Consider the following 57,671-nt stretch of genomic DNA (forward strand, 5'->3'; position numbering starts at 1 on the left):
TAAGCGACCTAACTCCCCGCCCGATACCCCAAAACATCCGGTTAGGGCATCAAATGGAGCATATTTTCAAACAGGTATTGAATCATACGGCCAGATATCAAGTACTGGTACATAATATTCCCGTAAAAAAAGAGAATAGAACCATTGGAGAAATCGATTTTATCTTGAAGGATTTGCAATCATCAAAAAACATCCATGTGGAACTTACCTACAAATTTTACATCATCGACCCCGAAATATCGGAACCGGTGCATCAACTTATGGGGCCCAACAAACGCGATATGTTCTTTACGAAGATGGAAAAAATGAAGAACCACCAGTTTCCCTTGTTACATTCCCACGAAGGTGCTCAAGCACTACGGGAGCTGAACATTGTACCCCATGACATACAGCACCAAACGTGCTTCAAAGCCCAATTATTTAAGCGGTATGGTTCGGTCAACCATCATATTCGGCCTTTGAACAAAGCATGTATCTGCGGTTTTTGGCTTCGCTTTGACACCTTCAATTCAACAGCGTTCCAATCGTATCGGTTTTATATCCCATACAAGTCGGAATGGGTGATCGCCCCCCATGAAGAGGTACCATGGATGTCCCACTTTGATACCCTTATGGAGCTGAATATTCGCATGCTCAAAGAAAATGCCCCTATGGTATGGATGAAAAAAAAGAACGCTACCTTGGAGAAATTCTTTGTGGTTTGGTGGTAAACCGGGATTCAGGATAGCAAAGAAGAAACAAAATCGGATTACCCTAGATAGAAATTATAAAGGAATCGACGCTACGAAACAAAAAATAAGGTATCTCTGTAACATCCTTGCCTATTGAGTAGTCTATTCATATAACAACTTCAATCAACGAACATGTCTACCGTATCCACCCAAAGAATCGAAATAATCGATGCCTTAAGGGGTTTCGCCCTCGCAGGGATCGTTATCTGCCATATGGTAGAGAATTATATCGCCGCAATGGCACCTGTGCACTTTTACGAGGCAGTAAGTATTGGTCCCGCCGATCAGATCGTCGATGCCTTTATAGGTATTTTTCTCAGAGGCAAGTTCATAGCCCTATTTTCATTTTTATTCGGACTCAGTTTTTTTATTCAAATGGACAATGGAGAAAAACGGGGAATCGCCTTTGGGGGTAGATTCCTGTGGCGTTTGATCATCCTACTGGTCATCGGTTATGTACACAGTCTTTTTTACAGGGGCGATATCCTCACCGTCTACGCGATGCTCGGCCTATTCCTGATTCCTTTTTATAAGCTTGACAACAAATGGGTCCTAGGGTTTGCCGCGTTGTTGTTTCTTGGCCTTGGAAGGTATCTGGTCTTTTCCTTTTTTCAAGGAGACCACCTATTTTCGGATGTAGATCCAATGAATCAAGAAGCGCCCCAGATCGCCGAATACTACCATACGCTTAAAAACGGAAGTATCTGGGAGGTTTTTGCCACCAATGGATGGGAAGGGCACGTGGACAAAATGAATGTGCAATTCGGAATCTTTGGGCGGGGCTATTTTACCTTTGCTTTCTTCCTGATCGGTTTGTATGTAGGACGGTCGGGATTTTTCAAGCGCTTCCGGGACGAGAAAAAACTCACCAAAAAAGCACTGATCGGTTCCCTTGTGCTCTTTGTGGTTTCACTAGGCATCACCGCAGGGGCCTTTATCAGTCTCGGACCCGAGGTCAAAATGGACAATTGGGTCGCCATGATCGGACTTTCCGGGATGGATATGACGAATTTCGCAATGACCATTTTATATATCGCTCTTTTCACGATGCTCTATAGAAGAGTAAGACCGGAACGTTGGCTACGTCAATTTGCTCCTTATGGTAGAATGGCCTTAACCAATTATTTCCTGCAAAGTGTTTTAGGTACCTTTCTTCTGTTTGGCTGGGGCTTGGGTTATTTGGGTGAACTGCGAAACATATATACCTTTTTGATCGCCTTGGCAATCATCATCCTTCAAATGTGGACAAGCAAACTATGGTTGCGGTACTTTTATTACGGCCCGTTGGAATGGTTGTGGCGAAGCTTGACATTTTTCAAGCGCTTTCCGTTTGGGAAGGCTAATGCCGTTGCTCCAGAACCTTGACCACCTGTTCCAGTGTGAAGCCTTTCGCCTGCAGCAAAATCAGGTAGTGAAACAATAAATCGGCACTTTCGTTCAAAAAAAGGTCGTCATTGGTATCCTTGGCCTCTATGACCGTCTCCACGGCTTCCTCCCCTACTTTTTGGGCTATTTTATTAATTCCCTTTTCAAAGAGCGATGCCACGTATGAAGTGCTGCCATCGGCGGCTGTTCGCCGTTGCTTGATGACCGTTTCCAGCTTGGACAGGAAACCATAGTTCGAGGTGTTTTCCTCATCCCAGCAGGTATCACTACCCGTGTGGCAGGTAGGACCATCTGGCCTTACGGAAATTAACAGGGTATCATTATCACAGTCGTTTTTGATATCGACCAAGTGTAGGAAATTGCCGCTCTCCTCGCCTTTTGTCCATAACCTTTTTTTGGTACGGCTGTAAAAAGTCACTTTCTTGGTTTCCAATGTTTTGGCCAATGCTTCCTGATTCAGATACCCCAACATCAAGACTATTTTTGTAGTAGCATCCTGCACGATGGCCGGTAAAAGTCCGTTTTCGTTTTTGCTCCAATCGGGCGTGTTCAACGTGAATTCTTGATTCATTTTATATTATTTTCCTTGTTCTTTCCCCCTTTATTGGCGGAACCCCTTCCATACGAAGCATATAAATGGGAAAACCCAGTTCGGTCTCCGTATTGAAGATACGAAGCCCGAATTTGCGATAGAGCCCCACTAATTCCTCGCTTGCCGTATCCACGATGATGGGCAGTGCCAAGTGCTGCTTTTCCTTGTATACCTGCATGATCAGCTTGGCGGCGGTCACGGTACCTTTATACTCTTGTTTGACGGCAAAAATCATCGGGCGAATGTATTCGCCCTTTGGATAATTGCGCTGTACTATTTTTTGGCGGCGCAATACTTTTCGAAGTCGGTTAAAACCAATGCAAAATAGTACCAAACGCAAGGTCGAAATAACTTTTGATACACTAAAACGGTCTTTGTGTGCGTACGTGATAAGCAGGCAGCTGCCAAAATTATCCGATAAAAAAACCTCCCCTGTTCTCAGGGCCTTATCGAACAGGTATTCCATTAAAACCCGCATGCGATACAAACGCTTTGTATCATGCCGAACGATAAAATTTATGGAATTGTCCCCTTTAATGGGGTCAAAGGCCTCCACCAAAATATCAACGACCAATTTTTTATCCTTTTGTGTTGCTCTTATCAATCGTACACCTCTTTTATTAAATCCGAACCGGGATTCCTTTTTGTTTCAGTTCGTTTTTCAAATCCGCGATGGCTATTTCCTTAAAATGGAAAACGCTGGCCGCCAAGGCCGCATCCGCTTTCCCTTCTACAAAAGTATCCGTAAAATGCTGCATAGTCCCCGCCCCGCCTGATGCAATTATAGGAATATTCAGTTCGGTGGATAATCTGGCCAACGTCTCATTGGCAAAACCGTTCTTTGTGCCGTCGTGATCCATCGATGTAAATAGGATTTCCCCGGCACCACGCCTCTCTACTTCTTTGGCCCATTCAAACAAATCCAAGTCGGTAGGTACTTTGCCGCCGACCAAATGTACTTTCCATTGTCGGCCGATTTGTTTGGCATCGATCGCCACAACGATGCATTGCGAACCAAACTTGGCCACCAAATCATTGATCAGTTGCGGATTCTTCACGGCGGAAGAGTTGATCGATACCTTGTCTGCCCCGTTATGAAGCAGCACATCCACGTCTTCCACCGAACCGATACCTCCCCCTACGGTGAATGGAATACTCACTTTTTCCGCCACGTGATATACCAATTCGGCCAAGGTTTTTCTTTTTTGCTCTGTTGCCGAGATATCCAAAAAAACCAGCTCATCCGCTCCTTCCCTACTGTAAAATTCCGCAAGTTCCACCGGATCCCCGGCATCCCGCAAATCGATAAAATTAATTCCCTTTACGGTTCGACCGTCTTTGATGTCAAGACAAGGAATGATTCTTTTTGCTAACACTGGCCCTATTTGTTTTTCGTATTCAAATCCATTCCGTCATAAAATCCCAAATCGGTATTTTTCAGTTGTTTTACCCAAAAAGCAATTTGCCCCGTATGGTATGAATAATGTTCCACCACATGCATTATGATTCCGACTCCTGAAAAGTAAAATCCCTGTACTTCCCGCCTTTTCAGTAGTTGCCCAATGGAAGCCTCTTCCATGGTTTTCTTGGCTTTTTCAACCGTACTGGTCAGCTTTTCGAATAATTCCACTTTTGAATAACCCGTTCTAGTTGAAAATTCCGATTCCCGTTTTCGTGTATCCTCGGTTTCGCCCAAGGAGGCAATAACGTATTGGGTGATGTTCCCACAAAGATGCAGCAACAAATTGGCAATACTATTGAGTGATTCATTGGGGCGTTGCCAGAGTTCCTCCTCGGAGATGTCTTCCAGGCTCCTTTTGATCATTCGAGTGCTCTCGTCCATTCGGAAAGAAGCGTTTTGCACCAATTCCGAAACCAGTCTTTCCTCCGTATTCATACCGATTGAATATATTGTTCCAATTGTTTCAAGCGTATTCTATTCTCATAGATCGCCTTTCCGATAATCGCCCCCTCACACCCGAGCAGGGCCAGTTCGGGAAGCTCTTCAAATTTGGAAATTCCCCCGCTGGCAATGAGTTGAATGCCCGGTACCGTTTCGTCGTGTACCCCACTTGCATCGACGGTTGTTTTTACCACAGCGGTCTCCGAAATAATTTTTTCGTACAACCCGAAAGACGGGCCCTCCAACATGCCATCCTTACTGATATCGGTACAGATGACATACTGGATTCCTTTTTTTTGATATTGTCTGATAAAGGGCACCAATTCTTCGGTAGACTGCTCCTGCCAGCCAGACACCGCCACTTTTTCGTTCATGGCATCAGCTCCAAGAATAATCTTTTCAGGACCGAAGGTGCCGATCCAGCGGGTAAAGGTTTCCTTATCCTTCACCGCAATGCTTCCACCGGTAATCTGGTGTGCACCACTTTCAAAGGCGATTCGTAAGTCCTCATCGGACTTTAAGCCGCCGCCAAAATCAATTTTCAAACCGGTTTTTGTGGCGATTTCTTCCAGTACTTTATGATTGACGATGTGTTTCGACTTCGCACCATCCAGATCAACCAGGTGAAGGTATTGTATTCCATGGGCCTCAAACTCCTTGGCCACCTCCAAAGGATGCTCGTTATACACCTTTTTGGTATCGTAATCGCCCTTTGACAGGCGGACGCATTTTCCCTCGATGATGTCAATTGCCGGGATTATTCGCATACTACTCGTTTTTCTTCAGCATCCATGTTTCGGGTTCCACAATCTTTTCAAATCCGAATTTTTCATAGAGTCCATGGGCGTCGTTTGTTCGCAAGCCAATGCCATTCACATGTTGTACTTCCGGCTGTTTCAAAATATACTCGATAAGGCGGGTACCGATACCCCTTCCCTTGAACCCGTCGATTACAAAAACGTCCATCAACCAAGCGAACACCACTGAATCGGTGACCAATCTGGCAAATCCTATTTGCTCCTCTCCGGTGAAAACACCAAAACAAAGCGAATTTTCCATCGATTGCAACACCTTTTCCCTTGTTCTGCCTTTGGCCCAATACGATTGGGTAAGATAGGCATGCACAAAATCGACATTTATTTTTGACCGGTCCCTTATGATAGTGACTTCTTGCATTACATTTCTAAAAAGTTGCCCAATATCCTTTGCCCTACCTTACTACTCTTTTCAGGGTGAAACTGGGTGCCATAGAAATTATCCTTTCCCAAGGCCGCGCTGTACTTGACGTCATATTCCGATTCTGCAATGGTTTCTTTCGTCAACGGAGCATAATAACTATGCACCAAATAAATATGCTTTTTTTCCCCCACTCCCTGGAACAAAGGGGTCTTCAGATTCGATATTTGGTTCCATCCTATTTGAGGCACTTTTACCCTGTTCGAGAAACGTACCACATCGGCATCGAAAATGCCCAATCCCTCTGTTTGGCCCTCTTCCGAGGAATGACACATTAACTGCATACCAAGACAAATACCCAAAACGGGCTGTGTAAGCGTAGGAATAATTTTGTCCAGGCCGCTGGCCCGTAACTTCTTCATGGCACTACTCGCCTCTCCCACCCCTGGAAAGATGACCTTATCGGCTTGTCGAATCTCTTCGGGGTCATCGCTCAAAAGCGCCTCATACCCCAAACGCCGAATGGCGAATTTGATACTTTGGATGTTGCCCGCTCCGTAATTAATGATTACAATCTTCATTCAAAATCTGAAATGAAAGTACGAAATACGAATGTTGGAAATTCTTCTTCGCTTTTGATTCTTAAAATGTTATAACAAACCCTTTGTACTCGGTAACACCATTTTCTCCACGTCCCTTTTAACTGCCATTTTAATGGATTTAGCAAACGCCTTGAATATGGCTTCAATCTTATGATGTTCGTTGGTACCCTCTGCTTTGATATTTAAATTGGCCTTGGCACCATCGGTAAACGATTTAAAGAAATGATGAAACATTTCGGTCGGCATCTCCCCTATTTTCTCCCGATTGAAATCGGCTTCCCAAACCAACCAGTTACGGCCGCCAAAATCAATGGCTACCTGTGCCAGACAATCATCCATCGGCAAACAAAAACCATAACGTTCGATGCCCAGCTTACTGCCTAGGGCCGCGTGGAATACCGCTCCCAAAGCAATAGCGGTATCTTCGATGGTGTGGTGTTCATCTACCTCCAAATCGCCTTCGACCTGGATATCCAAATCCATCTGTCCGTGACGGGCCAGCTGGTCGAGCATATGATCAAAAAAAGCCAATCCGGTATCGATGGCACTTTTTCCGGTCCCGTCTAGATTCAATTGTATACGGATGTCGGTTTCATTCGTCTTTCGATGAATTTCCGCCGTCCTGTCCCGCAACCTAAGAAATTCATAGATTTTTTCCCAGTCATTGTTTTCCAAGGCAATGATGGGGTCCAAGTCTTTTCGCTTCACCGTTATCTCCCCGGTGCCCAAGTGGGTGTTGTCATTGATAAAAATTCCTTGAGCGCCCAAGTTTTTGGCCAACTCCATGTCGGTCAAGCGGTCCCCGATCACGAAGGAGTTTTTCAAGTCATAGGCTTCCGAGAAGTATTCCGTCAATAATCCAGTACCCGGTTTTCGGGTATCGGCATTTTCATGGGGAAAGGTCCGGTCTAAAAATACCTTATCGAAGACGACTCCCTCGTTTTCAAAGGATTTAAGAATGAAATTATGTACGGGCCAGAAAGTGTTTTCGGGGAAACTCTCGGTTCCCAATCCGTCTTGGTTGGTAATCATCACCAACTCGTAATCGAGTTCTTTGGCTATTTTACCCAAAAAAGTAAAGGCCTTGGGGTAAAAAACCATCTTTTCAAACGAATCGATCTGCTCGTCGGCCGTTTCCTGGATGATGGTTCCGTCCCGGTCTATGAATAATACTTTTTTTCCCATTATTCCATCGTGTTTAAGGTCTGTATCAACTTCGTGTTTTCATCAGGGGTACCAACGGTAAATCGCAAGGTATCCCCACAAAGTGGCTGCGTGCTCCGATTGCGCACGACGAAGCCCCGACCAATCAATTGGTCGTATCGTTTGTCCGCATCGTCTACCTTGGCCAATATAAAATTGGCATCCGTGGGATACAAGGTTTTCACAAAAGATACTTGTTCCAATACCGTCATCAGTTTTTCCCGTTCCGATACTATTCGGGATACCTCTGCGTGCACGGCATCAATTTCCAAAACGCGTTCCATCGCTTTTTGCTGCGTGAGTTCATTTACGTTGTAGGGTGGTTTTATCTTGTTCAAAACACCAATAATCCCAGGGGAGGCGATACAGATCCCCAATCGTATTCCGGCCATCCCATAAGCTTTTGATAAGGTTTGGGTCACTACCAGATTCGGAAAATCGGACAATCGACCTACCCAGCTCTCTCCTTGGGAAAAATCGATATACGCCTCGTCGATGACCACCAGTCCGTCAAAGCCTTCCAACAAACGAACGATTTTTTCTTCCATAAAGCGATTCCCTGTCGGGTTGTTCGGGGAACAGAGGAATACCATCTTGGTTCTTGCATCCGCCACCTTCAAAATCTCCTCCACTTTTGGTTGGAAATCGGTTGTTAGCCAAACTTCCTTGTTTTCCACGGTGTTAATGCCAGCAAGTACCTTGTACATACCATAAGTCGGCGGAAGGGTCATCACGTTGTCTATTTTTGGTTCGCAGAACGCCCTAAACAATAAGTCCAACACCTCGTCGCTACCGTTCCCCAAGAGGATGTTTTCGACACCTACACCCTTTTGTTCGGCCAAAATCGCCTTCAGGCTTCGCTGTTGGGGGTCCGGATATCGATTCAACCCATTTTCAAACGGGTTCTCGTTCGCATCCAGAAAAACCATTTCGGAGCCATCGGAAACGTATTCATCCCGGGCCGAGGAATACGGCTTTAATGCTTTTACATTTTCCCTAATGATGTTCGCCAAGTCGAAACCCATTGTATCCTTTGCTTGTGGTCTTTCCCCCTAATTTGTGGGACGTACTATCTGACCTTATTGTTTTTTTAAACTTTCCAATCTAAGGCTCACGGCATTCTTATGTGCCTGCAGGCCCTCGGCATCGGCCATCAATTCAATAGCGTTACCGATATTTTGAATCCCTTCCCTGGATATTTTTTGAAACGTCATGCTCTTCATAAAACTATCCAGATTCACCCCGCTATACTGCTTTGCATAGCCATTGGTGGGCAACGTGTGATTCGTTCCCGATGCATAGTCGCCGGCACTTTCAGGGGTATAGTTCCCAATAAAGACCGATCCGGCATTGATTGTATTGGTTACATAAAAATCTTCGTTCTTCACACATACGATATAGTGCTCCGGGCCATACTCATTGATCAAATCAATCGCCGTTCGGTCGTCCTCAACAAAAATCAGTTTGCTATTATCAATTGCTTTTTGGGCTATTTCCTTTCTTGGCAAGGCTTCTATCTGTTGCGCTACCTCTTTCTCCACCGCATCCATCAGTTCTTTGGAGGTAGAGACCAGGATGACCTGGCTATCGACCCCGTGTTCGGCCTGACTCAACAAATCGGAAGCCACGAAGGCGGCATCGGCCGAATCGTCCGCGACGACCAATAGTTCACTGGGCCCTGCGGGCATGTCGATCGCTACCCCATACTTGGTGGCCAATTGTTTGGCTACTGTGACATATTGGTTCCCCGGTCCAAAGATTTTATATACCTGGGGAATACTTTCCGTTCCAAAGGTCATTCCGGCCACCGCCTGGATGCCACCGACCTTAAAGATTTGGGTAACCCCACACAAATCGGCGGTATACAGTATAGCGGGATGAATTCTTCCCTCCCTGTCCGGTGGGGAACAAAGTACCACTTCTTGGCAGCCGGCGATTTTGGCCGGGATGGCCAGCATCAGTATCGTAGAAAATAAGGGAGCGGTCCCGCCAGGGATATATAGACCCACTTTTTGAATGGGCCGCTTTTCCTGCCAACATTGGACACCGTTCATGGTTTCCACCTCAATAGTTCCGGTACGTTGGGCCTTATGGAAGGTTTCTATATTCTTTTTTGCCAGTTGAATGGCTTGCTTTAGCGCACCGGACAACTTGGTCCTAGCCTCCTCTATTTCCCCCATTGTTACGGTCAACGTATCAAGGGTGGCCCCGTCAAATCGTTCCGTATAGTTCTTTAGGCAACTATCGCCCTGTTCCCGTACGTCCCCAAAAATAGTCTCGACCGTTTGTTCAATAGCGGCCACCGTTTGGGTGGGCCGTTCCAAGACGGTTTTCCAGTCTTTCCGTTCCGGGTTGTATATTTTGTTCATTTTTGATTAAAATTTTTTTGGGATTCCCTTTTTAAGCGGAAATTGTTCTAAAAACCTTACAACACCATTTTTTCGATCGGGCACACCAGAATTCCCTCGGCACCGGCTTGCTTTAGTTCGTCGATGACTTCCCAGAACTTGTCCTTATTGATGACGGTGTGAACGGAACTCCAACCTTTTTCCGCCAAAGGCAATACCGTGGGGCTACGCATTCCCGGTAAAAGCGCTATGATAGCATCGAGTTTGTTGTTGGGAGCGTTGAGCAGCACATACTTCGATTGCCTCGCCTGCAAAACGGATTGGATACGAAATTGTAATTTTTTCAGGATTTCTTTTCGTTCACTCGAGATTTTTGGGGAGACCGCTAAAACGGCCTCGCTTCTTAACATTATCTCTACCTCTTTCAGATTATTTTTGAACAAGGTGCTGCCGCTGGAGACGATATCACAGATGGCATCGGCAAGCCCTATGTTCGGGGCAATCTCTACCGATCCATTGATGATGTGTAGGTCGGCTTTGACCCCTTTCTTTTCCAGGTATTGGCGTACGGTATTCGGGTAAGACGTTGCAATACGTTTTCCTTCAAAGTCCTTTATGGAATTATAAGCCACTCCCTTGGGGACCGCCAAAGAGACTTTGCACTTTGAAAAACCTAATTTCTCCGCCACATCGATATCAACGCCTTTTTCGATCAATACATTTTCCCCGATGATGGCGATATCGACAACCCCATCTCTCAGGTACTGGGGAATATCCCCGTTTCGCAGGTAGAAAACCTCCAAAGGGAAATTCCTTGCGGCAGCTTTCAACTGATCCTTACCGTTATCGATCGATATGCCACAATCTTTAAGTATGCGCAAAGAATCCTCATTGAGCCTGCCCGACTTTTGAATGGCGATTCTGATGTTCGTCGTATTACCCATACATTACTTTTTTGCTAAAAACAAGACCCGCTTGATTTCTCAAACGGGTCTTGGATTATGTTGCGATACAACAATACACTTTTACCTCGCCTGAGCGCAGCAGTAAAAATGATGATGTACTTTTTTATTGATCATTATGCCGTAAAAATAAAACTTATTTTGTTTTCGCAAAAGAATAGTTACAATTTAAACATAAAACCTCACTACAGGTCCGTTTCAAACATTGCCTAGTTATTCCCCAAAATCAATGGCAGTCCATCATCACCGCTACCCACAACCACCACTTTGGCATTCGGGGATTTGGAGAGTTCCAAGGTGGCCTCGATCCCTTTGTCCTGCAAAATTTTATCGGTCAACGACGCACTCAATATTCTATTGGCATCCGCCTTACCCTGGGCTTCGATACGTACCTTTTCCGCTTCTTTGGACGCGGTTACCAATCGAAACTCATACTCCAAGGATTCCTGCTCTTGCTTCAGCTTTCGTTCAATCGCCTCCTTAATCGTCGGAGGAAGCGTCACATCCCTTATCAACACCTCATTTAATTGAATATATTGATCATCTACGATATTACGGGTTTCTTCATAAATCTCGACCTGAATGGCATCCCGTTTACTGGAATACAATTGTTCAGGTGTATATCTACCTACTACGCTTCGCGCAGCCGAACGTATCGCCGGTAAAAGAATGCGTTCTTTGTATTGCTCACTCTTTTCTTGGTGCAGTTTACCCAATACTTCGTATTTAGGTTGAAACCATGCAGAAGCATCCAATTGAATATCAAGTCCATTGGAAGACAGCACCTTCATCTTTTCGAATACTTCCTGTTGTCGCACTTCGTAAATATAAACCCTGTTCCATGGGGCTACGATATGAAACCCTTCACCCAAAGGAGGCTCGTCGGTTACTACCCCGCCGCCAAAGGTCCTGTAAAGTACCCCTGCTTCCCCTGAGCCAATAGTTACGGCTGATTTTGAGATTAAAATAACCAAGGCAATCAATATGAATACCGCGGGAAGGGCAATTTTTGGTAATTTGTCCATAAATGTTTCTTTAAATTAGTCCGTTATATTTTCTGATAAACCACTCCAATGCGAGAGCGGAAGCTATAATTCCCAATACCAATCGAAAATCTATCAAAGATACGACATTTTGTTCGCTTTTCTGGATGGGAACAAACCGTTCGGAGGTCACTAAATCCTGAATAAGCCCATTTGTCTGCGACGGAAAATAAAGGGTACCGGAACTGTTTTCCGCCAAGCGACCCAACTTTTCAAAATTGCTTGACAAGAGTTGCTGCTCCACATCAAAATCCAATATGGTGAAACTTCCTGATTTCGAAAGGTTTTCGTTGGCGACTTTCGCCGTGAAGCTAAATTCTCCCGCGGGCAAATCACTTAGGTCCGCGACATAATACCCCCCTTTTAACAGCATCGGGAGCGATTTCGATTGTCCGGAATTTTTATTACGTACCTGCACATTGATCGAGGCATTGGCATCAAAGACAAAGGCTTCATCGAAATAGGTGGCGGTTAGCTTGGCGGTATTACTTCCCTCATAAACGGTTTCGTAATCGACCGTGAACCGCGCTTTGGGCTTATTAGTGGCCAAATACAGCATTAGTTTGCCCATCAGTTCATCGAAGTTGCTAAAATCTTGCTGGTTTCGATAGCTCTGCATACGCCACTTCCACAGGTTTTCACCAAAAAGAATGGCTTCGCGCTCCGAATCCGTCCCCAGAACGGCCAAAAGGGGCTCGTCCAAATCAATTCCCTTTATTCGTTGTCCTACCAAGACCTCATGGGGTTTACTGATAATGATATCTCCTAGATTCGCTTCCAACGGAGGGAAGTCTTCCATATCAAAGTCGGCGATGTTGAAAATGGAAAATCCCGTATTCAAGGTAGGTGCTACTTCCTCCACCTGCTCGTAGCTATTCTTGGTAAAACTATTTTGAACCGCGTTTAAGAAGTCCCAATCGGTTTTTGGTCCGGTTATGGTAAATGTATTTAGCTTTTTTTGTTGAACGTAGTTGTAGATTGCCCGAAATGAAGCGGTGGGTTGATACAGGATGAACAGGTCGATCTCTTCCAACCCCTTCAGGTCGGTATTCGGCTTTTTGATGCTAACCGCTCGCTGTTCATTGCTCTCAATACTTTTTTTTAGCATCCCGATATCGGGATGTAACAAATCTGAAATAATGGCAATATTCGTTTTTTCATCGATGACTTCTATCGCAGTGGTCCTTTGGTTGTTGGTGGTGTTGCGTTCGTTTTCAATGGAAGCGACCGATACCCTTATATTTTTGATGCCGACGGAATTGGCATCCAACAAGGTACTGATGACACGGGTTCGAGAGGTGCTTGACAACCGGATGTTCTCCGCATAGACCGATTCTCCGTTCACCAGAATCGATACTCGAGTGGAAACGGTGCCCTCCCCTTCGTAGTTTACAAACACTTCCAAAGGATATTTGTTATTGAGGAAAGCGTATTTGTTCACATTGAGTTGCCCTACGCGAACATCCTCATAACGGGTAGTATCACCCACTACCAAGGGATAAATCGGAGTTTCTTGACCTTTTACGTAGAACTCATAGTCCTCACCCAATGTCTGGTTGCCATCGGTCACTAAAACGACGGCGTTATTCGTTTCACCATAGATGGTCCGGGCAGCTTTCAAGGCTTGGGCAATATTCGTATTCTTCTCCTGAAAATCAAGACTGTCATGTACATTCAAGGTTTTTCCAAAGCTATGGTAATGAAGGTTGTATTTTTCGGATAACCCTGAATTTTCCTTGATAGCCTGCATCACCGATGGAATGTTCGCCTCCCGGGTCGAAGTGGAATTATCGGCCAGAACCAACAAATTGGGTTTCTCAATGGCATAGGTGTTTTTGGCAAACTTGGGATTGATAAGCAATAAAAACGCACCAAACCAGGCAAGGAACCGCAAAAACGACAGCATTAGCCCCAGCCTACCCATCTTTTTAGATCGATTACGATACTGAAACAATACGAGCCCTACTGCTACAACAGCGGATAGGATGATTAAAAGAACGGTTCGGGTATCCATGACAGCACCTCTTGTGGAAAGATTATCAAGTTAAGAAGTATTCCGTTTCCAATGTCTTTTTTGAAAGCATTCGCCGAATCCGAGGATGTCATCAAACATAGTCTTATCATCATAAAAAGCCCTTCAAACCAACTGGGAAATACCCCCGGTAGGGTTCCCCCTTAGGTGAGCATACCCCCGTCGACATTGAGTACCTGCCCCGTAATATAGTCGGATAGATCGGAAGCTAGAAAAAGACAGGCATTGGCAACATCTTCCGGTTTTCCGCCCCGCTTTAAGGGAATGCCATCGCGCCACCCCTGCACCACTTTTTCGTCCAATTTGTCCGTCATCTCGGTTTCAATAAAGCCCGGTGCAATTGCATTGCAGCGGATATTTCTGGAGCCCAGTTCCAGGGCGACCGACTTGGTAAAACCGATCATCCCGGCTTTGGAGGCCGCATAGTTGGCTTGGCCGGCATTGCCCTTTACCCCGACCACACTACTCATGTTGATGATTGATCCCTTTCGTTGTTTCAATAATGTGCGCTGGACCGCCTTGGTCATATTGAAAACGGACTTCAAATTTATTTCGATGACACTGTCGAAATCTTCCTCACCCATGCGCATCAATAGATTATCCTTTGTAATCCCGGCATTGTTAATGAGTACATCGATACCACCAAAGTCCTCCAAAACCTGTTCCACCAGTTTTTCGGACTCCTCAAAGCTGGCCGCATTGCTTTTGTACGCTTTGGCCTTGACTCCTTTGGCAATCAACCCTTTTTCCAATTCCAGGGCCGGTGCCTCGCTGGAACTATAGGTAAACGCCACATTCGCGCCGTGGTCGGCGAACACTTCCGCAATACCTCTTCCGATACCGCGACTTGCCCCCGTGATGATTACATTTTTTCCTTCCAATAATTTCATACCATGTCTCTTTGGTTGGTTTTTACTTGTTTTAAACACCTTTGGTAATAACCCATCTACTGCGGAGGGATAAAACAAAATCCATCGGTTTAAAAGTAAGACCGATGGATTAAACTTTACGGATTATTTGATAAACTTTAACACCGGCGGTTAATTATCCCATCACTTCCTTGACTTTCTTCCCGATCTCTGCAGGAGAATCGACCACGTGAATCCCGTGTTCCCGCATAATCTTCTTTTTCGCCTGTGCTGTATCATCGCTACCACCTACAATAGCACCGGCATGGCCCATGGTTCTTCCTGCGGGAGCGGTTTCCCCCGCGATAAAACCGACCACGGGTTTTTTGCTGCCACTTGCCTTGTACCATTTGGCGGCATCCGCTTCGAGCTGACCGCCGATCTCACCGATCATCACCACACATTCCGTCTCGGGATCATTGATCAATAATTCAACTGCCTCCTTGGTAGTAGTGCCAATAATGGGATCGCCCCCTATTCCGATGGCGGTGGTAATTCCCAACCCTTGGCGCACTACCTGATCGGCCGCTTCATAGGTCAAGGTACCCGATTTGGATACGATACCTACATTTCCCTTTTTAAAGACAAAGCCCGGCATGATGCCCACCTTGGCCTCTTCCGGCGTGATAACGCCTGGACAGTTAGGGCCTACCAAACGGCAGTCCCTATCTTTTACATAGTTGGCAGCCTTCACCATATCGGCCACAGGGATACCTTCCGTAATGGTGATGATGACCTTAATCCCAGCGCTGGCGGCTTCCATGATGGCGTCTGCCGCGAAGGCGGGTGGTACAAAAATGATACTGGTATCGGCACCAACCTTTTCCACGGCCTCTTCAACCGTATTGAAAACCGGTTTCCCCAAATGCTCCTGTCCACCTTTTCCGGGTGTTACCCCACCGACAATATTGGTACCGTATTCGATCATCTGTTCGGCATGAAAGGTACCTTCGCTACCCGTGAAACCTTGTACAATTATTTTGGAATTCTTGTTGACTAGTACACTCATTTTGGAAGTTATTCTTTTTGGATTAATAGGTATTCTAGATTCTATTTACTGATGCTGCGCAAAAATATAGGTTTGGGAATGATTTCTAAAGTAATCGCCCTTTATTCTTCCAACCTTTTTAAGATATCCGGTATCTTTTTGACATAGGCCAACTGTTTCAATTTTTCCCGGGATTCCTCTATAGGGGTTCCAAAATAACTTTTTCCCCCTTCAACCGACTTGGTGACCCCGGTTTGTCCCATGATGACCGCTTTCTTGCCGATAGTAATACCGCTATTCGTGCCGACCTGGCCCCACAGCGTTACCTCGTCCTCTATAACGACGCAGCCCGCAATACCGGTCTGGGAGGCAATCAAGCACTTCTCGCCAATTACGGTATCATGGCCCACGTGTACCTGATTATCGAGCTTGGTCCCTCTCTTAATGGTCGTGTCACCGGTAACGCCTTTGTCGATCGTACAGAGCGCACCGATTTCCACATGGTCTTCAAGCACGACCCTTCCCCCCGAAATGAGTTTGTCAAATCCCTCGGGGCGGTTCTTGTAATAAAACGCGTCTCCTCCCAATACGGTACCGGAATGGATGACCACGTTGTTTCCGATGACGCAATGATCGTAAATGGTCACATTGGCATGTATCAAACAGTCGTCACCGATAGATACATTGTTTCCAATAAATGTATTTGGCTGTATAATAGTGTTCTGTCCTACCTTAGCTGAAGCGGAAATTAATCCATCTGCTTTCGCAAAGGGCATGAAAAAGTTGGTGAGTTTGTTGAAGTCGTTGAATGGATCGTCGGAGATCAACAACGCCTTTCCGTCGGGGCACTCCACTTCTTTGTTGATTAAAACCACGGTCGCTTTGGAAGCCAATGCCTTGCCGTAATACTTCGGATGGTCTACAAAAACGATATCCCCCGGTTCCACCACGTGGATCTCGTTCATTCCTAGAACAGGAAAATCATCGGCGCCCACATAGGGGGCATCGATCAAGGCGGCTATTTGTTTGAGGGAATATGGCGTTGGGAATTTCACGTTCGCTTGCAGGTTATCGGGCTTGTTTTTTCACTGACTTTTTTGGGTATTATTCCTTGACCCTTTCCATGTACGAGCCACTTGAGGTATCGATTTTGATCTTGTCGCCCTCGTTGATAAATAAGGGGACATTGACCTCGGCACCCGTTTCCACTTTTGCAGGCTTTGTAGCATTCGTCGCCGTATTGCCTTTTACACCGGGTTCCGTGTAGGTGACTTCCAGCACCACACTGGCAGGCATATCCACGGATAAGGGCATATTATCCTCGGTATTGAACATGATGGTCACCACTTCCCCTTCTTTCAAAAGGCCGGGAGCATCCAACGCACTTTCCTGTAACGTGATCTGATTGTAATCGTCGGTATTCATGAAGTGATAGGTCTCGCCATCCGCATAGAGGTATTGATAGGAACGGGTCTCGACGCGCACATCCTCTATCTTATGCCCCGCGGAAAAGGTATTGTCCAATACCTTGCCGCTTGTAACGCTTTTCAACTTTGTACGGACGAAAGCAGGACCCTTCCCCGGTTTTACGTGTAAAAATTCGATAATTTTATAAATGTCGTTGTTGTGACGAATGCACAATCCTTTTCTAATATCCGATGTTGTTGCCATTTTTAAATTGTTAGTAGTTTGGCGTTTAAAGTATGTTTTCGATTTCCAGTCGGTCCCGCTATGCTTGAACCGATCTTCGCTGCGAACTTCGCATTTGCCTTTTTTACGTATTGCTGAAATACCCTTTCATGATACCACGTTGGGAATCCCTTATGAATTGAAGGATTTCGTCCCGCTCGGGGGTGGCTTCCATTTCGGCCTCTATAATCTGTACGGCCTGTGTATTGTTGTAGTGTTTCTGATAAAGGATGCGGTAGATATTCTGTATCTCCCGGATTTTTTCAGACTCAAAGCCCCTTCGGCGCAGGCCTACTGAATTGATTCCCACGTAGGATAACGGCTCCCTGGCGGCCTTCACATAGGGAGGCACATCTTTCCTCACCAACGAACCTCCCGTAACGAACGCGTGCTGCCCCACCGAAACAAACTGATGCACGGCGACCAGACCTGCCAATATCACGTTGTCGCCAATGGTGACATGGCCCGCCAGGGTAGAATTATTGGAAAAGATACAATTGTCGCCCACCAAACAATCGTGTGCCACATGGCAATAGGCCATGATCAGACAGTTCTTGCCGATCACGGTTTTGTTTCGATCCTTGGTACCTTTATGAATGGTGGCACATTCCCGAATGGTGGTTCCATTGCCGATGGTTACGGTCGTTTCCTCCCCATCGTATTTTAAATCCTGAGGGGGGGCCGAGATGACGGCACCTGGAAAAATATTACAATTCTTCCCAATCCTGGCTCCTTCCATGATGGTTACATTGGAACCGATCCAGGTACCATCGCCAATGGTAACATTATTATGGATCGTCGTGAAGGGCTCCACAACGACATTTTTAGCAATTTTTGCGCCCGGATGAATATACGCCAGGGGTTGATTCATACTACGTTCTTTTTACGATTTGTGCCATCATTTCCGCCTCCGAAACCAATTTGTCGTTTGCATAGGCGTAGGCCTGCATATGGCAGATACCCCTTCGAATAGGGGAAATCAGGTCACATTTAAAAATTAGGGTATCACCCGGGACCACTTGTCGCTTGAATTTTACCTTATCTATTTTCATGAACAATGTCAGATAGTTTTCCGGGTCCGGCACGGTGCTCAGCACGAGGATACCTCCTGTCTGGGCCATGGCTTCTACCTGTAATACCCCTGGCATTACCGGTGCCCCGGGAAAATGCCCCACGAAGAACGGTTCGTTCATGGTCACATTTTTCATCCCCACCACATGGGAGTCCGAAAGTTCCAATACCCGATCAATCAGCAGAAACGGAGGGCGGTGCGGCAACATGGCCATAATTTTATGGATATCCATCAAAGGAGGCTGGCTCAAATCGAATTTGGGCACACTGTTGCGCTTTTCTACCTTTATTTTTTTTGATAACTTTTTGGCAAACTGGGTGTTTACGAAATGACCGGGTTTATTGGCGATCACCTTCCCGCGAAGCGGTGTGCCTATCAGCGCCAAATCCCCAATGACATCCAAAAGCTTATGCCTGGCCGCCTCATTGGGCTGATGCAGTGTCAGGTTATCCAAAATTCCGTTGGGCTTAACCGACAATTTTTCCTTGCCAAAAGCCTTCTCCAACTTTTTCATGGTTTCCTCGGAAATCTCCTTATCCACATATACAATGGCGTTATTGAGGTCTCCCCCTTTAATGAGGCCATTTTCCAACAGCATTTCCAGTTCGTGCAAAAAACTAAAGGTTCGGGCGTCCGATATTTCTTTCTTAAAATCGCTCATACGCTCCAAGGTCGCATTCTGGGTACCCAATACCTTGGTGCCAAAATCGACCATGGTGGTCACCTGGTATTCGTCTGCCGGAATGATGGTGATCTCACTTCCCGTTTCATCATCCTTATAGCTGATGACCTCCTGCACAACGTATTCGTCACGTGAAGCTTCCTGTTCCACGGCACCGACAATTTCCAGGGCCTCCACGAAGTATTTGGCGGAACCATCCATAATCGGTGGCTCGGGCGAATCAAGTTCGATCATCACATTGTCGATACCCATCCCCACCAAGGCTGCCAGTACGTGCTCCGACGTCTGGATCTTCACCCCGTTTTTCTCCAAATTGGTACCTCTTTGTGTGTTCACCACATAATTGGCATCGGCTTCGATTACGGGCTCACCTTCCAAATCGACCCGCTTAAATTTGTATCCGTGGTTTTCCGGTGCGGGCACGAACTTCATGGTAACGTCCTCTCCGGTATGAAGGCCTACTCCTTTAAGAATGACCTCTTTTGCGATGGTCCGCTGTTTTGTTGCTGGGTTACTCACTGTCTAGCTTTTTTTCCAGTTCGTTGATTCTATTCGTGATTTTCGGTAAGTTTTTAAAATGGACGTAGGATTTATTGTAATCGCCATAATTCAAAGCGGGCGAACCTTGCAGGACCTCATCGTCTTTCACATTTCTACCGATACCCGATTGCGCCTGTATCTTTACGCGATCGCCGATGGTGATGTGTCCTACGATGCCTACCTGACCGCCGATCATGCATTGTTTCCCGATTTTGGTAGAGCCCGCTACCCCCGTCTGGGCGGCGATGACGGTATGTTCCCCGATTTCGACATTGTGGGCGATCTGTATCTGATTGTCCAACTTCACCCCTTTTCTTAGAATGGTCGACCCTAGGGTAGCCCGGTCGATCGTGGTTCCCGCGCCGATATCCACATTGTCTTCCAGCACCACGTTCCCCGTTTGGGGTATCTTCTTGAACTCTCCATTTTTGTTCGGGGCAAAGCCAAATCCATCCGCGCCTACAACGGCACCGCTGTGGATCACACAATTGTTACCGATGACGGTTTCCGAATATATCTTGGCCCCCGCAAAAACAATCACATTGTTCCCCATGACCACATTATCGCCCACATAGGCATTGGGATATATCTTCACATGATCGCCCAGGCGCACATTGTGCCCCAAATAGGAAAAAGCGCCCAGGTACAGACCTTCCCCGTGGGTAGCCGAATCGGACTTATAGACCGGGTTTTCTATTCCCTCCTTATTATTCTTGACCTGATTGTAATATTCCAGGAGTTTGGAAAAAGACTCGTAGGCATCGTCGACCTTGATCAAGGCCGTTTCCAAATGCTGCTCAGGAACAAAATCCTTATTTACGATGGTGATCGAGGCCTTGGTGGTATAGATGTGCGAGGTATATTTGGGGTTCGCCAAAAACGTCAACGACCCCTTTACCCCCTCCTCGATTTTGGCCAGTTTATGAACGGCAATGTCTGGATTTCCCTCCAGTTCGCCTTCTAAAATTCCTGCAATTTGGCCGGCTGTAAAAATCATGGGAACAAAAGTAACAAAAATTGTCGTAGTCTAAGACCTGTTATGAGGAAGCCGCATCAGGTATCTTCCTTGGGATAGCACATATAATATTTGGTAACCGTTTTGGAAAGTGTCTTCAGATTCAGATGGTCCGAGGCTTTGGCCACGTCGACCAACTTCCCATTGCCCTTCAAAATGTTAATATTCTGATGGTTCCGGTCGTAGGCCGTATTCTCGATACGGTCGGAAAAAACGAAATAAGCGGTCTCGGCATCGCCCAGCCCATGTTGTTTTTTAAACGTTTCAAAATAACGCGCCAATTTGGTCTCGTCGATGGGCCGGTTTTTAAGGGTGATATTGAGAAGTTTCCGGTCGAGCAACATGGTACAGAGACGCGAAAGCACAAAATCCGGATGGTTCCGCCAGCGTTTGAGGGCCCCTACTATGTCAATATCATCCAAACGGGAAAACCGTTCCAACACCTCTTGGTCGAAATCGGTCTTTGAAACCGTGTGTTCCAGGAAATACAGGAGGGTGTCGCTGCAGCCGACATCCACTCCGGATACCAGGAGTTCCTTGGCCCTTTTAAAGGTGCGGATCAACAATTGTTCGGCCACCAAACTGGTCTTGTGCAGGTATACCTGCCAGTACATGAAACGCCGTGCCATCAGGAATTTCTCGACGGAATAAATCCCTTTTTCCTCGACCACCAATTCCCCGTCGACGACGTTCAGCATGGTAATCAGCCGTTCCGAATTGATATTCCCTTCGGCCACCCCGGTGTAAAAACTATCCCGTTTGAGGTAGTCCATTCGATCCATATCCAATTGGCTCGATACCAGTTGGTTTAAAAAGGCTTTGGGATGTTTGCCGCTGAAAATGGCAATGGCCGTAGTTAAACTTCCGTTAAATTGCCTGTTCAAGGCTTCCATAAAAAAAAGGGAAATAGCCTCGTGTGTGACCCCTTGCACAATACTGTGTTCCATCGCATGGGAGAACGGACCGTGCCCGATATCGTGCAACAGAATTGCGATGAGAAGACCGTCTTCCTCCTCCTTGCTAATTTCAACCCCCTTAAAACGAAGCAGTTGTACGGCCTGCTGCATCAGGTGCATGCTTCCCAGCGCATGATGAAAGCGGGTGTGATGGGCACCGGGAAAGACCAGGTACGAGAGTCCCATTTGCGAAATTCGCCGCAGTCTTTGAAAATAAGGATGACCGATGAGCTCATATACGAGCGGATTCGGAATACTAATAAATCCGTAAATTGGATCATTGAATATTTCGAGTTTTCGGGACGGTGTCAAAATACTGGCATTATCTATGAGGGGACAAAGGTATAAAAGCGAATGGATCGGAACGACTCGAACAAAAGAATAAATCGAAGTAGGCATGCCATATGCCAGGGCGGTAGACCGACCCAAAAGGCATCACCGGCATCCCAACAACAAAAAAAGGAATGAATAAAATACGAATCCTATGGGTCGATGACGAAATCGACCTGTTAAAACCCCACATCCTGTTTTTGGAAGGAAAGAACTACGAGGTACTGCAATGTCGTAGCGGACAGGAAGCCTTGGAAGAACTGGCGGAGCAGCAAGTAGATATCGTCTTTTTGGATGAGAACATGCCCGGTATCTCGGGCCTGGAGACCCTGAACGAAATCAAGGTAATGAATGCCTCGTTACCCGTGGTGATGATTACCAAAAGTGAGGAAGAGTTTATCATGGAAGAGGCCATTGGCTCGAAGATTGCCGATTACCTGATCAAACCCGTGAACCCGAACCAGATTTTGCTTTCGTTGAAGAAAAACCTGGACCATTCCCGTCTGGTCTCCGAAAAAACGACCAGCAATTACCAGCAGGAATTCCGTAAGATCGCTATGGACCTATCTATGGTCAACTCCTACGCGGAGTGGGCCAACCTCTATCGCAAGCTCATTTATTGGGAGCTACGGTTGGAAGAGATCGAAGACCCCAGCATGTTCGAGATCTTGGAGTCCCAAAAGGTAGAGGCCAACTCCCAATTCGGGAAGTTCGTGGAACGCAACTATGCCGACTGGTTCCAGGATGCCGATGCTCCCGTAATGTCACATACCCTGTTCAAGGAAAAAGTATTTCCCGAATTAAAGGAAGGCCCCACCCTGTTAGTGGTTATTGATAACCTACGATACGATCAGTGGTTGGCCTTTGAGGAAACGGTGGGAACTTTTTATAAAAAGGAATCGGAGGAATCCTATTTCAGCATTCTCCCCACGGCGACCCAATATGCCCGGAACGCCATCTTTTCCGGACTCACCCCACTGGATATGGAAAAAAAATATCCCGATTGGTGGAAGAACGATACCGACGAAGGCGGCAAAAACCTTTTTGAGGACAAGTTCCTCGGGGCCCAGATCAAACGGTTGGGGCTGGATATCAAATGGGCCTACCACAAGATCAGTAGCCTCAAACAGGGCAGGCACCTCTCCCAAAATTTCAAATCGCAGAAAGACAACGACCTCACGGTCATCGTCTACAATTTTGTAGATATGCTTTCCCACTCCAAGACCGAGATGGAAGTGATCAAGGAGTTGGCCAGCAACGACAAGGCCTATCGCTCCCTTACCCAAAGCTGGTTCAAGAATTCGCCTTTGTTGGAAATCATACAACAGGCGCAGACGATGGGCCTGCGGTTGATCATCACCACCGACCATGGTACCATTAATGTAAAACACCCCTCGAAGGTCATCGGGGACAAGGAAACCAGTCTCAACCTGCGCTACAAAACCGGGCGTAGCCTTACCTATGAGGAAAAGGATGTGTTGGAGGCCAGGGATCCCAAAAGCATTTACCTGCCTAGCATTAACGTGAGCAGTTCGTTTATTTTTGCCAAGAACGACCTGTTCTTTGCCTACCCCAACAATTATAACCACTATGTGAGCTATTACCGCAATACCTATCAGCACGGTGGGGTCTCGCTGGAAGAGATGATCATCCCCTTTGTGGTATTACGGCCCAAATAAAAGCGTTGAGGATGCCAACGAATTTGACACCGATGCACATAGGGATCGCTTTGTTCGTTTTTAGACGGGACCGCTGCTTGGGGGCTTTAGGGCTGTTAGGAAGTAATCGGAGCGGTTGTAGGCCTGGTTTGGCAATGTTTCACTGATTAACATTTTTAGATTGGGCTAAAACTGTAAAAATTTACTTGGTATATATTTTTCAAGTCTTTTTCCTTGTTGGCATGGGAACATTCCTATTATGCTATTCGAAATAGGACATAATTCAACTTCAACATAGAAATTATGGAGGCTGTATAAGGAATATTTAAAATCAACAGAAACGTAGTTCTGAACATGTTGGCCTTCATCCCAAAGCTCATCCCATTGCTCTTCGCTACTCAATTCTAAATACTCAATAAGTTTCATGATTCTTAGAAATTTTCTTTACTAGGTATGTAACCCAAACTATTACAATTTTTACATTCTCTTATTTTGCTCGGCTCCACAATTAGCCCTGAGTCATCAGCAAATTATAGCTCAATATATCCGGGGCCAATACATTCACTACACAAATTCCATTCAATATCATGAATTGTTCAAAATAATTCTTGTTGGTTTAGCTCTGGATAGACAACTTTTTCATCAATACTATCAATGTTTCCTTTATATTCCTTACCTCTTATTCTGCCAACGGTATGTGCCACCATTTCTTCGGCCGGAAAGGGTTCAAGTAATTCTGCTATGGCATTTTCTACGAGTTCTTCATCATAATCTGAAAGCCATTTATCTTCCAATTCTTCTGGCAATATTACTGGCATCCTCGGTTCCTGTGATGCTGCGGGCTTATTATGTATTTCTTCCATCAAGGAGTTCGCCCTTGTTGTTACAATTGCGAAGGTATGCAAGGTTTCACCTGTTTCCTTATCCTTCCATTCGCGCCATAAACCCCCGAGTGAGAGCGGCTGCCCATCCTTACGATAGATAAAATGAGGGTATTTTTTTCCCTTATAGTCCATATGTTCATAAAACCCGTCAACTTGAATTATACATCGTTTTGACTTAGCTGAGGATTTAAAAGATTTAGTTTCGAACATATCTTCTCCTCTAGCATTTAAAGTTTTATTCCAGGCCTTGTATAATTTTTCCTTATCAAACGCCCAGTAAGGTCCCAATCCCCATTGAGATACCACCGGAACATTTGGACTTTCGTTGGTGTATACCAGTAATTTGGGATGTTTAAAACCGCTCGAATGATATATTGGTAAATCGGTTAATGGTGCAAGCTTTTCTTTAATTTCCCTGATTGCGTGAACATCGCCGTCACGTATTGCCCTATTGAGTTGAGTTTCTAATTGGGCCTTTACATCGTAACACATATTTCTATAAGTTTTGATAATTTCAATTTACCCAAATTTGTGGTTGTGGAAAACTTTTATTTCAATCGGTTTACAAATATATGGTAATATTCCATATTTTTGGATTATGTCCATAAAAAGAACATTGATTGTCTTCCGTAATCAAGACAAAAAGGTCATCCGTCAATTGCTAAAAGAGATAGGTAGGGAACGTTATGAATGCGCTTTAGCAGATGCTGGGCTTATCGAACAACCCCCCATAAGTATGGATGGTTTTTATATCGAGTACGATACTGAAGTTAAAGAGTTTGGATTGTTTTATCGATATCCCTCTCGGTCTTCTTATTTCATAATGTCAGTACTTGGTTATTGGAATATTCCACTTAGTGGTTGGGAGTATGAAAGAAAAGCTAAAGATGGCTAGAATACCTATTTTTGAATTATGAAACTTGATGATAGATATAAGAAAGACTCTCGCTTTTGGTTTTTGAATACCACTTTTGGCATATGGATGTCTCGATTCGCAATCGCAATAATTATTCTTGGGGTGTTTCTTAAGGTCCTAGGTTATATTGACTAAAGGAGTCGACAAAATTTATAGAGCTAATTATTAAGGATAACAGTGGATCAAAAAGTCTATAAGCAAACTTCCATCACCGAGATAGCGCGGGAGGTGCTATCCCAGGCCAATAGCAAGATTCTTTGCTTGCACGGTGAGATGGGCACCGGGAAAACCACCTTGATCAAGGCGATGCTCCAGGTACTCGAGGCGGCAGATGTAGGAACTAGCCCTACATTTGGCATTGTCAATGAATACCATACTACCGATGGGGAGGTATTGGCCTATCATTTTGATTTTTACCGCTTAAACGACGAAACGGAAGCCCTGGATTTTGGATTGGAGGAGTATTTCAACGAAGATACCTGGGTGTTTATCGAATGGCCCGAAAAAATTACCTCGTTCTTGCCGGCCGATGTCACGAATGTATATCTGGAGGTCATCGACGAAACCCGACGTGGTTTGCGGTTGGACTAAAGGTACCCCTTCCCTACTCTTTTGAGCCAAATTCCTTTTTCTTGGATAGCCCCGGACCGTCAATTATAGACAGGCGGGGCAACGTTTCTCCCGGATTTTTATTGCGAAAATGTGGATAATTCCTATAGAATTCGATGAAATGTATATTTTTTCCGTTAAAAGGGGATATTTTAACGTTAAAATGCTTGGTAGTTAGGGTAGATTTCCTACTTTTAACACGAGAAATTAACAAAATTCTAACTAAAAACCCCGATTAAAATGAAAAAATTTGTATTTGGAGTATTGGCCTGCGTTACCCTTTTAGCCGTTTCTTGCGAACCATCAAACACCGCCGAGGAAGATAGCCTGTATGAAACTAATAGTATTGATAAGGCTACCGCTGAAATTGATGGTGGTAGAAGAGGTTAATCCTATTTCATACTAAAAAAATAATATAGGCGTTAGAAATAGCGCCTTTTTTATGCAATAAATCTGCCTAAACTGTAGTTAGAATGTTTAAGTATGGCTGACAAGAAAAGAATTAGAAAAAAATTTATCATTGAAGGACTATTAGCCGTTATTATTACACTAACTCCTTTAATGTTTTATTTCTATAAGTATATCCCCTCAACTTCGGATACTTGGGACTTCCTGTTCTTAACATTCACCAAAAATGGCTATAAGGACGTTTCGACCGCTTTTTATTTTTATCTAGGAAAATTGGTCCCTTTAACCTTACTTATAGTATGGTTTGTAACATGCAAGCAATGGTGGTACCATGCAATTCTAATCCCAATTGCAATGTATGCTTTTCAACTTTACAGCGTTTTTAGTGAAGATGTAAAGAAAATAGATGAAAACGAATTACTTTATCTACTCATGGTCAGTATGGTAGTCATACCCGTAGTTTATTTTATCAGGGTAAAATTAGTAGATAAGTATGTCCATGGTATCGATTTGGAGGCCATGGAAGCGGAACTTGATTCCATCCGGAAAAAACAAGGTCTTAACGGCAAAAAGACGTATGAGAACGAGAATGAACTTGGGGATACCGGCGAAAAAAAATACCGTACCCTTACCGAAAAAATCGAATACGGCCTTTCTACCAACAATCTCGAGCGCCAGTTTAAGAAGCTGCAGCATAGCATGAAGAGTTTGCTGCACCTATAGCCCGCCGGTTTCACCCTTCGGCTCCGCGCGAAGGGGTTTAAGCAAAACATCTCCTCCCCCCCTATCGCTTATTTCCGATCGATTTCTCCTTCGTCCGTTGTCTTTTCTCTTTTTTGATTATGTCTTTTTTCTCTAGTTTTTTTCTCTAGTCTTTTTTCTCTTTTCTCCTCATCAAAACTACAGTTACAGGGTGTTACTTGACCATTCCTAGTTGGTTTATTCGCCGTTGAATGATTCATTATTGGATCATTCGCCTACAACTATATTTTGGGTCACTGTTCAAGTAAGACAACGGAAACCGGTAAGTATGTTGAAGAAAGGTCCTTCAGCAACATACAGGATCTCTTATCTTAGCCTATACTAGATATATGATCAATGATTATATTTCTACGTTGTAAAACAGTTAGAACATTTGAGACGAGTACCTTATTTACTTTTTATGCTATTACTGGCAGCATCCTGCTCGAGCACGTCTAAATTGCCAAGGCCTGAAATACAACCCGAATTTTTATCGTCAAATTTAAATGCAAATGGCATCGTAGCCATTAGTCCAGACTACAAACAATCCTATTTTAGGCGCTTACCTTATTTGTTCGTCAATGAAAGTGAAACTTTTAATGAAATTCAAGGTGATTTTTATAACGTAAAATTCAATGTCGATTCTAACTTAAATATAATGCCAGGTTTTTGGAGTGATTACGGAACCTACCAAAATTCTTTAATAGTTCTTATCGTAATGAGCGGGACATCAACCTTACCAATAAAAGATATACCCATTTCTGTTGTATCAAGTAAACATGGAGTTTTCGAACGGGAGAAATTGATTGGAAATAATCAAATCAATGAGGCACAGCAGCGCGTATTATTTGTAAAAAAGCTGGCATTGACAAATCGATTCGATGTTTTGAATAAAATTAATGATGATGTACTAATTGTGAAGATTGATGGACAGCTTTATAAATTTTTAAACCCTGAAATCAAACTGGATTAAAACGTATTACGGCAAAGCTTCTAATAAAAAGCTAGCCCGGTCTCCAATACATCGACAATATGGTGTTCTGCCTTAAATCATCTTTATTCCTTGTGAAGCCTTCAAAAGCAAGGAAGCCTACAGCCACACTTGGTGCAATAGGCCACCAAACGATGCTAATTCCTAGGGCCTTTGTATTGCAACTAAAAACTCAAAAATTCATATGGCTACCCTGTTGCCATAAGATAAAATATTTAACCAACTAGCGGAAACTTCCTTCAGGGATATCAAAGATCTCTTATATTAGTTCTGTACATAAGTGAGATATAGTTAATAACTATATACAATTGTTGGCAGTAATTAGTAAATGAAGCATATAAAAAAGAAATTCTTGATGTCTAAAGACGTAACCGATGATGGTTATGAATTTATGGTTAATCAAAAACCAACTCAAGAATCAATTAAAAAATTTAAGGCAGGCGACTTTAAAGATTATATACCTCATATTCTGACTGACAAACAAACCTTCATCCAATGTTTTAAATATAACGATGGACAGAAAACATATATAATACCAGAACCAAACCCTATTGTTATATATTTTTCAAATGCTCAAGTGAATTTGGCAGACATAAAGGAAAGTCGAGAAAAACTAATGGAAGCATTAAATTATGGAAAAGGAGACCTTGGGAATGCAATGAATTCATTTTATAATTTCTTCGGACACGTTTCCAATTATGTAACTTCACTTTTTAATTCATTGGAGGCATTTTTGAACCACCAAATTCCTAATGATTTTGAGTATAAACGTGTTTCAAAAAAGAACACAGAAATTTATAATAAAGAGCAAATTCAAAGACAAATTCAATTTGAGGAAAAAATTAAAAAGGTTATTCCCCAAGTAAAAAATAAAAGTTTTCATAGACATCACGCTCACAAGTTTGAAACAATCTTAAGATTTAAAGAGTTTAGAGATGAGATTGTACACACAAAAGTAGACCGAAAGACCGCCCCAAATTATTATAAAGAGTTATTTACTAAATCTCTTGACTTTGATTATCTAAAGACAATTTTTACTGTGAAAGATTATTTGAATTACTATGAGCCTGACTTAATTGTAAAATGTGACTGCGGTGCTGACTATTAAATAACGTGATAATATGATTTGTGCACTTTGTAAAGAAAGAGAAGCTAATAAAAAGAATACACACTATTTAACGGATTCAATTATAAGAACCTGTCTTAATTTGGATGGAGCAAATGAAAGAGAAGCTGGTTTTTATTTCGACGTATCTAACAATACACCATTTGTAGACTTTAATTTTCAGCGTGGAACTTCAATTCCAAAATTGGAAGAGTCATTGGGTAGGCAAGCGACTGAAGAAGAAATTGAAAAAGCCAAGGAAATACCATTTTCAGTAGATTATGTTTTTTGCTCGCAATGTGAAGATATTTTCACAAGTATTGAAACACCTTTTATAGAAACTATTCTTCCACAATTTAGGCAAGTTAATTTGACAGGCACTAACCAAATTGAATTAGCTCAAAATAAAATAGTAAAACTATTTTTTTACTTACAAGTTTGGAGAACTGCCATTTGTGAAGATGTTTATAATTTGAGTGAAGATACAATGGAGAGATTAAGGTTAACAATCCTTAATTCAGATTCAATAGAAAATTGTGATATACCAAATTTTCCATATCACATTACATATTTACAAACGGTTGGAGATGCATCAGCCTATACAAACAATTTTGTTGGCTGTACAAGTGATAGAAATCCGAACATCATTTTTATGAATGATTTTGTAATTCAGTTTTTCGAAGAAACCAATTTGATTAGAACAATAGATTTTTATGGCCTTAACCAAACTAATGATTTAGCACAATTTATTAATGCAGGTAATGAAAGTGTTAATATTAAGGTGTTGCCAAATCAAAGAAGATTGGATTTAGTTGGTCGCATTAATAGAGAGGAAAAAGTTCAAAAATCTATTTCCTATTTTGTAGAAACGTTCGCCAAACAATGGTTTATGATTTTTGGAGGTTTTCCCAACCAATATTTGACTCAAGAATATTTGCAGTTTATCTCGGCTGGAGGATTTGATATTTTAAAATATACTCAAGAAAGCATAGTTGAAAAAACAACTGAATTTATTGATTTAAAATTAAAATAACTACTGCCAACAATGGCTATAAGTAATTGCTTGTTCTTGCCTACTTCTGAATCCCGAGGCATGGGGACTCGCGGATTTTCAGTTTGGTGTGTACTTGCAAAGTTAATCGCTAACCCACGCAACAACTCATAGCCGAGACCGTCAGACTGTCTCAAAACCCTAATATTCCTCCTTCGATCTTGCAGGTCCGTAATTTTGATCCGACCTTTGCGGTATGGAATACCAAAAAGGACAGGACCGCGACCAGCTTACCCTATACACCACCTGTCTCGACGACATGATCGGGCAGGAAAACACCGTTCGCGCCATCGACCGGTTCGTCGATTCGCTGGACATGGGAAAACTTGGGTTCGCCCCGATGCCGGTCCAGGGAAGGCCACCGTACGACCCGGCCGATCTCTTGAAACTATATATCTATGGGTACATGAACCGTATGCGCTCGTCGAGAAGGCTCGAACTGGAATGTTCGCGCAACATCGAGGCCATATGGCTGTTGAAAAGCCTAAGGCCCGACCACAACACCATCGCCCGCTTCAGAAAGGACAATCCCAAGGCGATCAAACGGGTGTTCCGGGCAACGGTGTCCATCGCCAGGAACCATGACCTTATCGGCGCGGCCCTCATCGCCGGGGACTCGACCAAGCTACGGGCACAGAACAGCAAGAAGAACAACTACAACAAGAAGAAGGTGCAGCGGCACCTTGACTACATCGACAAAAAGCTACAAGAGCACAATGCAGAACTGGCCGAGGCCGACGGGGACGAAAAAGAGGGACTCGAAAGGGAGGTACGCTCGCGAAAGGAACAGCGCCGCAAGTACGAAAAGATCGGCAGGGAACTGGACGGGGACACGACGACCGAGAACCCACAGATCTCCACCTCCGACCCCGATAGCCGCCACCAGATCGTCCGGGGCACCATTACAGAGGTGTGCTATACCGCACAGACAACAGTGGATGCCGACCATATGCTCTTGGTCGATTACAAGATCACCAACCAGAACGACAAGAAGGCCATGGGCGGTATGCTCAGAAGGACAAAGGCCATTTTGGGGACCAACGGTTTTACAGCACTATACGATAAAGGGTACCACACCGGAAGCGAGTTCAGGACGGCCTCCGACCTGGGCATCGACACCCTGGTCGCCGTACCCGCCATAGGGCGCAAGAGCCAGGCCCCCGACCCTTCCTATAACGTGGAACATTTCGCATACGACGGGCAGGCCGATACCTATACCTGTCCACAGGGCCACATCCTGAAAAGCAACGGGTCATGGTACAAGGCCCGAAATTACAGGTTCAAACAATACAAGACCACCGCCTGCAAAAGCTGTCCGGCACGCCACCTGTGCACCACCGCGAAACAGAACGGAAAGATCGTCCAGCGAAGCGAGTTCACCCGGTACATCGAAGGGAACGCCGAGAGGGTCGCCGAGCGGCCCAAAATCTACAAAAAACGGCAGGCCCTGGTCGAACATCCCTTCGGCACCATCAAGCGGCAATGGGGCTACGACCACATTGTCACAAAGAAGGGAATCGATAGGGCAAGTGCCGACTTTGGGTTCATAGCGATCGCGTACAACCTGAAAAGGCTGATGAACCTGGGAATCAGGGCCGGAAACCTCGATATGGCGTTTCTTGTGCGCGTAAGGGCCCTAAAATTGGCCGTTGTACGGTTCTTGCAGGTACTAGGACGGGTTTCCGAGATTTCGGGCAGGGAATGCCGAATGCGCCTCCCAAACCGGAACCTGAAAGGATTTGCCTATTTTTAAACGAAATTAAGGCAGTTTTGAGACAGACTGCCGTTGTGAGACATTAAAATAAATTATGAATAGAAGACAAAATTTACAAACAGTAGCTTGGTTCTGGGACTTAATGAACCGAGAATTATTAGAGCTTAACCCTCCATATCAGAGAAGAAGTGTTTGGAGTAATTCATATAAAGAATACTTTATTGACACTGTATTGCTGAATTATCCTGCACCAGCGATATTCGTATATGAAGAAATACATGACTCTGGACTGACCAAATATTCAATTGTAGATGGAAAGCAAAGGCTTACGACAATTTTCGAATTTATACAAGACTTATTTCCAATAAGTGATAGTGCGACGGTAACAGATTTAAGAGGTAGATATTTTAGCGAATTAGATCCTGCAGATAAAAATAAGGTTTGGGCATACACATTTTCTGTTGAATATTTACCAACCGCTGAAGAAGGAGTAATTAATAATATTTTCGATAGAATAAATAGAAACGTTGCAAAGCTTTCTGCACAAGAACTTCGCCATGCAAAATTTTCAGGAGAGTTTATAACTCAGTTGGAAACAGTATCAGAATGGACATTTGAAACATTACCTAATGGCTTTCCACAAATTGCTGGTCAATCAATTAAACAAATGAAAGATATTGAGTTTATTTCTCAAATTTTACTTTTGATTGAAGACGGACCACAAGGTTATTCTAGCAATGAACTTGATATTGCATTCAGTGATAGAGAGGATGAATGGTTAGAATCAATAAGTGTTATTAGAGAGTTTAGGTCTGCTATTAATCGAATTAATTCAATTTTAGAAATTGATGATGATGCTTCTCTTCAAAGATCGAGGTTAAGAAATCAAGCAGATTTTTATACATTAGTTGGTGTAGTTAAGAGGATTTCCGATGAAAATATTGAAATAACGAACAATCAAATCTATGAACGTTTGGAGGAGTTCAATAACATAATTTCATCAGAAGAACAAAGAGAAGCTGAAGGCAACGAGGCAATAAATCAATATTACGGCTTTGCAAGAGCTGCTTCTAATTCAACTAGAGCAAGAAGAGAAAGAGAAAACATACTTTTTAATTTTGTTATTAGCTGATGGTTGTTGCTAATCAAATAAAGACGAAGTTTGCTCTTATAGAGCCGTACCTAGATAGAATTAATTCAGACTTAGATGCGATACTATTGAATTATTGTAAGTCTAACAACTTTGCCTATTCATCTCGCAAGAAAGATTTATTCTCTGTAAGTGAGAAATTTGAAACTGCTAGATTCAAATCTTGGGATGAAATTGACGATCTCGTCGCATGCACCATAATTGTTCCAAATTTGAATAAAGAACCTGAAGTAATTGCATTTATCAAGTCAAAATTTAATGTAGTTGATATTAAAAATAAGCAATCATTTGAACTTAATCCTGAGAGTTTTAGATTTGATGCTACTAGGTGTTATTGTAAACTTAAAAGTCTTCAAACTCAAGTTCAAACAATTTACAATCAATACACTGTTGAAATTCAAGTAAGAACAGCTTTAGAACATGCTTGGTCTGTAGCTACTCATCCTCTTACATATAAGAGTGATATAGTTGAATGGGAAATGAGTAGATTGGTATCAAAGCTGAAAGCCAATATCGAACAGTTAGATATGCTAATAATTGGTGCAGCTGATATTAAAAGGCATATTATAAGTAGAGGTTTCACAGGTGTAGATTTTAAAAAATCAATCATTAGAACAACTAAAAAACTATTAGAAAATAAAATAATACCTGCAGAGCATAAACCAAAAGATTTATCTCGATATTCGGAAAACGTATTTAATCTATTCCGTAACTCATCTGACCTTAGAGGATATTACAAACAAAGAAATTTCAAGCAGCTAATTGAATTTTATGAAAATAGCTTGAAATCTTTGTCAGGTTCTTTTCCTATGAGTATTTCTTTATATCAAATTGTTTTAGGATTGTTCATTCAAAATGATCGACTAAAGGATGACTCTAAACTACAATTTTTGATAACGAATGAAATGAAATCCATATTTCCAAAGTCGAGTGAAATAAAAAAAGTAATTGAATTATAACGTCTCACAACAAAGAACTGAGTTAAAAAACAAGTTCTTTTAGTTCAATTTCGACACATGGTTTTCATCAAAGGGCAACCCTGATTTTGCTATCACCAAAGGCCTGCAATACAACCCGAAATTTTATCGCCGAAATGAAGTGCAAATGGCATTGTAGTCATTACTCCAAACTGCAAACAATCCTGTTTTAGGCGCTTACAAAAGCAACCAGGAAATGGTCGAAGAAATTGCTATTCGTGTACCTACCGTAAAAACACATAACAAATGGTTATCTCAAATTAAACGTAGCCAATAGAAAAGAATTATTCTTAAAATTCAAAAAATAGTACCGGTACTAGTACTTAAACCATACGCCTTAAAGACCGTTTACACGTATTTAATTTTTTCATTTGTAGCAATAGTTGCTAAATTCTCCAAATTGAAAAAAAAGAACCCAGCCCTAATTGGCCGTAGTCAAAAATGTACACTGGTTTTTATCCTAATGTTGACCATAACCGCTTGCAAGCCAGGTGGAGCGCCAACAAAACCCGTTGATAGTGATGGTTGGGCAAAAGAAACAAAAGTTTCAAAATTGATAAAAAATGTCAATTTCATCTTTCCGGAGAGCGGGTATGCATTCGATAACAAAGAAGAAATAATCAAGCGGACTTTCGATGCCATTGAGCATAACATTAAAATTCTCGATAAGAAGGAATTTACCGATACCATCTATGTTAGAGTAATGTCCTCCCGTGACGAAATGTTCATCTATACGGGTACGAGAGCAATTGGCAATGCGTACCCCTATTGGAGCACCTTAAACATAGTTGCCAATGAAGATGTTGTGAACCCACCAATAAAACACGAATTGATGCATCTAATTGCGATGTTGGATTGGGATTATCCGAGAAGGAACTGTACGTGGATGAATGAAGGTCTTGCAACATTAGCAGCCAACGAATGCAATGGTAGAACAGTTGCGGAAATTTACAGGTTTCTTTTAGAGGAAAATAAACTAATTTCAATGGAAGATCTAAGTTCCGACTTCTATGGACAGTCGGAAATGATCGGATACCATCAATCTGGTTACATGGTGCAATATCTTTTGGAAAACTATGCCTTGGAAAAATTTAAAACCCTTTGGACGGACGGATTTGAAAAGTTTGAGGAAATATATGGACTTCCGTATTCACAAGTCAAAGAAAATTTAGAAAAGGTAGTAATGGGCAACTATCCCGAAGCGCCTGAAATCGATTGGGAAAAATTTAGTAAGGGCTGCAAGTAAATCCAAAATCGTATGAAAAATAAACGTATCCTAACCGTCTTTATCATAATTAGCGTAATTACCACCCCTCTTTGCGCGCAAGAAAATGACTTTATAAAGGAATATTTGGAACGATTGGAAAAATCGAAAGAATATTTAATCCTTGTCGCGGAAACGATGCCAGAGGATACATATGAGTTCAAAGCAACACCTGAATCAATGAGTTTTGCAGAAAATTTAATGCATATTGGCTGGGCAATGGATTGGCATAGTCAATCATTAATGGGCGGCCGTGAAGCCAGGGATTGGAACACGGACACGGAACTAAAAGTAAGCAACAAATCAAAACAAGAAATGATTGCCAAAATCAACGAAACTTTTGACAAAACCATAGAATTCATCTCCAATTTTGGTGTCAAAAAACTTGAAGAAAGATTAGATTATTTTGGGTCGAATAGAACAAAAAGACAAGTTATGTTATTGCTTGCCGACCATATCACGCATCACAGAGGGCAATTACTTGTTTATATGCGACTCAACGGACTTGTTCCGCCAAGATACGTGTTGTTTCAATAAACCCAAACAGCATTGAATAACGGAACATAGAATGGGGTTCTCTATCATACCCCGGATTGAATGCTAGAACCTAAATCCACAGAATCCGAACACAACGAAAGGGCAAAAATGCCTATAAAACATTCCTAAAATGGGCTTTCCGAAAGGTCGGCCTGTACTTCCGAAGTCTTCAAATTTTTAATTTGGTTATATTTAAAAAAACAATAGTGACCATAAAATTTAAAAAGTCGACTTGTGTATGATCCGAGAAGCTATCATCTACCTGCCTGCCGCGTTTGGGACACGAGAACGCCGTGTTTAATTATAAAAAAAGAATGAGAGTTCACAAGAAAACGCTTATCCTACTGTTTATCGGATTTTTATCCCATTATTCGTTCGCCCAGGAGTTGAAAGAACTGGAAACTAAAATTGATGGTTATATCAAGCCTTATCTTGAAATGAATGCTTGGAGTGGGCTAATTACCATGTACCAAAATGGCAAACCCATATTTCGGAAAGGCTATGGGTATGCCGACAAAGAATGGGAGGTAAAAAATTCCCCTGAAACCAAATTTAGAATTGCCTCAATATCCAAAGTCTTTACCGAAGTTGCCGTTCTTCAGTTAGTTGAAACCGGAAAAATTGCACTCGATGACCCACTGTCCCAGTTTATTCCCGACTACCCCAGAGGAAATGAAATTAGTATAAGGCAATTAGTAGGCCATCGCTCGGGGATACCACACCTGAATAGCTTCCCAAATTATAACGTACTCAACAAAATAGGATATGATTTAGAGGAAATCATTGAACTATTCAAGCATAGACCCCTTGACTATGAACCAGGGGAACGCTATAGTTATAGTAATTCCGGTTATGTCTTACTGGCCGCTATAATAGAAAAGGTAAGTGGCCTTTCGTACGAGGAATTTTTAAAAGTAAATATCAATAGCAAGATTGGCTTGAGCAATACGGGTGTGGACAGTAATGCTAAAATATTGAAGAATCGTGCAAGAGGATATATGTTCAATGAAAACGGCGTACTTATCAATGCCGAATATGTAAATATGAGCATAAAAATCGGTGGGGGTTCCCTGTATTCAACAGCAGATGATTTAAACGAATTTATTCAAAGCCTTATAAAAGGGAAGTTGCTTAAATCTACGTTAGCGGAACTACCGAATTTTGGGATTATTGATGGAAAAGATGTTTTTACCGCGAATGGCCGCGTACAGGGTTTTTGTCATCAAATTACCCATAGGATAGAAGAAGATATGACCATCATAGTTCTTGGCAATCACTATTCCAATATAGCGTTGCCTATTTCACAAGATATCTATCGGATTTTTAAGAATAGGGAATACAAAACACCTGTAAATTATTTAGCGCAGAAAATTGATGTCTCTATCAACGAACTCACTAAATATGAAGGGACCTATGATTTTGGATTTGGCCCCGTAGGTAACGTTAAAGCCATTGGTAATAATTTAGGCTATTTAGCACCGGGAAGGAAAACCTATGATATTTTGATACCCATCGATGAAAATACCTTTTTCTATATTCAGAGTTGGGTCATACTTAAGTTTAAAGATCCGGACAAAGAATCGTTTAAAACGTTGGAATGGATCATGGGCGAAAATGCATATCCCGCAAAAAAAATGAGTAACTAAGGGCTCCCATGAAACGCCTTAGCCCTATTCTAAACTTAAATACTATTTCCTTTTTATTTTAAACCACTTTCCCTACTATTCGTGACAATTCGTGGAATTAGTATCGAGCCACGAATGGGTCTCGGTAATGCCTAAGAATTCTTAGCTATCGCGTTATTGGATACTTCGTTGACAGGTTCTTTTGGGCCAGGGTACAAGTAGCATAGTGGAAATCGATACGCAAGTAGCGACCAATACTTTTAAAAACGTACAAAATTCTCTAGTTTAGGGGTATCTACAAAAGAGAAATATAGTTACTAGTGACTATGTACAATTGTTGGTATTAATTTAAATCGTAATGGGAAAAGAAGTAGTTCATTTTGAAATAGGTTGTAGTGATATAGAGAAAACTTCGGGATTTTATAAAAATGTTTTCGATTGGAATTTAACACGGCAAGGGAATTCAGCCATCATTGAAACAGGGGGAAAAGACTCTATAAGTGGACACCTAAATGAATTAGGACCAAATGAACCTCAAAAATATATAACCCTCTACATAGAGACCGACTCTCTTAACGCGGACTTAAGAGCTATCGAATCTAATGGAGGAAAGATACTTGTAAACCCGATTAAACTGCCTGATGGTAGAGAATTTGCCTGGTTTGAAGATATAGCGGGTAATACGGTTGGACTTATTACGCCGAAAGCCGAAGAAAATTCAAAATGACAAAAAACTACGGCCATCAATGTATTAATGTATTCTATGAAAAGCCCTATTCCAGTTCTCTAAAACGATTTAATATTTCATATTTGCTTTAAGCCATCTTTTTGCTTTTAGTATTACTTGCTCGGCATTGTTTCGGCAAGCTCGGCAAACGACTATGTGTGATACACTCATTCTCGTGTTCACCGACACCTATATCATCTAAGCTATTAAACCTGTTCACTTGTAGCGACCCACCCTTTTAAAAACGTACAAAATCCACTAGATTAGGCGTATCTACAAAAGAGAAATATAGTTACTAATGATTACATACAATTGCTAGGGTGCAAATTTTTTTGCACATCCAATTTTCGAAATATTCAAATTTGACATCCTTAATAAGGTTTATGTAACATTTTATGATTTCTACATCTAAAAGAAAAAATTAACAGAAATAAAAGATGTATGGAACAAAAACGTTTAAAAAAATTGAAAACGGAAATTCAGCTTCAAGCAAAAAATGGAATTGATTTTATTTTGGCTGCCGGTATATTGTGGCTGGCAATATCTTACATATGGACTTTAGAATACACATCCTATAATACAAGTATATTCACTTTTATGTTTGGAGCAGTCTTGCTACCTCTTGCTTTTGGTTTATCTAAAATTTTGGGTACAAATTGGAAAGTCAAAGACAATCCTCTACAACCGCTTGGACTTTGGCTGAACTTTGCTCAACTGGTTTACTTCCCGTTCTTAATTTTTACCTTAATCAAATATCCTGATTATTTCATTATGGCATACGCTATAATAACAGGCGCTCATTTATTTCCTTACGCTTGGTTTTATGACGAGCTAGGATACGCTGCTTGTGCTATAATAATTTCTATTGGAACTTTACTGATAACCCTGAATATTGAAGTCGAATTAATATGGACTGTTCCATTATTTACATCGATTATACTATTCTTACTGGCAGGTTGGATTTTAATAGGGATTAAGAAACGGAAGAATCAAAACGTTTTACATCAACGGCTTCCATGAAAAGCCCTAGCTCAGTGCGCCAAAGATTATTAATGGTTCTTTTCTTAAACCACGTTCCCTACTATTCGTGACAATTCGTGAAATTAGGGTCGAGCCACGAATGGGTCTCGGTAATGCCTAAGAATTCTTAGCTATCGCGTTATTGGGTATTTTTCACAGGTAGCTTTTGGGCCAGGGTACAAGTAGCATAGTGGACATGTAACTGCATATAGCGACCCGAACTTTCAAAACATAAAAAATCCATTAGATTTGGGGTATCTGCAAAAGAGAACTATAGTTACTAGTGGCTATGTACGCTTATTATGCACAATTAGAAAATAATTATTGATGGAGTTTATAGAAGTCAACAGTATAAGCTACGGGTTTGTAAAAGACTTTAGACACAACCAAGAAATTAGAGCGAGCTTCAATGAGTTGACCCAAGCCGTATTTCAATTCGATTTAGAAAATTGGTATTTAAATGGTTACTGGAATGACAATTACATTCCTTATTCGTTATTGCATAAGAATAAAGTGATATCAAATGTTTCGGTTAATAAAATGGAGTTTATCATCGAAAATGAGAAAAAAGTAGCTGTTCAAATTGGTACTGTAATGACCGACAAAGAATATCGACATCGAGGTCTTAGCAAGTTTATTATGGAGCAAGTACTAAATGAATGGAAAGAACATTGTGACTTTATATATCTATTTGCTAACGACAGTGTTCTTGATTTTTATCCAAAATTTGATTTCGAGATTATAGATGAATACCAATATTCAAAACAGCTAAGCACTAGTAAAACTCTAAATTCATCATTAAAAAAACTCAATATAGATAACAAATTTGATAGGGAGTTATTTCTAAATATAGTAAACGATACAAGTCCAATATCAAAAGTGTCAATGCAAAACAATACATCGTTAATTATGTTTTATTGTTCGTCCTATAAGAAAAATAGTATGTATTACCTCGAGAAACTCAATACCGCAATTATTATGGATATTGAAGATGACACGCTTTACTTAAGTGATGTATTTTCAAAAGAACGAGTTCAACTAAACGATGTAATTCAACTAATAACGAATGAAACGATAAAAAGAGTAATATTGGGATTCACCCCATTAGACGAATCCAATTACCAGAGGAGTTTGTTGAAAACAGGAGATACCTTATTTATAATGAAAGATATGGCTAACTATTTCAAAAATCATAAATGGAGGTTTCCAGTGTTATCCCACGCCTGAAAAATTGACTCGATAAAATAACTATGCATTACAAAGGCTATAATCCATTGTGGCGGATTTCCGTTTGGGAAATCCGTAGCTTTATAAGCAGGTTCGGGCTACTACGGAAAAGTCCGCACGACTTTTCCCGCATCGTATTATAACCAGACCGCTAGGCAACAGTAAAAACAAACGCTTTGAAAAAAACAAACATCCTTTTCCTGCTTACCATTCTCGGATTTTTAAGTTGTAAGAACGAACAGAAAATACCGAAGGTTAAGTACGCAACAGGTATAGTTTCAAAACCAATCCCGTTTGCAAAAGGCATCATTTCAACGGAAGATAATAGCGAATTTGAACTGACTTTTTCAACGAACGGACTTACAACCTACTTTCCAGAAGGGCACCCGAAGAAAAGCAAAAGATTTATGTGAGTGATTTTGAGGACGGTCAATGGACAACACCAAAACTAGCTGATTTTTCTACTGACAGAGACGAAACAGCACACATAACCCCAAATGGTAAGTTCTTTTTCTTTGGTTCGGAACGTCCGATTCCGAACCAGCCGAATAAAGGAAACTTTGATATGAATATTTGGATGATGGAAAAAACAGCCAACGGTTGGAGTGAACCAAAACCCTTGCCCGAACCGATTAATTCCGTTCAAATAGAAAACGAGGAATGGCCATCATCCAACAATAATTTCCTTTTCACGAACGATGATGAAACTTTCTATTTCACCACAATGATGCGTGGGACAAAAAGTATAAAATTGTACGAAACGAAATTTGATGGAACTTCGTTTTCTGAACCAAAAGCGATAAACGGAATTTTTGACGATGAAAAATTTTGGATTTATTCGGCCGTGATTTCCCCAAATGGCAACTATTTGGTTTTTAATTCCTATGATGCACCTGGCGGAAAAGGTGGCGAAGATATTTTTGTGTGTAAAAAGACAGAGAATGGATGGAGCAACGCAAAGCCAATCGGAACACTGGTCAATTCAAAAGATGAAGAAAGCAGTCCAAGATTTTCGAGAGACGGTAAATACTTCTTTTTTAGTCGGGCCGAGAATCTAGGAAACTATGAATATGGGGAATGGAGCATTTTCTTTGTCGAAACCGAATATTTGAATTTGGAAAAAATATTTGAATAAGGAACGTTGCCTGACACCGGCTCCTATAAAAGCCCTGGCCCGGTCTCCCAAAGGCAATAATATATCCTTCTTGTCTTAAACCGCTTTTTTGCCTTTTAAGACCCTTCCTGGAACACATGTCTGGCCACGAAGCTGTTGCAGGGATATTGAGGAATTGTTAGCTATTGAGTTGTGGAGTGTTTGTACAAGCATCCTTTGAGGCACGGTTCAAGAAAACGTCTCATATTTACATCGAAGTGGCTACTGCTGCATTTGGTTCGATCAAAAATCCTTTAGATTTGTAAAAGACATATGGTAGATAATGAACACGTGTTCATTATCCATACGTTGTGCTTCATTAAAAAAAAATGAGCCTAAGAGGAAAAACAGTAAGAATACTAGTCAGTGAACCTTTTGAATGGAGTCACGGAAACCTCTTTGGGACAATCGAGGATGACAGAGGCGGCAAAAGTTTGAAGGTTAGATTGACCAAAGAAATTGAGGGGAAAAAATTGACGAGCGACTTGATGGCACTTAAGCCAAGATATAAAGAAGAGACTTTTAAACCACTCTTACAAAATTACTCGGTGGCAGTTGTAGTAGCCTTGATAGCAGAGGATACTGAGAACTTTGACTATACAATTATAGGAAGCGTGACTGTAGATTAATGAATACGGACAAAATGCAAGAGGACATAATTGTAAAGGTAGAGATCGACAACTCTGGCAGACTTCATGTAACACCGGAAAAATCGAAATTCACTCATATTTACAGGACAGCTACTGAAGTGCATTGGGAAAATGACAAAAGATCTTTGTACTCCCCAAAACCAAGAGACTGGTCTTATTTGGATTGGTTTTTACACATAATAGGAGTAGCCAGAACAGAATGTCTGACCGAGTTGAAAGTGAATGGGAATACAGAATGGATTAATATTACAACTGAACTTAAAAATGAAATAACGAAAGCACAACAAGATTTATAGTGCATACCTTTGTTATACACGTCATACACGAAACCTTGTGTGCAAACAATGAAGCTCAATTCCATTACAATGAAGACCATACTTCAACTGCTTATTTTTCTTTTTATTACGAGTTGTGATACAGAAAATAAAAACGTGTCTACTTCCCGAATAGATGAAAACTATCTTATACAAGACGTTCTGATTACTACCCAAGACGGAGCAAAAGTTTCCGCAATTGTTGTTAGAAACAATAAAGAGGAAATACCAAAACCAGTGATTTTACAAAGTACTATTTATGTTAGGGATAAAGGGCGAGACCTCAAATCTTTAAAAGAATCGGTAGATAGAGGTTATGTTGGAGTTATTACGTACGCACGAGGAAAGTATTTGAGTCCGGATGAAATATGGCCATATGAAAACGATGCGAATGATACCTACGATGTAATCGACTGGATAAGCAAGCAAAGATGGTGTGATGGCCGAATTGGTATGTTCGGAGGAAGCTATAACGGATTTACACAATGGGCTTCGCTCAAAAAACCACACCCTGCGCTGAAAACAATTGTACCCTACGTAGCGAATAGACCGGGCATGGGTTTACCAATGGAAAACAATGTGTTTATAAATTCAAACTACGAATGGGCATTTTATGTTGGCAACAACAAACATTTAGATACAATCGTAGGTACCGACAGACAAAAATTTAGAAATTCAATGTTTACATGGTGGGAAACAGGTATTGCCTACCATAAAAGAGATAGTCTCGACAGCCTACCCAATAAATGGTTTCAAAAATGGATAAAGCATCCTGATTTTGATGAATACTGGCAGAAAATGGCGCCTTATAAAGAGGATTTTGCCAAAATTGATATTCCAATTCTTTCGATTGATGGTTATTACAACGATTCTCAAAATTCAGGATTGTATTATTTGAGTGAACATTACAATTACAATCCTGCAGCAGAGCATTATCTCATTATCGGACCTTATGATCATTTAGGAGCGCAAAGAAAGGGTTCAAAAGAAATTAGCGGCTACAGAGTAGACCCGGATGCACTTATTGACACTAATGAAATAACGTATGAATGGTTCGATTACATCTTTAACAATGCGAAAAGACCTGAAAAATTAAAGGACAAAATTAACTATCAAGTAATGGGCGCCAACAAGTGGAAAAGTGCGTCGACTTTAGATAGTATGAGTAATAACTCGTTTAAATTTTACTTGACAAATCATAAAACAAACCATTTTTATTCACTGAGCGAAAAGAAGCCATCCGAAAATAATTTTCTTTATCAAGAAGTCGATTTTGCAAATAGGGAGATTTGGAATAATGATTATTATCCAGGTCAAATAATACGTGATTATGTTGATACGGGAAGCGGGTTTAATTTTATAAGTGAACCTTTTGAAAATTCAATTGAAGTCAATGGTTCTTTTTCAGGCGAATTAAAAGTGAGCATCAATAAAAAAGACTTTGATTATGGCGTAACATTGTATGAAATGTTACCTGACGGAAAACTTTTCCATCTTTCGTACATCGTTGGTAGGGCAAGCTATGCTAAGGATATTACAAAAAGAGAATTGTTAACATCGAATAAAATCGAGACCATTCCTTTTTCGAATACACATTTGGTAAGTAAAAAGATACGTAAGGGAAGTCGATTACTTGTATATGTAAACGTGAATAAAAATCCATTCTCGGAATTGAATTATGGAACAGGCAAAGCCGTAAGAAATGAAACCATAAAGGATGCCGGGCAGCCGTTAACGGTAAAATGGTATTGTAACAGTTTTGTGGTAATACCTATTTGGAAAGATTGAAACAGAGCAGTGCCAGCACATAACACCGTTTATAGTGTAGCTATCTTTCGAGATAGCTACGACACCATACGCAAATTGTCAGCTACATTTAAAAACACCTATTTTACCAAATTATTTATTTCATTTTTGTAGGATTTTCCGATAGGTACGAAGTAATCACTGATCTTAATCCTGTTTCCTTCTATAGAACTGATATGTTGTATAGAAACTACAAAGGACTTATGTACTTGGATGAATTTATTTTTGGAAAGTCTTTGAATGATAGTTGAAATTTTATCCCTTATCGTAAATGTTTCACTTGCTGTATAAATCTTCACGTAGTTTCCAGCAGCTTCAATATGACTTATATCGTTAACATTAATTTGCGTATGTGTTTTGTTGGCATAGATAAACATAAAATCTGATTGTTTATCGCTTTTTATATTATTGGTTATCATAGAATTTGACTTAGTTGCCTTATTGAATGCTTTTAAAAACCGTTCAAAACTAAAGGGCTTTAATAAATAGTCAACCACATCTAAGGTGTAACCTTCCAAAGCGTATTCCTGATAGGCCGTTGTAACAATCACTTTCGGTGGTCTGGAGAGTGTTCTTAAAAATTCAAATCCCTTTAACTTGGGCATATTGATGTCTAAAAAAATTAAATCTATTTCATTTTCCCTCATATAATCTAAGGCTTCAATTGCATCATAACAACTTTTCATTAATTTCATATTGTTCATTTTATCACAATATGATCTTATGATTTCATGAGCTATAGGTTCATCATCTATAATAAGATATTTCGTCATAATTCCAAGTGTAATGCGACAGTATGGACATCATTGATTTTTGTAAAGATAAGCTGGTGCTTTTCAGGATATACCAAGTCCAATCTACGTTTTAGGTTTTGTAAGCCTATTCCGGGGGTTTTTGGGAGTTCTTCAGAATCAAAATTATTTTTGACCTCAAAAAAAACCTGTCCTAAGCATGCAGTCAATTTTATGCATACAAACGCATTTTTTCTTAAGTTTTCCACTCCATGTTTAAATGCATTCTCAACAAGAATGATGTAGAGTAGCGGCATTATTTTATAATGTTCCTTATCGATGTCGATTTCGAATGTAATGTCGATATCCTTGTAATAACGCATTCGATTTAGTTCAATATAATTTTTTAAGTATTCAATTTCTTCCTCTATTCCTACAGTCTTTCTCTCACCTTCATAAATACTATATCGCATAAGCTCAGAAAGTTTTAAAATGAGCGCCTTTGCTTTTTCAGAATCGACATCTATTAGGCCATACAAATTGTTCAGTATATTAAAAAAGAAATGCGGACTTACTTGACTTTGTAAATGCAGTAGTTCGTTTTTTATCTTTTCATTTTTCAACTGAACGATAGCTTTTACTTGCAAGGTTATCCATAGTAGACCAGCTATGAGCAATAGTACATAATAGCCTTCGATCAAACGAGCTATGGTAGGATGAAAACCTTCTAAAAATACCACGGATGTCTCGTTGGTAGCAATGAGTTTATATGCGGTGATGAAAAGTGGAATTAAAGCGATTCCAACGGCTATGCCTATTATAAGTATTCTATTGCTTTTTGATAAAGTAAAAATCATACCGCAAAATACGTTTTATTAAAAGCGTTTTTAAACAAAGGTGACAAACAGTGTTAAAACCGTGATTAGTATGGAATTTCCCGGGATTAACAATGTTTTTCTATCTAGACATCATTTTGCCACCTCTTAATAGAGGTTTATCACATTTACTTTCTTTGGTTCCCTCTCCATTACAATCTTGCGACAATAAAAAATGAATCATCACCAAAATTGATAACAATGAAAAAAAGAATCTTACGTTACTTCAAGCACATTTTCGGAACACTACTAATTTTATTAATAGCGGCACTTTACATATTAATCGCAGAAGATGGTGGTATTCATTATGGAGATAATGATTTAAAAATGAACTGGGATAATGAAGGTCCTTACGTATTTTATGAAAATGACAGTATAGTCAGTGTACAGTATATAAAAGGTAATCAAAAAGAGGGCTTTTATGTAAACAAAGAAAAGTACTCATCTACAACAGCCATTCCATTAGCATGCTATTTCGCCCTTGATGATACCAGTTTCAAATTTTCAATAGACAACAGGAGCATTGAAACGCCAAAGGCGACTTATCAAGATGATGAAAAAATCTTGGCAATTTCTGATATTGAAAGTGGCTTCAAATCATTTAGGGATTTTTTAATCCATAGTCAGGTTATAGATGAACAATTACAGTGGACTTTTGGTAAAGGACACCTTGTTTTGGTAGGTGATTTTGTTGATAGGGGTTTTTCTACCACCCAAGTACTATGGTTCATTTACAAGTTGGAGCAAGATGCAAAAAATCAAGGCGGTATGGTACATTTTATACTTGGTAATCACGAAATAAAAAATCTACAAGGGAATCATGAAGCTGCCTCCCTTAAATATAATTATGTTTCGGCTATTCTGGGTAAACAACAGTATGACTTATACGGTGGTAATTCTTTTTTAGGTAGATGGCTAGAAAGTAAAAACACCATCGAGCGAATCAACGGACACCTTTTTGTGCACGGAGGCATACATCCAGATGTTGCAAACGCAAATGTGACTATTGAAGACGTAAATAAAATTGTCAGAGCAAATTATCGTAATCCTTTTTACCCAAAAAGGGAAAAGAGTACGGAACAGTTGCTAATCTCGACCTTCAAAGGGCCTTCTTGGTATCGTGGTTATTTTAAAGAGGACATAACACTCGATGAAGTTGAGAAAGGACTTGATAATTTTAATGCGAAGGATGTTATTGTCGGGCATACGATACAGAAGAAAATAACCAAGCAGTTTGAGGGAAAAGTATTAGGCATCGATGTACAGCACCCCAAGGATTATCATAAAAATTGGCCTAACAGAAAATCGGAAGGGCTTCTAATTGAAAATGAGACCTACTACCGCGTTTTTGATGATGGGGAGAGAAAGAAAATATAAGTGTTGCCAACATCGGCTCCCATGAAAAGCCCTAGTCCAGTCTCCCAAAAGCAATCAATATGTCATTTTCATTTTTAACCACTTTTTTTGCCTTTCATGACCCTTCTGGGAACAAATGTCCGACCACGAAACGGTCGCAGTATTAAACAGGCGCTGTTAGCTATTGGGGTATCTGCACGGGTATTTTTTGGGCCACGGTTCAAGTAAAACAACGGGGATTTACGCCTATCTGGGAGACAGGCACTTCATGAACATTCAGAATCCCTTATCTTAGCCTATAATGACCACATATTCAATGATCCTATTCCTACGGTAGGCACCGTGTAAAATCACCAGGAACCAAACAATGATAAAAACTGAAAATTTTGACAGAGTCGAAATAGCTTCAATAGAAGAATTGCATTCCTGGTTACTTAAAAACCACGAACAGGCCGAAAGCATATGGCTCGTAACCTACAAGAAGAACCAACCTGAAAAATATGTTTCGAGATGGGATGTACTTGATGAGCTTATTTGTTTTGGATGGATTGATGGCATAAGACGGAAACTTGACGACCAAAGGACTATGCAGTTAATTTCAAAACGCAAAGTCGAACATTGGGCCAAAACCTATAAGGAGAGGGCAAAGAAACTCATCAATGAGGGAAGAATGCATGATTCCGGGATGGCATCAATAGAGCGATCCAAGTCAAGTGGATTGTGAGATTTTATGGATGATGTCGATAATCTCGTTGTTCCGGAAGACTTGAAGAACGAATTGGAAAAACGCCATGGAGCCACTGCTTTTTTCAATGCTATAAACGACTCCAGTAAAAGATTTGTTTTAAGGTGGATCAAGCTGGCAAAAACTGATAAAACCAGGATAGCCAGAATCAAAAAAATAGCATTGTTATCCTCAAAAGGAGAAAAACTAAAAGGAAGCTAACCCTCTCTTAGAATGCAAGTGAAATGAAGAAATTTACGGGACAACAAGCGATAAAGCAATTGGAAAAACGTAAAGGTGGATATTTCTATTTGAAAATTGATTCAAAAATTATTAATCAATTCAGTAGAAAACGAGCCACTCGAATGATTTGTACAATTGCCGATAAAGTCTCATACCGTTGCGGACTCAATCATTTAGGCGATGGAAATTTCTACCTGATAGTGGCAGGGAAATACCTTGAAGAACTGAACAAAAGACTTGGCGAAGAAGTCGTATACAGAATTGATGAAGACCCGGACCAATTAGGTGTTGAAATTCCAGAAGTACTGTCCGTTCTTCTGGAACAAGATGCTGATTCGAAAGAAATTTTCGACAAGTTGACAGACGGAAAAAAAAGAAGCCTTATTTACAGTTTTATCCGAACAAAAGATATTGATAAGCAAATTAAAACCATCATTGATTTTCTAAATAAGGAAAGATTAAAAATGAAGAAGTAAATAAGACCCGTAGCATGCTGTATAGTGCATTCCCAATGGGGTACGCAGCATACACGGAACGCTAATGGCAATTTATTCATGTCATTTCTATTGTAATGGGTATTCATGTGTTCGCTCCGTTCGGAAGATACGGTAATTTTTGTTCCCCATACCGCAAAATCCCGAAGACACAGCCGTATTAGCGGCCTGCTCCGATAACTATCATTTGAAAATTAGGGTGTGCCGAGGGACAACTTTTCAAACAATAGCTTAGGGATTTTGCTATATTTCCTTAAAAAATCGATTACCCGCGCTCCTACGCACTCACTGTGTACGCAGCTGTTGTGTCGATCAGGTCGTTATGGCAAGTTTTAGGAATATGGCAAACGAAAGAACGAGAAAAAATAAAAATGAGGACTTATTTCGAAAAAAGAAGTTTACTCAAAACTTGAATAAGTAAATACACTTAATAGGATGAAAGTACGTAGTAAAATAATCCACTGGTTGCCAAGGGTTATATGCATACTAGCTATCCTGTTTATCAGTATGTTCGCACTCGATGCTTTTAACCACGAAAAAACAATCTGGCAACAGATTGGTGATTTTCTTATGCATCTCATTCCATCTTTTATTTTAATCGTTTTTCTAATCATTGCATGGAAACGGGAATTTATTGGTGGTGTACTATTTATTTTAATTGGGCTTGGATTTAGTCCATTTATCTTCTTGCACAATTATAATATGAACCAATCCGTATGGGTGAGTCTTATGATTGTTCTTATAATTACAGTCCCGTTTATTATTGTAGGAATTCTTTTTATTGTGAGTCATAGAATGAAAAAAAAGAATCTTTCCTCTTCAAATAAAAACCATCAAACCAACCCATAATATTGTGTACAGCTCATTTCGTAGGATTTTCCAGCGGGAAAACTCAGCCTGATTCGCTAACTTGGCCTACGGCAGAAAAGTCCGGTCGACATTTTCCGCACCGAGCTACGCACGAACCGTTGGCAATCATTGAATAGTATAGAAATGAAAAATTTAATAGTTTCAACAATCATTATTTCTTTGTTGTCATGCACCGGCAACCAGACAAAATCAAACCCGGTATCACCTGCAAAAATAGATGTTGAAAAAGAACTTGAAGGAATTGAAGATTTGCGGTCTAATTTCGTGTTGGCATTAAAGGAAGGAAGATATGAGGATATTGGAAAATATGTAACTGCGGATGCTAAAACAATAAGAGCTGGAGGCCCGGGTTTTGATGAAATGTTCGCACTTGGAAATGAACGTGGTATGTTTCCGTACGATAGTATAATAATGACGCCAACCGAAACGCAAATAATGAATGACTCAATGGCATATGATTGGGGCTCAAGTAGAACATACTACACTAACAAAGAAGGGGAGAACGTAGAACTGAGGAACTCTTTCTTGGTAATTTTAAAAAAAGTCGATGGTGAATGGAAACTTCATCGAGAAGTTGCATCTTCAGTAATTGAATAAAACAATTGCACAACAATGGATATCATAAAAATCCCTAGTCCAGCACCCTAACCTGAACTACTATTTCCTTTTTGCTTAAGCCCACTTTTTTCTTTTAGTATTGCGCACTCGGCATTACTTCGACAAGCTCGGCACATGCCTATGCGTCATCGGCACTGTTAATGGGTCTGTGGCCTTGTCCTTTTTAGCTTTTCCGCGTTGTTCCCAAATACCTCCCTATCGATCCTCCTTTCCGATAGCTCCTATTCCCGCGTTTCCCTGAAAAAAATGTATTTTTACTACTCGAATCCTATTTTCGCAACTATCCATCATGAATCAACCGAGCTCTCCCTTTAGCAAACAACAATTGCTACCCCAAGAAGAAACCCTGGAAGTTTTAAAACAGAAAAGGGAGCTATTTATCGGTATTCCCAAAGAAAACCAGTACCAAGAACAACGCGTGTGCCTCACGCCGGACGCCGTGAATGCGATTACGGCCCATGGCCATCGGGTGCTGATCGAATCGGGCGCGGGCGAAGGGGCCCATTTTTCCGATAAGGACTATACCAATGCCGGTGGGGAAATTACCCGTGATACCAAAAAGGTGTTCGGTTGTCCCCTGCTGCTCAAAGTGGAACCCCCTACCCTCTCGGAAATCGAGATGATGCATCCGCAGGCGACGATTATCTCGGCACTGCAGATCAAGACCCAGGAAAAAAAATACTTTGAGCACTTGGCCAAAAAGCGTATTACCGCCATCGCCTTCGAATACATTCGGGACGAGGACGGAAAGTACCCCGCGGTACGGTCGCTCAGTGAAATCGCAGGAATCTCCTCGGTTCTCATCGCCGCCGAACTCATGGCTGCCACCAACGACGGTAACGGACTCATGTTCGGGAATATCAGTGGGGTGCCCCCTGTGGAAGTGGTCATCATTGGCGCCGGTACGGTCGGGGAATTCGCGGCCCGATCGGCCATAGGCCTGGGTGCCAATGTGAAAATTTTTGACAACTCGCTTACCAAGTTACGCACCATTCAATCGCGTCTTCGGCAAACCGTATACACCTCTACCATTCAACCTAAAAACCTCTTGAAGGCCCTCAAGCGATGTGACGTGGCTATCGGTGCGGTACGCGGTACCGACCGGGCACCGGTCGTAGTGAGTGGCACTATGGTCGAAAATATGAAAAAAGGCGCGGTCATCATCGATGTGAGCATCGATATGGGTGGGTGTTTCGAGACCAGCGAAGTGACCGACCACAACAAGCCGACCTTTGAAAAATACGGGGTCATCCATTACGGGGTGCCCAACATCCCCTCGCGCTACCCGAAGACGGCCACCGTGTCTATCAGCAATATCTTTACCCCCTATCTCCTAAAATTAGGCGAGGAAGGCGGGTTGGAAAACTCCCTTCGATTTGATAAAGGGCTACGAAACGGACTCTATCTGTATCACGGCATCTTGACCAACAAATCGGTAGGCGAATGGTTCGACCTGCAGTACAGCGATATTAATTTCCTGATTTTCTAGTATGGACTTCCTCAAACGCCTGGGATTTTATCTGATAGGGTTTTCCGTCGGTATTGTTTTTCTGGTGCTTTTTTTAAAGAAGAAATCGGAGGAGACCGGCGCTTCCTTTTGTTACTTCCCCAATTGCCGCACCCTGAAGGATATTCGCTCCAAACCCATTGCCTATTCCGATGAAATGCAGGCGTTATTGGCCAACCAGACCCTCGACACCGTCGATATCAAGGCCTTTCTGAACAATGGAGATGTTGATTTCGGCCGTAGCGATACGAAGTCGGCCCCCTGCAAGACCTATTTTATTGAAGGGGAAATCGCTACCAAACAGGCGGTGCTCAAGGTGAAAAACTGTCCGTCAAAAGCCATTATCGAAACGGTGGAACAGTAGACGGCGTATAGCCTACCCACCCACTTTTTTGAAGTCGACCTCCTCAAATCAAAGCCATACTCCCGGTCCGTTCCCAATCGGGGCGGTGTTGGATAATAGAAGCGCTTTGCCACTTCGGCCGTGCCCAGTGCAGGCCTGCCCATCGTGACCGGTTTTGTTCCTAGGCGGTTATGGTAACCACCACTACTAACTTCCAAAAAAAGATTAGATTTTCCGTCGTTTCCTTTCTTTTTTCAATAGGGCCAGCTCCCGCGTCGTCTGGCCGGCGACGGAGGTGTTCTCCTCCGCCCGACGGATCAAATACGGCATCACATCGCGAACGGGCCCGAAAGGCAGGTATTTGGCAACATTGTATCCCCGGGCCGCCAGGTTGAACGAAATATGATCGCTCATCCCGTACAACTGCCCGAACCAAATCCGGGAATCGTCGTTGGAAATCCCGTGTTCCCGCATCAGTTCCATCAGCCGATAGGTGCTGCGCTCATTGTGGGTGCCGGCAAAAAGGCAAATGGTATCGATATGGGTGACCATAAAGTCGATTGCCGCATCAAAATTAGCGTCGGTTTCCTGCTTGGTAGCACAGATGGGTGAAGGATAGCCTTTTTGTTCGGCCCTTTCATTTTCCTTTTCCATATAGGCCCCACGCACCGCTTTCATACCGATCTTGAAGCCGTCTGCCTTTGCCTTTTCGTGCAATTGTCTTAGATAATCCATCCGGTCCCAACGGTATAACTGCAAGGTATTGAACACGATGGCTTTCTTGGTGTTGTACTTTCGCATCATTTGCTCCACCAGTTGATCGGCGGCATCCTGCATCCAGCTTTCCTCGGCGTCGATGAGCAGGGAAACATCCAGGTCATAGGCTTTTTTGCAGGTTCTGTCGAAGCGTGCCACCACGCGGTCCCACTCCATCCGTTCCTTGTCGGAGAGCGATTTTCCCTCGCTAACTTTTTTGAAGAGTGCAAAACGTCCATACCCGGTGGGCTTGAAAACCGCAAACGGAATCGCTTCCTTTTCCTTCACGAAGTCGAGCACCTTTAACACCATGGCCAAGGCATTGTCCAACGGGTCTTCGTCATCCTTCCCTTCCACGGAATAGTCCAATACCGAACAGACGTGTTTGCTCCACATTTTGTCGACCACCGGCATACAATCCGACTCATTGACCCCCCCACAGAAATGGTCAAAAACCGTGGCACGGATCAGTCCGTCGACCGGTAAATGGGCCTTCAGGGCGAAATTGGTCATCGCCGTACCGATGCGCACCAGTGGCTCGTTGGCAATCATTTTGAACAGGAAATAGGCACGTTCCAATTCGGAATCGGTCTTTAGCGAAAAAGCAGTTGCGGTATCTTCAAAAATTCGCTCCATAAATGCTAATTTATTCAGTTTCCAAAGATAAACACCCCAAAAATATTCCTGTCAATAAAATTTAGGTTTATTTTGTAGCCATTTTGGACCTGTTCCCTGCCGAAGTCATCGATACGGGAACGTCTATGTTTGCAACTATGAAATCGATCATCACCCCCTCTTACGCCGTACACTTCAACGAAACCGCCTATGACGCCTTGAATACCCACTTGGCAGCGGCCAATTACTCCAAGGTGTTCATTCTGGTAGACGAAAATACCCACGAGTATTGTCTTGCGCCCTTTATGGCCCAAATTCAGGGGGAATATGTTTTTGAAATCATCGAAATCGAATCGGGTGAAATCAACAAAAACATCCACACCTGTACCCAAGTTTGGGAAGTGCTTTCGGAATTGGATGCAGACCGCAAAAGTGTGTTGATCAATCTCGGGGGCGGTGTGGTCACGGACTTGGGAGGTTTTGTCGCCTCGTCCTATAAAAGGGGAATCGACTTTATCAATGTGCCCACCACCCTATTGGCAATGGTCGATGCGTCCGTGGGCGGAAAGACGGGGGTCGACCTGGGTTCGTTAAAAAACCAGATCGGTTTTATCAGTCAGCCCAAGATGGTATTGGTGGTTCCCGACTTTTTGGGAACATTGGGCGAGCGACAACTGACCAGTGGTTTTGCCGAGATGCTCAAACACGGTCTTATTAAAGATCGTAACTATTGGAACCAATTGAAGTCGGTACGAAGCTTTGACGAGTTGGACGCTTACATCTTGGACTCCATCATCATCAAGAACGAAGTGGTACAGCAAGATCCCACCGAACAAAGCCTACGAAAAATCCTAAATTTCGGTCATACCCTGGGCCATGCCATCGAGTCGCATTTTCTAGAAAGCAAGGAGCACGAACTGCTGTTGCACGGTGAGGCAATCGCTGCCGGTATGGTACTGGAAGCCTGGCTCTCCTACCGCTTGACCGGGCTTTTGGCCGAGGAGCTGGAAGATATCAAGGCTACGTTCGTAGAGCGCTACGGAAAGGTATCGTTCCCCGCGCAGGACATCGACGCCATCTTGACGCTGCTAAAATTCGACAAGAAAAACTCCCATGGCAATATCAACTTTGTACTTCTTCAAAACATTGGGGAGGCCCAAATCGATGTGCAGGTGCCGGATGATTTACTTCGGGAAGCTTTTGCATACTACTCTGAATAAGCGCTTCGTATACTAAAATTGACATTTGACAACTCTTTCCGAAAAGCAAACAAAAAAAGAACTAGCTTGAGTTTGATTATTGGGAGATTTCCGACCAATCGACCGGAAAAGACCCGAAGTCCCAAATAAAAACCTAACCACCCTTTCACCAAGGGTCTAAATGAACCTACTTATGATACGCAGACTTGTAGACTACAAAAAGCTCGACCACCAATTGGCCGCGTTGTTGATCGAAACTTATCCCCATGGTTACGGAGACGATGACATCATTGTTTTCACCAATGCCAACGGGGAATACGTTCAAGCGGTTGAAATCAGGACCGAGGATTCGATTTATCTCGTAAAAATCAGTAAAAGCTTGGCGAATTTCATTTCCAATTTTGAGGATACCATCGAACGCGAGCTGGAAGACAAACAGGAGCCGGTACTGGAAGAAGTTGATTCAATCGATTTAGACGGGGAAATGAACCCGGAGTCCGAAATCGACGAGGAGCTTGATTCCGATTAAGCTGGTTATACTTACGGATGGTCAAAAACAAACGAAGTATCTCCTTTTTCCGCCTCTTGCGGGATAGACAACGATTATTTTCGACCTGGGAAACTTATGCACTGTTCTTGGCAAATCACAGATACCTTTCCCGTATCACGTTCCGATGATGCCTTTGGTGGCCACAGATGACAAAGCCCAGGGCCGCCACGCTCCATTCAAGATTACTGGCAATACCTGTTCGCTCCAACGTTTTGCGGTCTAAATTGGCGAATATAGAAATGGTAGATCTGCGAACGATTCTGTATTCCTCGATCAGGCTTTCCTTGGAACGCCGGCTTGGGTCGGAACCCTTGGCGAACACATCCTGGTCGAATCCGGGCAAGGGCGTTTGCTCCCCGCGTGCGAACCAAAAAGCCCGAAATTGAAACACCCGCTCCGAATCGATGATGTGCATCAGTGCCTCGGCAATCGTCCATTTCTCTTTCCCATAGGCATAACCCAGTTTTTCGTCTGGTATACTATGTATGAATTTGGGGAAATTTTCCAATTGCCTTTGTAGGTGGTCCAACAACTCGACCTCCCCTACCACATCGATATAGTTCCTGTAAAAAGGGTTTCCCTCGGGAAACTTCAATTCGGATGTCATCATAGCTTCTCAATTAAAAAAATCCCTTGGACCGGGGCCGTTCGGGATTTTTAACTGTATTATTTGGTGGGATTACAGCTCATTAAAAATCATGTGCATCAAGCGTTTCTTGTCGTTGATGCTTTCTTCCAGCGAAATCATCGTCTCCGTTCTACTGATTCCGTCGATATCGTCTATTTGAAAAATTATATTCTTGGCATGATTGGTGTCCTTTGCCCTGATTTTACAGAAAATATTGAATTTTCCCGTGGTGATATGGGCCACCGTGACATTGGGTATTTGCTCCAAACGCTCCATCACGAATTTGGTCTGATGGGTCTTTTCCAAAAAGATGCCTACATAGGCGATAAAGGCATACCCGAGTTTTACATAATCCAAAGTCAATGATGATCCCTGAATAATGCCCGCATCCTCCATTTTTTTAACCCTTACATGTACGGTACCCGCAGATATCAACAGTTTTTTAGCAATGTCGGTAAAGGGAGTTCTGGTGTTTTCAATCAACATATCCAGAATTTGGTGGTCGATTTCGTCTAATTTTACTTTTGCCATGCTTTTATTATTTTTAGCAAAAATAGTTAATTAAGAAAATATATTCAATAAAAGCTCTCTTTTTGTAACAAAAATGTAATGGTTTGATAATTTCCGCAGATTGTTAAACAGAACTTACCTACATAATCCTTTCCAGTATTCCGTAGTTTTTAACAGCGAAAGCTCCTTGGCATCCCCGCAATCATATTCTAAATGCCCGAAACGCGGAAGCTCGCTCGGAACGGTCTCGTACTGTGGTTCAAAATTGAGTGTGTCGTTTACGAGCTTTTCCTTGAACATGATCCCTACCGCTACCTCTTCCCCATATTTCGTATTAATCCGATGCGGATTCTTCACCAAGACATCGAAGAACTGTTTGCTATTCCCGGGAATCTCGAAATAAGCCTCCCGTTCGTAGCTTTCGACTTTATTTTCGGCAATGGTCGAAAGTGCCTGTAGGAGCGCATAAAAAATATACTCCCGTGTCTTCTCCCGCTGATAGTCCCCTGGGTAATGCCCTGCCTCAAAAAGGATGGTCGGGGTTTGAAGCATCTGGAAGGTATCCCCGATGCAATTGGGATTGAACGCATCGTCGTAGCGGCCTACCTGCCCCGGGATGATGCCTTGAAGCATTTCGTTCATGGCAACGATGAGCCGCATGCTTCTGTCGCGGCTTTCCGAAATGCCGCGTTCTTCGTCGTGGGCGGGTGCCAGAAAAGAGACGGTTGCCGGCTTTGGGGCAGTACCCACATTAAAAATGGTACGCTGATCGTGAAGGTTGAAACAAAAATTCGGCTCAAAGGTGTCGTAAAGCTCCCGCAATGCCCTGCTTTCGGGCTGACTTCGAATTTGTGCATCCCTATTCAAGTCTACTCCATTTTTGTTGACCCTTGTATAGGCCACCGCACCATCCGGGTTGAGTATGGGGATTATTTTCAAGGTACAACGCTCGTTTAGCAACTTTGCC

Annotated in this window: 62 protein-coding genes (2 of these 62 cut by a window edge); 33 read left to right on the forward strand and 29 right to left on the reverse strand. The window is 42.2% G+C overall.

The genetic code is table 11. The features are described 5' to 3' along the window. Both FK220_RS12345 and FK220_RS12350 read left to right on the forward strand, forming a co-directional pair. Positions 1–710: the 3' portion of a DUF1853 family protein gene (locus FK220_RS12345; RefSeq protein WP_152574635.1), read on the forward strand. 109 nt of this gene lie to the left of the window's left edge; only the last 710 of its 819 coding nucleotides appear in the window; the start codon falls outside the window, past its left edge; it ends in the stop codon at positions 708–710. A 153-nt stretch (positions 711–863) separates the two neighbouring features. Next, positions 864–2,096: a DUF418 domain-containing protein gene (locus FK220_RS12350; protein ID WP_152574636.1), complete on the forward strand. Its 1,233-nt coding sequence runs from the start codon at positions 864–866 to the stop codon at positions 2,094–2,096. Here the strand turns inward: FK220_RS12350 and hisIE are convergent. The 21 genes from hisIE to FK220_RS12455 form a co-directional block, all read right to left on the reverse strand. After that, on the reverse strand, positions 2,071–2,688 hold the full coding sequence (gene hisIE, locus FK220_RS12355; RefSeq protein WP_238719000.1) for a bifunctional phosphoribosyl-AMP cyclohydrolase/phosphoribosyl-ATP diphosphatase HisIE: 618 nt from the start codon (positions 2,686–2,688) through the stop codon (positions 2,071–2,073). The genes FK220_RS12350 and hisIE overlap by 26 nt on opposite strands. A 1-nt stretch (position 2,689) precedes the next feature. Beyond that, positions 2,690–3,313, reverse strand: coding sequence for a GNAT family N-acetyltransferase (locus FK220_RS12360; protein WP_152574637.1), 624 nt, complete (start codon positions 3,311–3,313; stop codon positions 2,690–2,692). 16 nt (positions 3,314–3,329) lie between these two features. Then, positions 3,330–4,085, reverse strand: a complete 756-nt coding sequence (gene hisF / locus FK220_RS12365) for an imidazole glycerol phosphate synthase subunit HisF (RefSeq protein ID WP_152574638.1) — start codon at positions 4,083–4,085, stop codon at positions 3,330–3,332. 5 nt (positions 4,086–4,090) lie between these two features. Next, positions 4,091–4,606, reverse strand: a complete 516-nt coding sequence (locus FK220_RS12370; RefSeq protein WP_152574639.1) for a DinB family protein — start codon at positions 4,604–4,606, stop codon at positions 4,091–4,093. Further along, entirely contained in the window at positions 4,603–5,379 is a 777-nt protein-coding gene (locus tag FK220_RS12375) for a 1-(5-phosphoribosyl)-5-[(5-phosphoribosylamino)methylideneamino]imidazole-4-carboxamide isomerase (protein ID WP_152574640.1), read from the reverse strand. Before FK220_RS12375 ends, FK220_RS12370 begins: the two co-directional genes overlap by 4 nt. A gap of 1 nt (position 5,380) precedes the next feature. Then, entirely contained in the window at positions 5,381–5,788 is a 408-nt protein-coding gene (locus FK220_RS12380; protein WP_152574641.1) for a GNAT family N-acetyltransferase, read from the reverse strand. After that, complete coding sequence (gene hisH, locus FK220_RS12385) at positions 5,788–6,369, reverse strand: imidazole glycerol phosphate synthase subunit HisH (RefSeq protein WP_152574642.1); 582 nt, start codon at positions 6,367–6,369, stop codon at positions 5,788–5,790. Before hisH ends, FK220_RS12380 begins: the two co-directional genes overlap by 1 nt. A 69-nt stretch (positions 6,370–6,438) precedes the next feature. Then, a complete protein-coding gene (hisB, locus tag FK220_RS12390) occupies positions 6,439–7,575 on the reverse strand; it encodes a bifunctional histidinol-phosphatase/imidazoleglycerol-phosphate dehydratase HisB (protein ID WP_152574643.1) in 1,137 nt (378 codons plus the stop codon). Continuing rightward, positions 7,575–8,618 (reverse strand): histidinol-phosphate transaminase, encoded by a 1,044-nt coding sequence (gene hisC / locus FK220_RS12395; RefSeq protein WP_152574644.1) that lies wholly within the window; start codon positions 8,616–8,618, stop codon positions 7,575–7,577. The genes hisB and hisC overlap by 1 nt, the downstream gene beginning before the upstream one ends. 54 nt (positions 8,619–8,672) lie before the next feature. Further along, positions 8,673–9,962, reverse strand: coding sequence for a histidinol dehydrogenase (gene hisD / locus FK220_RS12400; RefSeq protein WP_152574645.1), 1,290 nt, complete (start codon positions 9,960–9,962; stop codon positions 8,673–8,675). Positions 9,963–10,018: 56 nt separating this feature from the next. After that, a complete protein-coding gene (hisG, locus tag FK220_RS12405; protein WP_152574646.1) occupies positions 10,019–10,885 on the reverse strand; it encodes an ATP phosphoribosyltransferase in 867 nt (288 codons plus the stop codon). Between the two features lie 227 nt (positions 10,886–11,112). Continuing rightward, positions 11,113–11,928 (reverse strand): prohibitin family protein, encoded by an 816-nt coding sequence (locus FK220_RS12410; protein ID WP_152574647.1) that lies wholly within the window; start codon positions 11,926–11,928, stop codon positions 11,113–11,115. A 10-nt stretch (positions 11,929–11,938) separates the two neighbouring features. Next, positions 11,939–13,960: a VWA domain-containing protein gene (locus tag FK220_RS12415; RefSeq protein ID WP_152574648.1), complete on the reverse strand. Its 2,022-nt coding sequence runs from the start codon at positions 13,958–13,960 to the stop codon at positions 11,939–11,941. Positions 13,961–14,121: 161 nt separating this feature from the next. Then, on the reverse strand, positions 14,122–14,868 hold the full coding sequence (gene fabG / locus FK220_RS12420; protein WP_152574649.1) for a 3-oxoacyl-[acyl-carrier-protein] reductase: 747 nt from the start codon (positions 14,866–14,868) through the stop codon (positions 14,122–14,124). 154 nt (positions 14,869–15,022) lie between these two features. Next, entirely contained in the window at positions 15,023–15,895 is an 873-nt protein-coding gene (sucD, locus tag FK220_RS12425; RefSeq protein ID WP_152574650.1) for a succinate--CoA ligase subunit alpha, read from the reverse strand. Between the two features lie 101 nt (positions 15,896–15,996). Then, complete coding sequence (locus FK220_RS12430) at positions 15,997–16,929, reverse strand: UDP-3-O-(3-hydroxymyristoyl)glucosamine N-acyltransferase (protein WP_152574651.1); 933 nt, start codon at positions 16,927–16,929, stop codon at positions 15,997–15,999. A 49-nt stretch (positions 16,930–16,978) separates the two neighbouring features. After that, positions 16,979–17,545 carry an elongation factor P gene (gene efp / locus FK220_RS12435; protein ID WP_152574652.1) on the reverse strand — a complete coding sequence of 189 codons (567 nt, stop codon included), beginning with the start codon at positions 17,543–17,545 and terminating at the stop codon, positions 16,979–16,981. Positions 17,546–17,648: 103 nt separating this feature from the next. Beyond that, positions 17,649–18,434, reverse strand: a complete 786-nt coding sequence (lpxA, locus tag FK220_RS12440) for an acyl-ACP--UDP-N-acetylglucosamine O-acyltransferase (RefSeq protein WP_152574653.1) — start codon at positions 18,432–18,434, stop codon at positions 17,649–17,651. A 1-nt stretch (position 18,435) separates the two neighbouring features. Next, on the reverse strand, positions 18,436–19,836 hold the full coding sequence (locus tag FK220_RS12445) for a bifunctional UDP-3-O-[3-hydroxymyristoyl] N-acetylglucosamine deacetylase/3-hydroxyacyl-ACP dehydratase (RefSeq protein ID WP_152574654.1): 1,401 nt from the start codon (positions 19,834–19,836) through the stop codon (positions 18,436–18,438). Next, complete coding sequence (gene lpxD, locus FK220_RS12450) at positions 19,829–20,854, reverse strand: UDP-3-O-(3-hydroxymyristoyl)glucosamine N-acyltransferase (protein ID WP_152574655.1); 1,026 nt, start codon at positions 20,852–20,854, stop codon at positions 19,829–19,831. Before lpxD ends, FK220_RS12445 begins: the two co-directional genes overlap by 8 nt. Positions 20,855–20,910: 56 nt before the next feature. After that, positions 20,911–22,140: an HD domain-containing protein gene (locus FK220_RS12455; RefSeq protein ID WP_238719001.1), complete on the reverse strand. Its 1,230-nt coding sequence runs from the start codon at positions 22,138–22,140 to the stop codon at positions 20,911–20,913. A gap of 152 nt (positions 22,141–22,292) precedes the next feature. On the opposite strand from FK220_RS12455, the gene porX reads away from it, so the two are divergent. Continuing rightward, positions 22,293–23,837 carry a T9SS response regulator signal transducer PorX gene (gene porX, locus FK220_RS12460; protein ID WP_152574657.1) on the forward strand — a complete coding sequence of 515 codons (1,545 nt, stop codon included), beginning with the start codon at positions 22,293–22,295 and terminating at the stop codon, positions 23,835–23,837. Between the two features lie 165 nt (positions 23,838–24,002). Here the strand turns inward: porX and FK220_RS12465 are convergent, their stop codons facing one another. Both FK220_RS12465 and FK220_RS12470 read right to left on the reverse strand, forming a co-directional pair. Further along, entirely contained in the window at positions 24,003–24,242 is a 240-nt protein-coding gene (locus FK220_RS12465; protein WP_152574658.1) for a hypothetical protein, read from the reverse strand. A 170-nt stretch (positions 24,243–24,412) separates the two neighbouring features. Next, the gene (locus FK220_RS12470; protein WP_152574659.1) at positions 24,413–25,192 is read right to left on the reverse strand and encodes an SOS response-associated peptidase; all 780 of its coding nucleotides are present in this window, start codon (positions 25,190–25,192) and stop codon (positions 24,413–24,415) included. Positions 25,193–25,298: 106 nt separating this feature from the next. Here FK220_RS12470 and FK220_RS12475 point away from each other — a divergent pair, with 106 nt between their 5' ends. From FK220_RS12475 to FK220_RS12570, 20 genes are all read left to right on the forward strand, one after another. Continuing rightward, entirely contained in the window at positions 25,299–25,595 is a 297-nt protein-coding gene (locus FK220_RS12475; RefSeq protein ID WP_152574660.1) for a hypothetical protein, read from the forward strand. A 198-nt stretch (positions 25,596–25,793) separates the two neighbouring features. Next, a complete protein-coding gene (tsaE, locus tag FK220_RS12480) occupies positions 25,794–26,207 on the forward strand; it encodes a tRNA (adenosine(37)-N6)-threonylcarbamoyltransferase complex ATPase subunit type 1 TsaE (RefSeq protein ID WP_152574661.1) in 414 nt (137 codons plus the stop codon). A gap of 258 nt (positions 26,208–26,465) precedes the next feature. Then, positions 26,466–26,615, forward strand: coding sequence for a hypothetical protein (locus FK220_RS12485; protein ID WP_166204902.1), 150 nt, complete (start codon positions 26,466–26,468; stop codon positions 26,613–26,615). 372 nt (positions 26,616–26,987) lie between these two features. Then, a complete protein-coding gene (locus tag FK220_RS20060) occupies positions 26,988–27,356 on the forward strand; it encodes a hypothetical protein (RefSeq protein ID WP_238719002.1) in 369 nt (122 codons plus the stop codon). 412 nt (positions 27,357–27,768) lie between these two features. Beyond that, on the forward strand, positions 27,769–28,347 hold the full coding sequence (locus FK220_RS12495) for a hypothetical protein (protein ID WP_152574662.1): 579 nt from the start codon (positions 27,769–27,771) through the stop codon (positions 28,345–28,347). 373 nt (positions 28,348–28,720) lie between these two features. Beyond that, positions 28,721–29,473: a hypothetical protein gene (locus tag FK220_RS12500; RefSeq protein WP_152574663.1), complete on the forward strand. Its 753-nt coding sequence runs from the start codon at positions 28,721–28,723 to the stop codon at positions 29,471–29,473. A 13-nt stretch (positions 29,474–29,486) separates the two neighbouring features. Further along, a complete protein-coding gene (locus FK220_RS12505; RefSeq protein WP_152574664.1) occupies positions 29,487–30,503 on the forward strand; it encodes a hypothetical protein in 1,017 nt (338 codons plus the stop codon). Positions 30,504–30,717: 214 nt separating this feature from the next. Beyond that, a complete protein-coding gene (locus FK220_RS12510) occupies positions 30,718–32,274 on the forward strand; it encodes an IS1182 family transposase (RefSeq protein ID WP_238719003.1) in 1,557 nt (518 codons plus the stop codon). Positions 32,275–32,329: 55 nt separating this feature from the next. Then, complete coding sequence (locus FK220_RS12515) at positions 32,330–33,367, forward strand: DUF262 domain-containing protein (protein WP_152574666.1); 1,038 nt, start codon at positions 32,330–32,332, stop codon at positions 33,365–33,367. Continuing rightward, positions 33,367–34,344: a nucleotidyltransferase family protein gene (locus tag FK220_RS12520; RefSeq protein WP_152574667.1), complete on the forward strand. Its 978-nt coding sequence runs from the start codon at positions 33,367–33,369 to the stop codon at positions 34,342–34,344. Before FK220_RS12515 ends, FK220_RS12520 begins: the two co-directional genes overlap by 1 nt. A gap of 418 nt (positions 34,345–34,762) precedes the next feature. Next, on the forward strand, positions 34,763–35,608 hold the full coding sequence (locus tag FK220_RS12525) for a peptidase MA family metallohydrolase (RefSeq protein WP_152574668.1): 846 nt from the start codon (positions 34,763–34,765) through the stop codon (positions 35,606–35,608). A 12-nt stretch (positions 35,609–35,620) separates the two neighbouring features. Further along, positions 35,621–36,163, forward strand: coding sequence for a DinB family protein (locus FK220_RS12530; RefSeq protein WP_152574669.1), 543 nt, complete (start codon positions 35,621–35,623; stop codon positions 36,161–36,163). A 314-nt stretch (positions 36,164–36,477) separates the two neighbouring features. After that, a complete protein-coding gene (locus tag FK220_RS12535) occupies positions 36,478–37,809 on the forward strand; it encodes a serine hydrolase domain-containing protein (protein WP_152574670.1) in 1,332 nt (443 codons plus the stop codon). Positions 37,810–38,146: 337 nt separating this feature from the next. Beyond that, positions 38,147–38,515, forward strand: coding sequence for a VOC family protein (locus FK220_RS12540; protein WP_152574671.1), 369 nt, complete (start codon positions 38,147–38,149; stop codon positions 38,513–38,515). Between the two features lie 441 nt (positions 38,516–38,956). Beyond that, entirely contained in the window at positions 38,957–39,535 is a 579-nt protein-coding gene (locus FK220_RS12545; protein WP_238719004.1) for a DUF7010 family protein, read from the forward strand. Positions 39,536–39,862: 327 nt separating this feature from the next. Beyond that, positions 39,863–40,762 (forward strand): GNAT family N-acetyltransferase, encoded by a 900-nt coding sequence (locus FK220_RS12550; protein WP_152574672.1) that lies wholly within the window; start codon positions 39,863–39,865, stop codon positions 40,760–40,762. Between the two features lie 409 nt (positions 40,763–41,171). Beyond that, a complete protein-coding gene (locus FK220_RS12555; protein ID WP_152574673.1) occupies positions 41,172–41,897 on the forward strand; it encodes a TolB family protein in 726 nt (241 codons plus the stop codon). Between the two features lie 347 nt (positions 41,898–42,244). Then, positions 42,245–42,544 (forward strand): hypothetical protein, encoded by a 300-nt coding sequence (locus tag FK220_RS12560; RefSeq protein WP_152574674.1) that lies wholly within the window; start codon positions 42,245–42,247, stop codon positions 42,542–42,544. A 14-nt stretch (positions 42,545–42,558) separates the two neighbouring features. After that, on the forward strand, positions 42,559–42,861 hold the full coding sequence (locus tag FK220_RS12565) for a hypothetical protein (RefSeq protein WP_152574675.1): 303 nt from the start codon (positions 42,559–42,561) through the stop codon (positions 42,859–42,861). Positions 42,862–42,930: 69 nt separating this feature from the next. Next, complete coding sequence (locus FK220_RS12570) at positions 42,931–44,667, forward strand: CocE/NonD family hydrolase (protein ID WP_152574676.1); 1,737 nt, start codon at positions 42,931–42,933, stop codon at positions 44,665–44,667. Between the two features lie 98 nt (positions 44,668–44,765). Here the strand turns inward: FK220_RS12570 and FK220_RS12575 are convergent, their stop codons facing one another. After that, positions 44,766–45,458: a LytR/AlgR family response regulator transcription factor gene (locus tag FK220_RS12575; protein ID WP_152574677.1), complete on the reverse strand. Its 693-nt coding sequence runs from the start codon at positions 45,456–45,458 to the stop codon at positions 44,766–44,768. Next, positions 45,455–46,273, reverse strand: coding sequence for a sensor histidine kinase (locus FK220_RS12580; protein ID WP_152574678.1), 819 nt, complete (start codon positions 46,271–46,273; stop codon positions 45,455–45,457). Before FK220_RS12580 ends, FK220_RS12575 begins: the two co-directional genes overlap by 4 nt. A gap of 219 nt (positions 46,274–46,492) precedes the next feature. Here FK220_RS12580 and FK220_RS12585 point away from each other — a divergent pair, with 219 nt between their 5' ends. The 8 genes from FK220_RS12585 to FK220_RS12615 all read left to right on the forward strand — a co-directional run bounded on the left by FK220_RS12585 (position 46,493) and on the right by FK220_RS12615 (position 52,467). Next, the gene (locus FK220_RS12585) at positions 46,493–47,668 is read left to right on the forward strand and encodes a metallophosphoesterase (protein ID WP_152574679.1); all 1,176 of its coding nucleotides are present in this window, start codon (positions 46,493–46,495) and stop codon (positions 47,666–47,668) included. Between the two features lie 346 nt (positions 47,669–48,014). Next, positions 48,015–48,371, forward strand: coding sequence for a YdeI/OmpD-associated family protein (locus FK220_RS20065; protein ID WP_238719005.1), 357 nt, complete (start codon positions 48,015–48,017; stop codon positions 48,369–48,371). A 6-nt stretch (positions 48,372–48,377) separates the two neighbouring features. Next, a complete protein-coding gene (locus FK220_RS20290) occupies positions 48,378–48,593 on the forward strand; it encodes a YdeI/OmpD-associated family protein (RefSeq protein WP_394352428.1) in 216 nt (71 codons plus the stop codon). A 23-nt stretch (positions 48,594–48,616) separates the two neighbouring features. Continuing rightward, on the forward strand, positions 48,617–49,090 hold the full coding sequence (locus FK220_RS12595; RefSeq protein WP_152574680.1) for a YdeI/OmpD-associated family protein: 474 nt from the start codon (positions 48,617–48,619) through the stop codon (positions 49,088–49,090). A gap of 453 nt (positions 49,091–49,543) precedes the next feature. Continuing rightward, positions 49,544–49,957, forward strand: a complete 414-nt coding sequence (locus FK220_RS12600; protein ID WP_449421298.1) for a DUF7670 domain-containing protein — start codon at positions 49,544–49,546, stop codon at positions 49,955–49,957. A 144-nt stretch (positions 49,958–50,101) separates the two neighbouring features. Beyond that, entirely contained in the window at positions 50,102–50,575 is a 474-nt protein-coding gene (locus tag FK220_RS12605) for a YybH family protein (protein ID WP_152574682.1), read from the forward strand. Between the two features lie 310 nt (positions 50,576–50,885). Then, positions 50,886–52,085 carry an alanine dehydrogenase gene (locus FK220_RS12610; protein ID WP_152574683.1) on the forward strand — a complete coding sequence of 400 codons (1,200 nt, stop codon included), beginning with the start codon at positions 50,886–50,888 and terminating at the stop codon, positions 52,083–52,085. A gap of 1 nt (position 52,086) precedes the next feature. After that, positions 52,087–52,467 (forward strand): DUF4258 domain-containing protein, encoded by a 381-nt coding sequence (locus tag FK220_RS12615; protein WP_152574684.1) that lies wholly within the window; start codon positions 52,087–52,089, stop codon positions 52,465–52,467. Between the two features lie 204 nt (positions 52,468–52,671). On the opposite strand, the gene FK220_RS12620 is transcribed toward FK220_RS12615, so the two are convergent. Further along, the gene (locus tag FK220_RS12620) at positions 52,672–53,838 is read right to left on the reverse strand and encodes a proline dehydrogenase family protein (protein WP_152574685.1); all 1,167 of its coding nucleotides are present in this window, start codon (positions 53,836–53,838) and stop codon (positions 52,672–52,674) included. A 137-nt stretch (positions 53,839–53,975) separates the two neighbouring features. On the opposite strand from FK220_RS12620, the gene aroB reads away from it, so the two are divergent. Both aroB and FK220_RS12630 read left to right on the forward strand, forming a co-directional pair. After that, positions 53,976–55,037 carry a 3-dehydroquinate synthase gene (gene aroB / locus FK220_RS12625; RefSeq protein ID WP_152574686.1) on the forward strand — a complete coding sequence of 354 codons (1,062 nt, stop codon included), beginning with the start codon at positions 53,976–53,978 and terminating at the stop codon, positions 55,035–55,037. Positions 55,038–55,209: 172 nt separating this feature from the next. After that, positions 55,210–55,545, forward strand: a complete 336-nt coding sequence (locus FK220_RS12630; RefSeq protein WP_152574687.1) for a hypothetical protein — start codon at positions 55,210–55,212, stop codon at positions 55,543–55,545. Positions 55,546–55,660: 115 nt separating this feature from the next. On the opposite strand, the gene FK220_RS12635 is transcribed toward FK220_RS12630, so the two are convergent. The 3 genes from FK220_RS12635 to FK220_RS12645 all read right to left on the reverse strand — a co-directional run. Next, positions 55,661–56,176, reverse strand: a complete 516-nt coding sequence (locus tag FK220_RS12635; protein ID WP_152574688.1) for a DinB family protein — start codon at positions 56,174–56,176, stop codon at positions 55,661–55,663. 69 nt (positions 56,177–56,245) lie between these two features. Continuing rightward, positions 56,246–56,725: an Lrp/AsnC family transcriptional regulator gene (locus FK220_RS12640; protein WP_152574689.1), complete on the reverse strand. Its 480-nt coding sequence runs from the start codon at positions 56,723–56,725 to the stop codon at positions 56,246–56,248. Between the two features lie 114 nt (positions 56,726–56,839). Continuing rightward, positions 56,840–57,671: the 3' portion of a M14 family metallopeptidase gene (locus tag FK220_RS12645; RefSeq protein ID WP_152574690.1), read on the reverse strand. Its footprint extends 278 nt past the window's final position; only the last 832 of its 1,110 coding nucleotides appear in the window; the start codon falls outside the window, past its right edge; the stop codon is at positions 56,840–56,842.

This window comes from Pelagihabitans pacificus (assembly GCF_009371985.2).
Taxonomy (GTDB): domain Bacteria; phylum Bacteroidota; class Bacteroidia; order Flavobacteriales; family Flavobacteriaceae; genus Pelagihabitans; species Pelagihabitans pacificus.

What these genes read in the sequence shown, in the direction of transcription:
- hisD (WP_152574645.1), bottom strand. Translation starts at nt 9,962, where the DNA reads ATGAACAAAATATACAACCCGGAACGGAAAGACTGGAAAACCGTCTTG.
- FK220_RS12530 (WP_152574669.1), top strand. Translation starts at nt 35,621, where the DNA reads ATGAAAAATAAACGTATCCTAACCGTCTTTATCATAATTAGCGTAATT.
- FK220_RS20290 (WP_394352428.1), top strand. Translation starts at nt 48,378, where the DNA reads ATGGATGATGTCGATAATCTCGTTGTTCCGGAAGACTTGAAGAACGAA.
- fabG (WP_152574649.1), bottom strand. Translation starts at nt 14,868, where the DNA reads ATGAAATTATTGGAAGGAAAAAATGTAATCATCACGGGGGCAAGTCGC.
- hisB (WP_152574643.1), bottom strand. Translation starts at nt 7,575, where the DNA reads ATGGGAAAAAAAGTATTATTCATAGACCGGGACGGAACCATCATCCAG.
- FK220_RS12505 (WP_152574664.1), top strand. Translation starts at nt 29,487, where the DNA reads ATGATTTGTGCACTTTGTAAAGAAAGAGAAGCTAATAAAAAGAATACA.
- FK220_RS12560 (WP_152574674.1), top strand. Translation starts at nt 42,245, where the DNA reads ATGAGCCTAAGAGGAAAAACAGTAAGAATACTAGTCAGTGAACCTTTT.
- FK220_RS12630 (WP_152574687.1), top strand. Translation starts at nt 55,210, where the DNA reads ATGATACGCAGACTTGTAGACTACAAAAAGCTCGACCACCAATTGGCC.
- FK220_RS12380 (WP_152574641.1), bottom strand. Translation starts at nt 5,788, where the DNA reads ATGCAAGAAGTCACTATCATAAGGGACCGGTCAAAAATAAATGTCGAT.
- FK220_RS12595 (WP_152574680.1), top strand. Translation starts at nt 48,617, where the DNA reads ATGAAGAAATTTACGGGACAACAAGCGATAAAGCAATTGGAAAAACGT.
- FK220_RS12545 (WP_238719004.1), top strand. Translation starts at nt 38,957, where the DNA reads ATGGAACAAAAACGTTTAAAAAAATTGAAAACGGAAATTCAGCTTCAA.
- lpxD (WP_152574655.1), bottom strand. Translation starts at nt 20,854, where the DNA reads ATGATTTTTACAGCCGGCCAAATTGCAGGAATTTTAGAAGGCGAACTG.
- FK220_RS12375 (WP_152574640.1), bottom strand. Translation starts at nt 5,379, where the DNA reads ATGCGAATAATCCCGGCAATTGACATCATCGAGGGAAAATGCGTCCGC.
- FK220_RS12580 (WP_152574678.1), bottom strand. Translation starts at nt 46,273, where the DNA reads ATGATTTTTACTTTATCAAAAAGCAATAGAATACTTATAATAGGCATA.
- FK220_RS12575 (WP_152574677.1), bottom strand. Translation starts at nt 45,458, where the DNA reads ATGACGAAATATCTTATTATAGATGATGAACCTATAGCTCATGAAATC.
- porX (WP_152574657.1), top strand. Translation starts at nt 22,293, where the DNA reads ATGAATAAAATACGAATCCTATGGGTCGATGACGAAATCGACCTGTTA.
- FK220_RS12415 (WP_152574648.1), bottom strand. Translation starts at nt 13,960, where the DNA reads ATGGATACCCGAACCGTTCTTTTAATCATCCTATCCGCTGTTGTAGCA.
- hisIE (WP_238719000.1), bottom strand. Translation starts at nt 2,688, where the DNA reads ATGAATCAAGAATTCACGTTGAACACGCCCGATTGGAGCAAAAACGAA.
- FK220_RS12550 (WP_152574672.1), top strand. Translation starts at nt 39,863, where the DNA reads ATGGAGTTTATAGAAGTCAACAGTATAAGCTACGGGTTTGTAAAAGAC.
- sucD (WP_152574650.1), bottom strand. Translation starts at nt 15,895, where the DNA reads ATGAGTGTACTAGTCAACAAGAATTCCAAAATAATTGTACAAGGTTTC.
- FK220_RS12605 (WP_152574682.1), top strand. Translation starts at nt 50,102, where the DNA reads ATGAAAAATTTAATAGTTTCAACAATCATTATTTCTTTGTTGTCATGC.
- FK220_RS20060 (WP_238719002.1), top strand. Translation starts at nt 26,988, where the DNA reads ATGTATGCTTTTCAACTTTACAGCGTTTTTAGTGAAGATGTAAAGAAA.
- FK220_RS12640 (WP_152574689.1), bottom strand. Translation starts at nt 56,725, where the DNA reads ATGGCAAAAGTAAAATTAGACGAAATCGACCACCAAATTCTGGATATG.
- aroB (WP_152574686.1), top strand. Translation starts at nt 53,976, where the DNA reads ATGAAATCGATCATCACCCCCTCTTACGCCGTACACTTCAACGAAACC.
- FK220_RS12465 (WP_152574658.1), bottom strand. Translation starts at nt 24,242, where the DNA reads ATGAAACTTATTGAGTATTTAGAATTGAGTAGCGAAGAGCAATGGGAT.
- FK220_RS12535 (WP_152574670.1), top strand. Translation starts at nt 36,478, where the DNA reads ATGAGAGTTCACAAGAAAACGCTTATCCTACTGTTTATCGGATTTTTA.
- FK220_RS12475 (WP_152574660.1), top strand. Translation starts at nt 25,299, where the DNA reads ATGTCCATAAAAAGAACATTGATTGTCTTCCGTAATCAAGACAAAAAG.
- FK220_RS12620 (WP_152574685.1), bottom strand. Translation starts at nt 53,838, where the DNA reads ATGGAGCGAATTTTTGAAGATACCGCAACTGCTTTTTCGCTAAAGACC.
- FK220_RS12510 (WP_238719003.1), top strand. Translation starts at nt 30,718, where the DNA reads ATGGAATACCAAAAAGGACAGGACCGCGACCAGCTTACCCTATACACC.
- FK220_RS12565 (WP_152574675.1), top strand. Translation starts at nt 42,559, where the DNA reads ATGCAAGAGGACATAATTGTAAAGGTAGAGATCGACAACTCTGGCAGA.
- efp (WP_152574652.1), bottom strand. Translation starts at nt 17,545, where the DNA reads ATGGCAACAACATCGGATATTAGAAAAGGATTGTGCATTCGTCACAAC.
- FK220_RS12585 (WP_152574679.1), top strand. Translation starts at nt 46,493, where the DNA reads ATGAAAAAAAGAATCTTACGTTACTTCAAGCACATTTTCGGAACACTA.
- hisH (WP_152574642.1), bottom strand. Translation starts at nt 6,369, where the DNA reads ATGAAGATTGTAATCATTAATTACGGAGCGGGCAACATCCAAAGTATC.
- FK220_RS12470 (WP_152574659.1), bottom strand. Translation starts at nt 25,192, where the DNA reads ATGTGTTACGATGTAAAGGCCCAATTAGAAACTCAACTCAATAGGGCA.
- FK220_RS20065 (WP_238719005.1), top strand. Translation starts at nt 48,015, where the DNA reads ATGATAAAAACTGAAAATTTTGACAGAGTCGAAATAGCTTCAATAGAA.
- FK220_RS12540 (WP_152574671.1), top strand. Translation starts at nt 38,147, where the DNA reads ATGGGAAAAGAAGTAGTTCATTTTGAAATAGGTTGTAGTGATATAGAG.
- hisG (WP_152574646.1), bottom strand. Translation starts at nt 10,885, where the DNA reads ATGGGTAATACGACGAACATCAGAATCGCCATTCAAAAGTCGGGCAGG.
- hisC (WP_152574644.1), bottom strand. Translation starts at nt 8,618, where the DNA reads ATGGGTTTCGACTTGGCGAACATCATTAGGGAAAATGTAAAAGCATTA.
- FK220_RS12520 (WP_152574667.1), top strand. Translation starts at nt 33,367, where the DNA reads ATGGTTGTTGCTAATCAAATAAAGACGAAGTTTGCTCTTATAGAGCCG.
- FK220_RS12410 (WP_152574647.1), bottom strand. Translation starts at nt 11,928, where the DNA reads ATGGACAAATTACCAAAAATTGCCCTTCCCGCGGTATTCATATTGATT.
- FK220_RS12635 (WP_152574688.1), bottom strand. Translation starts at nt 56,176, where the DNA reads ATGATGACATCCGAATTGAAGTTTCCCGAGGGAAACCCTTTTTACAGG.
- FK220_RS12615 (WP_152574684.1), top strand. Translation starts at nt 52,087, where the DNA reads ATGGACTTCCTCAAACGCCTGGGATTTTATCTGATAGGGTTTTCCGTC.
- FK220_RS12370 (WP_152574639.1), bottom strand. Translation starts at nt 4,606, where the DNA reads ATGAATACGGAGGAAAGACTGGTTTCGGAATTGGTGCAAAACGCTTCT.
- lpxA (WP_152574653.1), bottom strand. Translation starts at nt 18,434, where the DNA reads ATGAATCAACCCCTGGCGTATATTCATCCGGGCGCAAAAATTGCTAAA.
- FK220_RS12570 (WP_152574676.1), top strand. Translation starts at nt 42,931, where the DNA reads ATGAAGACCATACTTCAACTGCTTATTTTTCTTTTTATTACGAGTTGT.
- FK220_RS12600 (WP_449421298.1), top strand. Translation starts at nt 49,544, where the DNA reads ATGAAAGTACGTAGTAAAATAATCCACTGGTTGCCAAGGGTTATATGC.
- FK220_RS12350 (WP_152574636.1), top strand. Translation starts at nt 864, where the DNA reads ATGTCTACCGTATCCACCCAAAGAATCGAAATAATCGATGCCTTAAGG.
- FK220_RS12500 (WP_152574663.1), top strand. Translation starts at nt 28,721, where the DNA reads ATGTCTAAAGACGTAACCGATGATGGTTATGAATTTATGGTTAATCAA.
- FK220_RS12610 (WP_152574683.1), top strand. Translation starts at nt 50,886, where the DNA reads ATGAATCAACCGAGCTCTCCCTTTAGCAAACAACAATTGCTACCCCAA.
- FK220_RS12515 (WP_152574666.1), top strand. Translation starts at nt 32,330, where the DNA reads ATGAATAGAAGACAAAATTTACAAACAGTAGCTTGGTTCTGGGACTTA.
- FK220_RS12485 (WP_166204902.1), top strand. Translation starts at nt 26,466, where the DNA reads ATGAAAAAATTTGTATTTGGAGTATTGGCCTGCGTTACCCTTTTAGCC.